Source organism: Bradyrhizobium sp. 6(2017), assembly GCF_011058295.2.
GTDB lineage: Bacteria > Pseudomonadota > Alphaproteobacteria > Rhizobiales > Xanthobacteraceae > Bradyrhizobium > Bradyrhizobium septentrionale.
On record NZ_CP049289.2, the window covers coordinates 1,707,218 to 1,760,793 of the forward strand.

Below are 53,576 nucleotides of genomic sequence, written 5' to 3' on the forward strand. Positions count from 1 at the left end.
CGAGGCGCGCGTCTCGAAGAGCCGGCCCGAGACCGGCATCGTCACCTTCAAGGGCACGATCCGCAACGCGCGCGGCGAGATGCTGTGCGAGATGGAGTCGCCGATCATCATCAGCCGCCGTGACGCTGCGAGCGCATAGGAGAGGTCATGCGCTTTTTTGAAGACATCGAAATCGGCGCGCGCCGCGAGTTCGGCTCCTTCACCTTCACGCCTGAGGACATCAAGCGCTTTGCCGCGCAGTTCGATCCGCAGCGCTTCCATCTCGACGAGGAGGCGGGGCGCAATTCGCTGTTCGGCGGGCTTGCTGCGTCGGGCTGGCATGTCGCCAGCGTCTGCATGAAGCTGCTGGTCGCCGACGGCAAGCAACTCGCCGCCGAAGCTGCGGCGCGCGGCGAAACGGTCGCGGTCTGGGGGCCGTCGCCGGGCTTCCGCGAACTGCGCTGGATCCGCCCGGTGCTGGCAGGCGACACCATAAGCTTCACCAACCAGATCGAGACCAAGCGCACCTCGGAGAAGCGGCCCGAATGGGGGATCCTCCAGGCGCGCAACACCGGCGTCAATCAGCGCAATGAGGTGGTGTTCTCGTTCCTGGCGACCGCCTTCGTGCCGCGGCGCAATCCCGGTTCCTGATGTTGCCCGCACGCCTCTGATGTTGCACGGACGCCATGGTTAGCAGATTACTTCTGCTGGCCGACGCAGTTGTGCATTGCGTGGAACTCATTTTTTGCTAACGCATTCTGAACCTTTGTCCCTGCCTTATGGTTTGAGGGCACGAACTCCTGACGAAGACTTTGGGGATGACAATGGCAGATCGCAGCGCGCTGAAACTCGTCGGCATTATCTTCGCGACGGTCACGGTTGTGGTGATGCTGGCGACCGGAATGGTCGTGAAGGGCTTCGCCGACGGCAATTATTCCTTCGAAACCACCGCGAGCATCGATCGCTGATTCAGCGTCCATAGCCCTGGGCGCTCAGGGAGCGCCGGCCGAGTTTATTTTTTCAATGTGATCTATCGGTAGGCTGCGTCACACTTCCCCGGATCAAGCTCAGCTTCTCGTCGAACGCATTCCAGTCACGCGAAGCGCATTTAGCGATTCCAGATCAGCACCATCACGACGGTCGCGGCCGCCAACAGTCCGATAAACCGGATCATGATCGTGCCAATGCCTTGCCGCGGCTGGCGCAGCGGTATCGGATCGGCGTTATCCGGCCGGACGCTCTGCATGAATTTGTCTCCAAAGGGGCGCCCCACCAGGCGCGGTCCGGACGTCTGCTCCGGATTGGACGCGGGCTCGGCATCTAAAGTTCAAATCAAGTTCTGCAAGAATTGACGTCGCGGAATTTACACCGCGCTGAATAACGAATCGTTCTGCGTTGTATCAGGGCATGCAATACGAAGCCGCCGCCTCCGGTTCGGAGCGGCGGCTTTCAGAGCGTTTTCGAGCGAAGTGAGTAGCGGTTCGCGTGAAGAAAACGCGTCAAAACACAATCAACAGCCCCGTTCCGATCCAATCGGAACGGGGCTCCTTGACGACTGGTCCGGATCAGCTGTTGCGCAGGCCGTCGGCGGCGCGCTTCCACTGCGAGACGTTGTCGGCGATCATGCGCGTCGACTTCATCGCGGCCTGGCTGAGCTGGGCATAGCCGGAGATCTCGCGCTGGACGCGCTGGCCTTCGGCGTGCAGCAAATCGCGCAGGCTTTCGAGTTCGCCGATCAGCTTCTCGATCTCGGCGAGCGAGGTGCCGGCGACGCGCTGGATCAGCGAGTTGACGTTGTTGACGGTCGCATCGGTGTTCGGATCGGTCGGCGCGGTCTCCGGGCTCGCCACCGGGCGGCGCAGATAGGCGATGTCGTTGCGGACGAAGTCGCGGATGCCGGCTTCGACTTCCGAGACCGCAGCGAGGTTGGTGTCGACCTCGGAAGTCTCCGTTTCGGCTTCCTCGGTACGGTTGGTGGCGTTCATCGGCTTTCCCCTGGTTCGCAATAGCGAAGCGCGGCTTGTCCCCCGCACGACGAATTGATGAAGTTACGGACCTATCAGTGCCGCCGAATTTGACCGCATCTGGGCCAAGTTGGGGCAATGCTTGATCATTAGCGCGACAGGGCTAACAGATCGTTCACCACGTTCGCTTGTAGCCGGCACTGATGCTCTTGCTGGTCGTGCCCTGGGAGGTCTCGCCGACCGAGCCGGAGACGGTGACGCCGTCGAACAGCTTCTGCTCGGCGCCGATCCGGCGCAGCCATTTGTCGTCGGAGGTCGACTGCGTCTGGCCTGCGGTGATGCTGGTGCCGGAGTCGTTCACGGAGAGGGTTGCCGACTGATCGGTGTCGTAGCTGCGCGACGGGTGGCTGGCGATGCCGGGCACCGGGACCACGCCCTGCTGGATGACGTTGTAGCCGTTTTGCAGCGTCAGCGAATACTGCTCCGAGAGCGGCACCGACTTGCTCAAGGAGGTGCCGATCTTGCTCTGGTCGGCGCCCGGATCGACCCGTGCCTCGACCGAGGTCTTGTCCCAGATCGAAGCCACGCCGCCCGCCGAGATCGACGCCCAGGCCGAGCCGCCGGACTGCGGCAGGCTGCCGCCATTGGCGAGCCGTTCCGACAATTGCTCCGATGTCGTCATGGTGCCCTGTTTGGCGACTGTCATGTCGGCGCCGATGCGGGTGTCGAGGAACGGCGAGACCGACTGCTTGACTGACACCGCCGACGAGCCGTTGCCGTTGCGGTTGGTGGACCAGGCCGGATCGTTGGCGGCGACGCTGCCGCGCTTGGCCGCGTTCTTCGGCGCCAGGGTGGGCAAGCTGGTGGAGTCGGTGTCGAGCTGGCTCCAGTCGAGCTTGCTCTCGTCGATGTCCTTCAGGATATCGGCGTCATTGGCATCGGCCGCCGGCGGCGCCTCGTCGGCCGCAGCCCCGGCGTCGGCCGCAGCGCTATCTTGAACGTTATCCTGGGCCGGGGGAGTGATCTGCAGGGGTGGGCTCTGCGCGGCGGCGGAAAGCGCCATCGCCATGCTGAAGCCGGCCGCCGCTACCGGCAGCCTTGCCCAGCCAAATCGTGATGTAGAGGTCATTCCCAGCCCGCAATTCCAGAGCCGCAGTATGCGGTTTTCGTGGTGCGAAATTGTGGCAACGGGCCGCTGGAGGCGAGTGAGAGCGGCGTGATCGCAAGTGACGCCAATGTGACCGTCAATGTGATCGTCATGTCCGGGACGAGCGCGAGCGCGCCCACAGGGCGTCCCCGTGCGGCCGGTTCGGGGCTGGCAAAACCGGCCGCATCCCGCCCGGAGAGCCGAACGCGAAGGCGCGCTTCGTGCTTTTGGCCCGGACATGACGAAGGCGTGAGCCCGGGGGCGGGTTAGACCGCGATCCGGGGCAAATGGATCGGATAGCCGACGGTCTGCTCGACCAGGTCGAAACTGTCGACCAGCACGCGGAAGCTCGTGAGCTTGCCGGCCTTGAACTGCGCAAAATGCGCGATCCGGAGCGAGATCGGCTTGTTGGAGTCCAGGGCCGTCAGCGAATAGCGCAGCATCGAGGCCGCCGTATCCGCTCCCAGCATGATGGACTCCCGGTCGAAGCGGTGAACCCTGAGGTTCTCACCGATCTGCTTGATCACCTCGAGGACCGCGGCCTTGCCGCGGCGCGAGCCGAAGAAAGAAAACAGGTCGATCGGCCCGTAGATGGCCCATTCGACCTCGTCATCGAGCAGCGGCTCGACGTCTGCAAGCTGGCGTTCGTTGATCGCGCGATGCAACGCGCGCGAAAAACGCCAGAGGCTGTGCTCTGTCATTTTGATCTCGTCCTGGAAACTGGATTTTCAAAGCAAACGAATGGCAGGGGGTCAGCGCCGACGCCCGCCAGGTTGCTGCACATCGCTGTTGCTGCCTGAAATAGTCCGGAAGGGCGAAAACGCAAATGACATTTTTGCAATGCACAATTGCGCGGAATTCTACCGGAATGTGACCGCCGCCCGCTGGCGCATCAGGCGGGCCAGTGAGGGACGCGCCGGCGGCAGGGTTCCCTCCCCCCTTGCGGGGGAGGGTTAGGGAGAGGGGTGGCCACTCGGCAATCTCTCTCAAAGTGCGTCTCAACGATGCGATGCTGGAATTGCAACATCGACGCTGACGTCGACCGTCTCGCCGGGGACTCACCCCTCGCCCCAACCCTCCCCCGCAAGGGGGGAGGGAGCCTGGCGTGCGTGCTCACCTTACGTAACGAGTGACATTCGCTTCCGCAATTCAGCGGTCGCGCTGCCGCACTGGCTGCCGCTCGATCACGATCTCGGCGTCGCGGATCGCGACCACCGCGAACAGCAGCGCGCCGCCGACACCGCCGATCGCGGCGCCGAGCGGCATGAAGGTGAAGAACACTAGCGTTCCGCTGTCGATGCCCGAGGTTCTGGCCAGTCCGATCCAGCTGAGCCCGGCGCCGATGCCGAGAGCGGCGCCGCCAAGGGCGCCCAGTGCAAGACCAAGCACAGCGAGCAATGCGATTTTCATCGTGATTTCAGCCCCGACCGCAACAAGCCCAGTGATAGGTCTTTGCCGGGCCTTCGAGGTTCAACGCCGGCGTGCAAAATTGCGTGCCTGACGGCGCCGGGATCTTCTCTGGCTTTCGGGACTACTCCGCGTTCTGGCCGAGCAGCGCCGCGGCGAGATCGCGCTCCAGCACCTGCTGGATCAGGTCATAGGTGTCGATGATCTCGCGGATCTCGATGATCTTGCCGTCACGCAGCGTGTAGAACACCGCGACGTCGAACTGCACGACGCGCCGGTTGTGGCGCTTGCGGAAGAACACGCGCAGCTGCGCCGCCACCCGGTCGCCCTGGGCCACTACGATCGGCGCCTCGTAGCGCATCTCGGAATAGCGCTCGTGGATCGTGGTCCACATCTGGCGCAGCGCGGGCTTGCCGCGGTGCTGGCCCATATGCGGCAGGATGTCGATCGGCGCATTGGCGAGAAAGGCGACGTCGTCGCTGCAGTGGTCGAGCGCGCCCTCGATGCCGCCGGCATAATAGACGTCGAGGAAGTTCAGGATGCGCTGCCGGTTCAAATCCCCGCCCATGATCGACTCCGCCGGTTCCATCATCCGACTCGCCCTCGGCTCACATTGTGAACCGAAGCGTTCCACAATCAACCACATGTTTGACGCGCGAAACGCGATTAGGTTCGGCAACTTGCGCGTGCATTGTGCCTCATCGGGCAGACGGTGCGCCGAGCCGCTGCGGGCGGCCGTTATGGCGCGGCATCTCATCCGACGGCGTGGCTTTAATCCGACGGCGCGGCCCTGCCGGTCACGAGGTCGATGATGAGCCGCTTCTTCTTCTCATAGCCTTCCGGCACGAACGCCTCGCCGGGCAGCAGGTCGTGGTACAGTTCCTTCGGCTTCGGAAAGCCTTCGCCGCAGGCGGTGCGGATGGTCTCGTCGTCGGCATAGTCGACGTCGACTGCCACGGTGTTCTGGCGCGGGCCGGCGGCGAGGTTGGAGAGGCCGAAATATTTCAGCCCTTCGTTGCGCATCACGACGTTGGAGCCATAGGCGCTGACCGCATCCTCGGCCCTCATCAAAAAGTCGGGCGCAATCTCGATGCGCTTGCCGGACTTTTGGGAAAACGCCAACCGCGCCACTGCGCTTTCGAGGATGCCCTGGCCCATGTGACCGACCGCGCAGATCAGTGCATCCTGCCGCTCGTCCTTAGGCGTCACGATGCAGTCATGGCCCTGCGCGCCGGGCAGGAAGCGGATGAAGCGGGCCGTCTTGCCGCTCTGCTCGAACAAGGCGACGCCGCCGAAATCGGTCGCGTGCGGCTCGCACTCGCTTTCATAGTTGACGACAAGCAGCGCATTGTCAGCGAGGAAGCGTCCGGCATAGCGCTCCTCGGTCAGCTTGACGTCGCAGGCTCGGCCTTCGCCGTGCGGATAGGATGTTGCCCGCGTGCAGGCCGATCCCTTGATGTTGGCGGCCGCGCAGAATGTCGAAAGCAGCGCGCGGTCTTTGTCCTGTGCGCGGGCGGGGCTCGCGATGAGGAGGATTGCCGCACAAAGTGCCGGCGCGAGGAGGGCAATCTTCGATTTACGCATGTTTCTGAAACGCGATGTCCGCAATGCGGTGGCATTTAGAGCATGATCCGGAGGAATCCGCAGCGGTTTTTCTGTAGAGACGGGGCGGGAACCGGCGAGGCCGCTTCGCCGTTGATGCGGCAGCATTGCATTGGAGCCACATCATGAAATCGATCGTTCTCGCGTCCGTCATTGCTGTCACTGCGCTTGCCGCCACGTCGCCCGCCGACGCCAAGGGCTGCATCAAGGGCGCGGTCGTCGGTGGCGTCGCCGGCCATTATGCCGGCCATCACGGCGTACTCGGTGCCGCCGCGGGGTGCCTCTACGGCCGCCATCACGCCAAGGAGCAGGCACGCCAGCAACAGCAGCGGCAGGCCCAGCCCTCGCAGCAGGAGAAGCTGTAGAGCCCGATCAGTCGTGACGCCGCGTTTCCGAAACGTGAAGGCGCGTTTCGGGAACGCCGCCCGCACCGGCGGTGTTGTCTCGTTGCGCAACGGAGACGATGATGACGAAACCAAAGACTGGAAACATCCAGCCCGTTCCCGCCGACAACCAGAGCCACAAGGGCCCCGGCAGCGCCCCCGGCGTTCCCCTCGACACCACCAAGGGCCATCGCGACGACGAAAAGCAAAACATCCGCGAGCAGGCCGCACACGGCAATCTGACCCAGAACACCAGCAACAGGCGGTCGGGGTAGGGCCCGGTCCGCACCACACCCCCGGTGTCGTCCTGGCGAAAGCCAGGACCCATAACCACCGCATTCGGTAATGAACGGGAGCGCGGCCGCAGCGCCGCGCAACAATTGAGATTTGGGGTAATGGGTCCTGGCTTTCGCCAGGACGACGATGACAATCCGATTCACGTGTCAAACAGCCTGTACGGTGTCATCACCCGCGCATGCGGGTGATCCAGTATTCCAGAGACGTCAGCGATTGAATCGAGGGGCCGCGGCGTACTGGATCGCCCGGTCGAGCCGGGCGATGACAACTGTAGTGGGGACGTAGCTTCGTATTCTCGCGACATGATCTGTCCGAGCTTTGCGTTTCGTCTCACCCTCTCCTCGAACAGAGGGCGCAGGGAAAGCCGGGTGCCGATCGCACCCATGGGCCCCGAGCAATGGGTAGAAAGCTCGGGGGTAGGACCACAGGTGTAACCGGAAACAACCCGGCTTTCCCTGCGCGATGGGTTACGGCTTACTTCGTGCTCTCCCCGGCGAGACTGGGCTTGTTTGTCACCGCTTTCACAAAGCGCTGCGCGCTTTACGAGAGGACACCGGCCGCTAGGGCGTCAGGACCACACGACTTCACCGTCCGCCTTGTGTGCACTCGTCTCTCGCACGCTCGGCGTCCACCGCATCCCACACCGCGTTCGTGACGATCGCGAAGCGCCCCTCGATCGGGTGAGACGGGAGCATTGAACATCTGAGTTGGGTCAGGTGTCAAGTCAAATTCTGAAAAGCCGAACATCGCAAAATTCCCGAAGTGGTTCGCGCACGCCTGCGCGCCGATGTTCTTTGACGCCGGCATTCGACGTCCAGTAATTGGGCGATCGGCGCGCGATGCGCCGGAAGTTGATCGGCTGACGCCGCTTCCAAATTGGCCTTCGCCATGCTAGCTGAGCGCCGCGGCAATTGGCCGTGTTCGCAGACCAATGGAGGGCATCATGCGCAAGGATCGCGATCTCGAAAACCTCCCCAGCTTTCAGCATCACGCGTAAGCGGCGGAAGTCCTTCCCCTCGGAAACCCACGTCAAACGCGGGCGTCGCGTCGTCCATGGCGACGTCGAGCTGAGCGAGAAGCTCGGCCGCAATGATCTGTGCCCGTGCGGCTCCGGACGCAGGTTTCAAGGCCTGCTGCATGACGTCCGGAGCGCATGACGGCGCCAACCGCAACTATTACTTTTAGGGAGTAATCGAAGATGACGCTGTCGACGGCAGCGTCATCTCCTCGATCCGCGGCGGCTTCGCGCCGAAATCACTGAACCTCACCCAGCGCGGCCGTATGCGCACATATCCGATGTCCGGCCAGGTCTCGCGCTCCGGCCCGTCCGGCCACGCCGCGAAATAGACCTGCTTGCATGCGGCGAGCTCCGCGCCACTCGGAAAGTCCGCGATGCCCTCGACCTGCGCGGTCTGCTCGGCGTCCCAGCCGATCACCAGCGCGGCACGAGGATCGGTGCGGAGGCTCTGGTATTTGCGCGAGGTGGTCAGCGTGTCGAAGATGATCTCGAGGTCATCGCTGACCGCGATCCCGACGACCGCCGCTTGTGGTGCGCCGTCACGGATCGTGCTGACGACCGCGAGCCTATGCTTCCGCAAGTAAGTGAGAAGTTCGGTGTGCGTCATGACCTACCGCTTCTTCCACCCACCCCGCTTCCCCGGCGCCCCGCCGCTGCTCCGCGGCGAGGGCCCGAACTCCGGCCCTGACTGCCGCGAGTCGGTCGGCTGGATGATGCGGCTCGTGGTGCCGAACGGCTTTGCCGGCAGCGCGCCGCTGGGGCGGAAGGGCAGCGATTCCGGGCCGTGCATCTCGTCGAGGTCGGGCTTGTGCACGCGTGAGCCGGACTTGCCGCCGCGGCTTGCCTTGATCGAGGTCTGCGCGGTCTTGTTCTTCAGCGCGGCCACCGGCAAATTAGCGGCGTCGCCGTATTTCCGGGTGCCGGCATAGGCGCCGGCCTGCTTCTGCACGTTGCGCTGCTTGGCGGTGGGGTCGTCGACCACGGCCATCTCGGTGGCGCGCAGCCGCTTGACCTCGTCGCGCAGGCGGGCGGCTTCCTCGAAGTTCAAATCGGCGGCGGCCTCGCGCATCCTGGTTTCGAGATCGCTCAGCACAGCCTCGAAATTGTGCCCGATCGAGATCACGTCGTCGGCCATGCCGCCGTCGCCGATCTCGACCAGCACGTGGTCGCGCTCGTAGACGGAGTTGAGGATGTCGCCGATCGACTTCTTCACGCTCTCCGGCGTGATGCCGTGTTCCGTGTTGTACTCGACCTGTTTCTCGCGGCGGCGGTTGGTCTCGGCGATGGCGCGCTCCATCGAGCCGGTCATCTGGTCGGCATAGAGGATCACCTTGCCGTCGACATTGCGCGCGGCGCGGCCGATGGTCTGGATCAGCGAGGTCTCGCTGCGCAAAAAACCTTCCTTGTCGGCGTCGAGGATCGCGACCAGCGCGCATTCGGGAATGTCGAGGCCCTCGCGCAGCAAATTGATGCCGACCAGCGCGTCGAACGCCCCGAGTCGAAGATCCCGGATGATCTCGATGCGCTCGATGGTGTCGATGTCAGAGTGCATGTAGCGGACGCGGATGCCCTGCTCATGCAGATATTCGGTGAGGTCCTCCGCCATGCGTTTTGTCAGCACCGTGATCAGCGAGCGATAGCCGGCCTGCGCGGTGGCGCGGACCTCGCCGACGAGGTCGTCGACCTGGGTGCGCGCAGGGCGAATATTGACGGGAGGATCAATCAGGCCGGTCGGGCGGATCACCTGCTCGACGAACACGCCGCCTGACTCGTTGAGCTCCCAGCCGCTCGGCGTCGCCGACACCGCAACCGACTGCGGCCGCATCATGTCCCATTCCTCGAAGCGGAGCGGGCGGTTGTCCATGCAGGAGGGCAGGCGGAAGCCGTATTCGGCCAAGGTCGCCTTGCGGCGGAAGTCGCCGCGGAACATGCCGCCGATCTGCGGCACAGTGACGTGGCTCTCGTCGGCGAACACCAGCGCGTTGTCGGGCACGTATTCGAACAGCGTCGGCGGCGGCTCGCCGGGAAGCCGCCCGGTGAGGTAGCGCGAATAGTTCTCGATGCCGGCGCAGCTTCCGGTCGCTTCCATCATCTCGAGATCGAACGTGGTGCGCTGCTCGAGCCGCTGCGCTTCCAGCAGGCGGCCCTGGTCGTTGAGCTGGTCGAGCCGCATCTTCAACTCTGACTTGATCGACTTGATCGCCTGCACCAGCGTTGGGCGCGGCGTCACATAGTGCGAATTGGCGTAGATCTTGATGAATTCGAGCTCGTCCTGCTTGTGGCCGGTGAGCGGATCGAACTCCTCGATATTCTCCACGGTGTCGCCGAACAGGTTCACGCGCCAGGCGCGGTCCTCATAGTGCGCCGGGAAGATGTCGATGACGTCGCCGCGGACGCGGAAGGTGCCGCGGGTGAACTCGGCCTGGGTGCGCTTGTATTGCAGCGCCACGAGATCGGCGATCAATTGCCGCTGGTCGATGCGCTCGCCCTTCTTCAGCGCGAAGGTCATCGCGGTATAGGTCTCGACCGAGCCGATACCGTAGATGCAGGACACCGAGGCGACGATGATGACGTCGTCGCGCTCAAGCAGCGCGCGCGTCGCCGAGTGGCGCATGCGATCGATCTGCTCGTTGATCGAGGAATCCTTTTCGATGTAGGTGTCGGTGCGCGGGACGTAGGCTTCCGGCTGGTAGTAGTCGTAGTAGCTGACGAAATACTCGACCGCGTTGTCGGGGAAGAAGCTCTTGAACTCGCCATAGAGCTGGGCGGCCAGCGTCTTGTTCGGCGCGAGGATGATGGCGGGGCGCTGCGTCGCCTCGATCACCTTGGCCATGGTGTAGGTCTTGCCGGAGCCGGTGACGCCGAGCAGCACCTGGGTGCGGTCGTTACGCTCAATGCCTTCGACTAGCTCCGCGATCGCGGTGGGCTGGTCGCCCCTCGGCTCGTAGGACGACTTGATCTCGAAGCGCACGCCGCCTTCGGATTTCTCCGGGCGCGGCGGCCGGTGCGGGGTCCATACCCGCGTCGAGCCGTCGTCCTTGCGGAATTCCGGACGGCCGTCGCGAATCAAATTCTCCAGCGCGTCGGCGGTCGCCTTGACGCCGAGCGCCTCCATCTTGCTGCGCGGCGGCCGCGCCAGCGCTTCGTCATCGTCCTCGGCGGTCGGCAGCCCGAGCTGCCGCGCCAGTTCCGGATCGAGAGTCGGGATGGTGGCCGAGGTGCCGTAATTGGCCTGCGGCGCCTCGCCGAGGCCGGCGGTATCACGCCTGGCGACGTCCTCGCCGGTCTCGCGCGTCGAGGCCCGCGCGCGATGCGCGGCGGCCTCGCCGCCGGCGCGGCGGTCCCAGGAATTGTCCGGCGGCGGCTGCAGGCCGGTGCCCGAACCCATGCCGGCATCGCCGCGATTGATCGCGGGATTGAGCAGCTCAGCCAGCGCTGGCCCGATCGGTTGGACGTCGGGCCGGTGCGCCTTGGATTTGGGGGATTTGCCGGGCTTTTTCGGAGTGTTCGGTGTCTTCGCCATGCCGGGAATATGGGACGAGTCCGGCAGCGAGAAAAGGGCAAAGGGCGCGCGGATTGGCGTGTTGGCGAGGCTGCTGACAGCAGGGTGTCAGCAGAGCTTCGGTCCGTGATGCCGCCGCATCGGAACTCGGCCCCCTCTCCCGCTTGCGGGGGAGGGCTGGGGTGGGGGGTCTCTCCACGAGTCGCGTCGTGGAGAGAGCCCCCACCCGGATCGCATCTTTCGATGCGATTTGACCTCCCCCGCAAGCGGGAGAGGTGCACAGTGTGCGTGGTGAGAGTTGGTGGGCCTCAGGCCCGCGGCCGGTCGACGATGTCGAGATGGATGCCGCCGCAGCCGTCGCAGCGCATGGTCCAATAGTCGGCGGCGCGGCCGGGAATGACGCGCAGCAGCGACAGCGGAGCGGCGCATTCCGGGCAGCTGGTTCTGACCTGCGCCGGCCAGACCGGATCGGGCTCGCATTGCGGGACGATGGCGATCACGACGTTGCCGGTCACCCCGATACCTCGGCCACCGGCACTGTCATGCCAGACCGCTGTGGGAACCGGTCGATAGCTTTCTTCGCGTCGGCGATCGCCGCATCCGGATCGGACCACGCAAAACCGATGTCGAGCATCGGAAACAGAATGCCATCGATGACGACCGGCCTTTGATCGACCCGTTGAATCCTGGCGTGCCATTGCCCCTTCCCCACCTCAAAAGACTTGATCTCAAAACCGCTGTAAATCATTGCGCGACCTCGGGATGCCCAGCTCAAGGAAAACACGGGCGCGCGGGGGCAAATGTGAAGCAGATCACATGCCGCCGGGTTTATTTGTGCGGAGCGATGGAACCCGGATTCCAGCTTTCGTTTTGACGTTTTCTTCGCGCGAATCGATATCCGCTTCGCTCGAAAATGCTCTAGCCGCGAGCAGCGATGTGATCGGCGAGATCGGCGGCGTCGTCGCCGACGCCGGACAGGAACGAGGACTTCATTCGCGACAGCCATTGCAGGCCGAGGAAATAGAGGCCGGGCACGTCGGAGACGCCGTGGCGGTGTCGCGGTGTTCCGTTGGCATCCAGCACCGGTATATCGATCCAGTTCAGATCGAGGCCGTAGCCGGTGGCCCAGATCACGGCGTCGACGCCCTCGGTGCGCAGGTCGAGCTCGCGCAGCGGCGCGGTGAGGCAGGCCGGGTCGGGCAGGCGGGCGCGGGCGGCGGGATCAGGCGGGCAATCGAGCCCGCGCGCGGCGATGAAGTCGTCGACCATGGCGAGGAACGTCGCGTAATACGCATCACCATTGCCGATGTTCTCGGCAAGGTCGGGCGCGATCGTGATGACGCCGCCGCCATAGGCGCTGACGCGGCCGAGCAGGGTGATGCCCTCGGCCGCGAAGCGGCGGAAGTCGACGGTGTGGCCGCCATGGGCGCCCGAGATCACCGGCAGCAGGCGCGACGGGCCGCGTTCCTCGACCGGCCGCTGGTCGATGCCCATCTCGGCGAGCCACCAGATCAGGTCGCGGCCGCGATAGCGGCGTGGCAGCCGGCTGTGCTGCCCGACCGAGAGCAGGACGCGGCGGCCGGCGCGCGCGAGCTCTTCGGCGATCTGCGCGCCGGAGGCGCCGGCGCCGATCACCAGCACCGCGCCGTCAGGCAATTGCGCGGGATTTTTGTAACCGCTGGCGTGAACCTGGAAGATATCGGCGTCGCGCAGGATGTCCGGCCGCAGCGGCCGCTGGTAGGGGCCGGTGGCGACGACGACGTTGCGGGCTGTGATGCGCCTGTCCGCGGTCTCGGCGATGAAGCCGCCGCTATCGCCACTGCGCAGCCGCGTCACCGCGACGCCGCAGCGGATCGGCGGCGCGACGAAGGCGGCGTAGTCCTCGATGAAGCTGACGATCGCGCTCGTCGGCGAGAAGCCGTCGGGATCGCGGTGCGGAAACGCGAACTCCGGCAGCCGCACCGACCAGTTCGGAAACTGAAACATCAATCCGTCCCAGCGTTCGCTGCGCCAGCGCTCGGCGATGCGCTGCCGCTCGAGCACCAGATGCGCAATCCCGCGCTGCTTCAGCCGGTGGCTCATGGTCAGCCCGGCCTGGCCGCCGCCGATCACCAGCGTATCGATCGTCTCGTCAGGCACTGCGCGTCCCCTTGCGGCGGGCGGCGGGCTCCGCCGCGGCGCGGATGATCCAGCGCCGGAACGCGGCGAAATCGCGCTGCTCGGCGTGGAAGCCGCGATAGACCAGATACCAGCGCATCCCCTTCGGCACGCTGAGCGCGAACGGCGCCACCAGCCGGCCGGCGGCGAGATCATCATCGATATAGGGCCGGATCCCCATCGCGATGCCGAGCCCGTCGACCGCGGCCTGCAGCGCCTGGCCGTAGAACTGGAATTCCGGTCCGCGTGCGTTGACCCGCGGCACGCCGGCGGCCTTCAGCCAGGACGGCCAGTCGTCGGGCGAATGCGCGACGCGGATCAGGCTCGGCCCCTTGAGGTCGGCCGGGCGCTTCAAGCTGTTGGCGAGCCGCGCCGTGCACACCGGCATCAGGTCGGCGGCGAACAGCGGCTCGGCGACGAGGCCCGGCCATTGGCCGTCGCCGAGCTGGATGCCGCAGCTCCAGTCGTCGCCGAACGGCGCCGCCATGCCGCCGGTGGTGATGCGCACCTCGATGTCGGGCTCTTCTTTGCGGAATTCGGCGAGGTGCGGGATCATCCACTTCATCGCGAATGTCGGGCCGACGCCGACGGTCAGCACGCGCGCGCTCGCCGATGCCGTGACCTGCGCGGTTAGGCTCGCCAGCGCGTCGAAGATCGGCGTCAGCCCACCCTGATAGGCGCGGCCGGCCGGTGTGGTGACGAGGCGGTTGGCCTTGCGCTCGAACAGCGCGACGCCGAGCCGCTCCTCCAGCAGATGCACCATCCGGCTGATCGCAGCCGCCGAGACGTTGAGCTCGTGGCCCGCGGCCGCGAAGCTGCCGGTCCGCGCCGCGGCTTCGAACGCCCTGATGCCGTTGAGAAAGAGCAGCCGCCGCATGAACCCTCAGGAAAACTGATGCAAGGGCAAGATAACTCAGTTTGCGGGCGCAGGCCAAGCGCGGCAGAAATATTGGCGGAGATAGAGCATGAGCCCCCTCCTGATCGCAGCACTCGGTGCCCTCATGGTCGCGACGGCGTTCCTGTCGGGACTGTTCGGCATGGCCGGCGGGCTGATCCTGATCGGCGTGCTGCTGGCGATCCTGCCGCTGCCGTCGGCGATGGTGCTGCACGCGGTCACCCAGATGGCCTCGAACGGCTGGCGCGCCTTCCTGTGGCGGCGGCACATCCGCTGGCGGCCGGTCGTGGTCTACCTGATCGGCTGCGCGCTGGCGCTTGGGCTGTGGTCGATCACCCGCTACGTGCCGGACAAGCCGGTCGCGCTGCTTTTGCTTGGCGTCACGCCGTTCATGGCGCGGCTGGTGCCGAAGGGCATCAAGCCGAATCCGGACAGCCTCTGGCAGGGGACATTCTACGGCTCGGTCTGCATGGGATTGATGCTGATGACCGGCGTCTCCGGTCCGCTGATGGACACCTTCTTCCTCTGCGGCAATTTCGGCCGCCGCGAGACGGTGGCGACGAAAGCGACCTGCCAGGTCGCGAGCCACTTCACCAAGCTGATCTATTTCGGCGGCATCATCGACCAGGCCGCCTCGCTCGATCCCGTGCTGGCGCTGGTTGCGGTCGCGGCATCGATGCTCGGCACCTCGCTGGCGCGGCGGATCCTGGAGGCGATGAGCGACCAGCAGTTTCGCACCTGGGCCAACCGCCTGATCACGACGGTGGCGAGCTACTACATCCTTTACGGCGGCTGGCTGATGTTCGCGGGCAATAGCGCCGTCGCGCAATAGCAACGGGAGACCTCCGATGACCGAGACCACCGATGCCCTGGTGCTCGACCTCGTCGAGTGGGTCGCGCGCGAGCCGCGGCGCTATGCCGAGGTGCTCGAGGTCTGGCGCACCTCATGCCCGCGGCTGACGATCTGGGAGGATGCCGTCGACCGCGGCTATGTCGCGCGCCGTCCCTCGGTCGAGGGCATGCGGGTGATGGTGACGGAAAGCGGCGAGACGTTTTTGCGCGCGCATGGACGGATGCATTAAGAATGCGCGGCCTGTCCGCGAACTCGCTTTCACCTCTCCCGCTTGCGGGAGAGGGAGGGCGATCCCGCTGCGGCACTAGCGCACCGGCTCGGCGAGCCGTTGCCGGATGATCTCGACCATGCGGTCGGCCGATGTGCCCGGCGGGAAGAAGCCGAGGTAGTTGCCGTCGCGGTCCATCAGATAGATGTAGGCGGTGTGATCGACGGTGTAGTCGCCGTCCTTTAGCGGCACCTTGGCGAAATAGACCTTGTAGGCATCGGCCACCTGGCGGATTGCGTCGGCGCTGCCGGTGAGGCCGATCAGCCGCGGATGGAACAGCGGCACATATTCTGCCAGATGCGCGGCGGTGTCGCGCTCGGGATCGACCGTGATGAAGATCGGCTGCACCTGTTCGCCGTCAGGGCCGAGCTTGTCGAGCATCTGCGCGATCGCCTGCAAATCGGTCGGGCAGACGTCGGGGCAATAGGTGAAGCCGAAATAGACCAGCATCAATTTGCCGCGAAACTCCTTGTCGGTGCGCGCATGCCCGGCCTGATCAGTCAGCGCGAACGGGCCGCCGACCGGCTCCCGATTCCACATCAGGATGTCCATGATCTCGGCGGCCGAGCGCGCCGATTGCCCCAGTGCATCGCCGGCCGCCGCGGCCGCCAGCGTCAGCCACAGGCCGGCGCCGGCGCACGCGATGACGCGCAGGATGTTTCGGCTCATATGCCGAAGGAGAGGCGGCTGCCGGTCGTGGTGACCAGCACCTTGTCGCCCATCTGCGCGGTCGCCTCCTGCACGAAGTTGAGCCCGGAGCAATGCATCGGGATCAATACGTCGGGGTCGAGCTTCTTGATCTCGGCGACCACCTCGGTGAGGTAGTCCTTCGGTGCCGGTCCGAGATGGAAGCCGCCGACGATCGCGTGGACCTTCTGGATACCGGAGACCTCCTGCGCCTGCTTCACCGAATTGACGATGCCGACATGGCCGCAGGACGAGATCACGACCAGGCCAAAATCCTTCACGTTGAAGCAGGTCGCATGCTCGTGGATGTGCTCGTCGGGCACGATCTTGCCTTCCATCTCGGCCGGCAGATAGTGGCTGGCGTTGCAGCCGAGCCCGTCCTTCATGCTGAACTCGACCCAGGTCTGCGGCAGCACGCGCTCGATGCTGCGGCGGGTGATCTTGCCGGTCGTGAAGGCGTGGCCGGCGATCACGGTCGGGGTCTCGCACAGCACCGTGGTGACGCGCTGTGCGGCGAGCTGGCGCCGGTCCAGCGTGCCGAAATCGGCGAACTGGCCCTTGGTCGGCGTCGCGTTGACGCGGTGGCAGAAATTGTCCTCGCCGCCGGCATAGAGCTTCACATCGGCCGGCAGTCTGTCGCGGAATTTGTCGAGGAAGCCGTTGAGGCCGCCGAAATGGTCGTAATGCCCATGGCTCACGATCAGTGCGTCGAGGTTGGCGGGATCGACGCCGACCAGCTCCATGTTGTTGAGCAGCACCTCGGGCGTGTAGCCATAATCCAGCATCAGCGTGCGCCGGCTGCCCGCGGCCTCCGATTCCAGCCACAGCGACAGGCCCCATTCATTGTGCAGCGATTTGCGGAAGTCGGGGCCGCGTGCCGCCGGCGCGATCGAGACGCCGTGCGCCTGCTTGGGCCGCAGGAACAAGTCAAAGCTGGAATCGACGAGGACGCGGATCGACAGCTTGTCGACGGTCGGCACCTGGATCGGCGCGGCGCTCGCGATCTCGACGCAGGAGAATGCGCCCGCGGCCGCAGCGCCGGCGATCGCCGCCGAGCCTTTCAGGAAATCACGTCGTGCCAAATCCCGTGTCATTGCAATGCCCCATGTTTTGAAAATTCATCAGCGCGAACCGAGGCGGAGCCTAGGAGCAATCGGGGCGGGGCTCAATCGGGCACTTGCGCTGCCTGCAGATCACATTCGCGCGCGGTGCAATGCGCGCGCCATTGACTTGGGTACGGCTTTGCGCGCAAATCCATGCAATCGCATCTTTCTCGCCGGATGCACGATATCAGCAATCTCCGGAAACGCAGGATCGCCCCATGATCGACCTCCATTACTGGTCCACGCCGAACGGTCACAAGATCACGATGTTCCTCGAAGAGACCGGATTGGAGTACAGGATCTTCCCGGTCAACATCGGCAAGGGCGATCAGTTCAAGCCGGACTTCCTGCAAGTCGCGCCAAACAACCGCATTCCCGCGATCCTTGATCACGCGCCGAAAGGCGGCGGCCAGCCGATCTCCCTGTTCGAGTCCGGCGCGATCCTGCTCTATCTCGCCGAGAAGACCGGAAAATTTCTGCCTGCGGATCTCTACGGCCGCTATGACGCGATCCAGTGGACGTTCTGGCAGATGGGCGGGCTCGGGCCGATGGCCGGCCAGAACCATCACTTCCGCAACTATGCGGTCGAGAAGCTGCCCTACGCGATCGACCGCTATGTTAACGAGACCAACCGGCTCTACGGCGTGCTCAACAAGCGGCTCGCCGACCGCGAGTTCATCGCCGGCGACTATTCGATCGCCGACATGGCGAGCTATCCCTGGGTGGTGCCCTACAAGAACCAGGGCCAGGAGATCGAGGACTTCCCGCATCTGAAGCGTTGGCTGGAGACGATCGGCAAACGCCCCGCGACCGAGCGCGCCTATGCCAAGGCGAAGGAGGTCAACCCGAATTTCGGCCAGCCCGCGATCCGCACCGAGGAAGAACGCAAGCTGCTGTTCGGGCAGACCGCGGCGGTGGTGCGGTAGGGCACGACTCTCTCCATCGTCGTCATCCGACGTCTCTCCGTCGTCATGGCCAGGCTTGATCCGGCCATCCACGTCTTGGCGCGAAAGTTGTGGATGCCCGGGTCAAGCCCGGGCATGACGACCTGATATAGATCACTTACACCCCGACGTACTTCGCCGGCCGCCGCTCCTTCCAGGCCGCGAGCCCCTCGGCGAGGTCGCGGCTCGGCACCAGCGCGGCAAACTGCTCGCTCTCGACCAGCAGCCCTTCGGCAATCGGCATGTTGAGCCCACGCGTCACCGCGGTGATGGTGCTGGCAACGGCACCGGGCGAATGCCTGATGATGCGGCCGGCGAACTCGCGCGCGGCGATCAGCAATTGATCGTGCGGCACGATCTGGTTGACCAGTCCGATTTCGCGCGCGTGCTCGGGTGAGAACGGATCTCCCGCCAGCAGCAATTCCAGCCCGCGCTTGCGTCCCGCCAGCCGCGGCAGCCGCTGGGTGCCGCCGAAAGTCGGGGGCATGCCGAGCTTGATCTCGGGTTTTGCAAACAACGCGCGATCGCTTGCAACAGCAAGGTGCACCGCCTCCGTGATCTCGCAGCCGCCGCCGAAGGCGAGCCCATTGACCGCGGCGATGACGGGCTTTTTGAACGCCTCGAGCCGCGCGGTCATCGCCTGACCCCGACGGACGAAGTCGCGCACCGCGACGGCCGCCCCCTGTTTGACGCTACCCGAGAATTCGTGGATGTCGGCGCCCGCCGAAAAGGCGCGCTCGCCGGCGCCGGTCAGGATCACGGCGCGCACGTCGGCGTCGCCCTCGATGCCGTCGAGCGCGGCCATCAGCTGATCGATCAGCGCGTAGTTCAGCGCGTTGAGCTGCGCGGGACGGTTCAGCGTGATCAGGGCGATCCCGTCTTCGGTCTCGAGCAGGATGGGTTCGGGCATAGGCAGTCTCCGGCACTGGCGTATCGGCGCCGAATGTAGGGTCAGCCGCGATTTGTGTATATTCACTGGTTAGTATACATACGCGCCATGCCCAGACCCTCCGAGCCCACCCGTGAACGCATCGTCCAGGCGGCGAGCGCGCTGTTCTACAATGAAGGCATCCGCCGCGTCAGCGTCGACGAGGTCGCCGCCAAGGCCGGCCTCACCAAGCGCACGCTGTATTATCACTTCAAGAGCAAGGACGACCTGGTCGCCGCCTATCTGGCCGCGCGCGACCAGCCCAACCTCGCGCTGTTCCGGACATGGTTCGCGGAGGCCGAAGGCCGGCTGCCGGCGAAGGTCGAGGCGATCTTCAAGAACCTCGCGCGCTCGGCGCGGCATCCGAAGTGGAAGGGCTGCGGCTTCCTGCGCACCTCGGCCGAGCTTGCCAACCTGCCCGGGCATCCTGCGATCCGGATCTGTGCCGCGCACAAGAAGAAGTTCGAGGACTGGCTGCGCGCGACCTTCGCGGAGCAGGGGATCGCCGATCCGCTCAAGCTGGCGCGGCAGATCCTGCTGCTGCTGGATGGATCGTTCGCGGTCGTGCTGCTGCATCGCGACGCCAGCTACATGGAGACGGCCGGCGAGGCCGCGCGCACGCTGATCGAGACGGCGCTGGCGAAGCCGGGGCGTAAGCGGCGGTAAGGCGAGTACCATAAAGGCCGCCTCCGCTACGCTCTCAAAAGGCGTCATGGAATCCGGACTGAATGCACGTCGGCCTTGGGCTGACCTCTCCTGTCAGGGGCCGACAAGGCAAAGAAAGTGCGGTTCGCTTTGCAGTTTGTTTCTGTGGTCGTTGCTATTTCTTGGCCATGCGCGTCAGACTGGGACGGCTTCAGATCATTTCAAGGAGCCCCCAATGATTGACCAGAAAACCGCACCTTATGCTGCTTTTTTCCTGCGCCTGACGCTCGCCGGTCTCTTCATTGTCCATCTCTACGGCAAAACTGTCCTTAAGCCGATTAGCCTGTGGTGGAACGGGCTCTTGAGGGCGGGTTATCCGGAATGGGTGCTCGTCTACGCTCTGAGCGCCGAATTTGGAGCGGCGCTCCTCCTGCTGCTTGGCGTATATACGCGCTGGGTAAGCCTCTACGCGCTTCCGATGATGATCGGTGCGACCCTGTTTTGGATGGCCAGAAAGGGGTTCTTGTTCACGGATGCTGGCTGGGAGTTACCCTTCGTCTGGGCCATCATGCTGGCCATCCAAGCTCTGGTCGGCGACGGCGCATTCGCATTGAAAGCGTCGCCGAAGCTGCCTTGGGAGGACCGTCTCGTCAGCGCTTCATCATCTGCAGGAAGCTAACGCTGACGTCGTCGCCGTTCTCGACGGTGCCAATCCCGGTGAGATGCCGATTTTGTTGTCAGCTCGCGAACTGGAAGTCAATTTGCGGACTAATCGGCGTCACCGCGCCAAGTGACCTGCTCGAAAGAGCCGTCGAAGTGATCGATTGACCGTCGTCTGCTGCGGGTCAAAAGCCGCCGATGACGGTCGGGCCGACTGGCATCCGCTTCTACCCTCAGAAGCGGATCCTTTGGAGCACACGCCATGGCCGATCGGCCTCCGCCATTCTTTCGTCGCTTCGCTCGCAATGACGGTTAAAGCGCACCGCGCTCCTGCATCAGCGCCAGCACCGCATTGAGGTCCGGCAGCACCGCCGCGCATTTCGCGCGCGTCGCCTCGGTCGGCGGCGCCATGTCCGGCACCATCAGCGTGATGGCGCCGGCGGCGTGGGCGGCGGTGACGCCGTGGTTGGAGTCTTCCACGGCGATGCAGGCCTGTGGCGCCACGCCAAGCCGCGCGGCGGCCTTGAGATAGAGCTCCGGGTCCGGCTTGCCCTCAGCGACATCGTCAAGCGTCAGCAGCGTCTCGAAGCGGTCGCGGATGCCGGCAAGCGTCAGATTGCGCTCGGCCGAGCGGCGCGACGACGAGGTGACGATCGCCATCGGTCGCTGCGCGGTGGCGATTGCATCCAGCAGATCGAGCGTGCCGGGCTTGAGCGGCAGGCCCGAGCGCATCATCCGATCGCGATGTTCGAGGAAGGCGCGATTGACGTCGTCGAGCGGAAACGCCACGCCGTAGTGGTCGCGCAGCATCGCCTCGCAGACCGGGCCGGGCAGTCCGACCATGGAATGGCACAGCGCAACGACGTCATCGGTGTAGCCGCATGCGTTCAGCGCCGCGACCAGGCTGTCGAAGTAAACCTTCTCGGTGTCGAGCAGCGTGCCGTCCATGTCGAGCAGGACGGCGTCGATGGTCCAGCGCGCGTTCACGTTGCGCCCACCGCTGCCTGCTGCTCCGCCAGTTTCCGTAAGCATGAAGGGCATAGGCAGTCGCCGCCGTCGGTCGGCATCGGCAGGCGAAAGCTTTCATCGGAACACCAGCACGGTCCGGCGAGCGAGCAGGAGAATTCGCTGCCGCATGCCGTGCAGGCAAGCCGGCGCGGAGAGACTGGTTCGGAACGATCGTTTGACGAGGGGCGCATTCTAACCGCGATTTAATGCGCGAATTAATCTCGGGTTCATCCCGAACCGCGCTATGATGCCGTGCAGCTGATATAGCCGGGATCGGCCGCCAAGGGAATTGCTGAGGACACTGTGATGGCCCGTGATTCGCAAGCCGCGCTGGTTGCCCTCAACCGATTTGGATTTGGCGCTCGCGGCGGGGCGGCCGGCGACTTCATCAACGCCGCCTCCGATCCGCGCGGATTCGTGCTGGCGGAGCTCGTGCGTCCGAACGGTGCGCTGCTCGAAATGCCTGGCCTGCTCTCGACGCCGGAACTCGGCAAGCAGGTGTTCGACTATCAGTTCGAGATCCAGCAGGCGCGCAACGCCGCGAAGGCCGCGCGATCCGGCGCCAGCGAGACGCCGCAGGGGCCGGACCCAAAGCCGCAGCAGCGGCGCAATCTGTCGCTCTCTTCCGCCGCCAAGGAGATCGATCCTGCGATGCAGGCGCAGGCGGTCGACAACGCCAATGCGGCGATGACGCCGTCGCCGACGATGCAGCCTCCGACGATGCAGCCGGTGGCCGGTCCGCCCAAGCCGCCGGCGCAACCGCTCAACATCATCCAGAAGACGTTCCGCGCCGAGGCGCTGGCGCGGCTGCAACGCGGCGTGGTCGCCGATTGCGGCTTCGTCGAGCGGCTCGTGGTGTTCTGGTCCAATCACTTCTGCATCTCCGCCAACAAGGGCGCGCTGGCGCGGATGTGGGCCGGCTCGTTCGAGCGCGAGGCGGTCCGCCCGCACGTGCTCGGCCGCTTCGGCGACATGCTGAAGGCCGTCGAGCAGCATCCGGCGATGCTGTTCTTCCTCGACAACCAGCAATCGCTGGGGCCGGAGTCGCGCGCCGGCATCAACCGCAGCCGCGGCCTCAACGAAAACCTCGCCCGCGAGATCATGGAGCTGCATACACTCGGCGTCGGCGGCGGCTACACCCAGGACGATGTGACGTCGCTGGCGCGCGTCATCACCGGCTGGACCTTTGCCGGCCGGCAGGGCCAGCTCGGCACGCCCGGCAGTTTTGTGTTCAATGCCAATGCGCACCAGCCCGGTCCGCAGCAGGTGCTGGGCAAGACCTATGCGCAGGCCGGCATCGCACAGGGCGAGGCGGTGCTGTCCGACATCGCGCGGCATCCGTCGACGGCAAAATTCATCGCGACCAAATTCGCCTGCCATTTCGTCACGGATGATCCGCCGCCGGCGCTGGTGGCGAAGCTGCAGGATACGTTCAGCAAGACCGACGGCGATCTCAGGGCGCTCGCCACCGCGCTGGTCGAGTCGAATGAAGCGTGGCAGGCGCCGCTGACGAAGATGCGCTCGCCCTACGAATTCCTGGTCGCCTCCGGCCGGCTGCTGGCGCGCAATCCCGAAGATCCCGCGCGCTATCTCAACGGCCTCAACGTGCTCGGCCAGCCCTTGTGGTCGCCGGCCGGACCGAACGGTTTTCCGGACACCGCTGCAGCCTGGGCGGCGCCTGAGGGCCTCAAGCTCAGGCTCGACATCTCGGCGCAGCTCGCCTCGCAACTCGCCGACCGGTTCGATCCGCGCGATCTGCTCGAGCTGGTGGCCGCAGATGCCGCCTCGCCCGAGACACGGCGCACCATCGAGCGCGCGGAGTCGCGGCAGCAGGCGCTGGCGCTGCTGTTGATGTCGCCCGAGTTCCAGAGGAGATGACGATGGATTGCTCCGAGAGCCTGATGCTGCAGGCGACGTCGCGGCGCGCGCTGCTGCTCGGCGGCGCTTCCTTTGCCGTCTGGGCCTACTTGCCGAAATTCGCGCGCGCCGCCGATGGCCGCGATCCCCGCTTCATCGTCGTGATCCTGCGCGGCGCGCTCGACGGCCTCGCCACCGTCGCGCCGATTGGCGATCCGGACTATGCGGGCCTGCACGGTGCGATCGCGCTTCGCGCAGATGGACCGAACGCGGCCGTGATGCTGGATCCGTTCTTCGGCCTGCACCCAGCGATGCCGGAATTCGCGCGGATGTATCGCGCCAAGCAGGCCGCGGTGGTTCATGCGGTGGCGACCTCCTATCGCGACCGTTCTCACTTTGATGGACAGGATGTGCTGGAGAGCGGTTTCCCCGGTCCCGGCCGCGTGCAGTCCGGCTGGCTCAACCGCGCGCTGGAGGCGCTGCCGAAAGGCGAGCGGGTGACGAGTGCGCTCGCGGTCGGCCCGACCACGCCGCTGGTGCTGCGCGGCGCGGCGCCGACCGTCGGCTGGGCGCCGACCGCGCTGCCACAGGCCGCCGACGACACCGCGATGCGGCTGCTCGATCTCTACCAGCATCGCGATCCGACGCTGGCGAGCGCACTCACGCAGGGCTTGCAGCTCGACAAGCAGGCGCAGGGCGACGAGATGAAGCCGAAGCCGGGCGCCGGCGGCGTGGCGGCGATGCGGCTGGTGGCGCGCGGCGCCGCCAAATTGATGGCGGCCGATGACGGCCCGCGGATCGGCGCGCTCGCCTTCGACGGCTGGGACACGCATGCCAATGAAGGCGGCCCGGTCGGCCGTCTCGCGCAGCTGCTCGGCGGGCTCGACGGCGCGCTGGCGGAATTCCAGAGCGGCCTCGGCGCGCGCTGGCGCGACACCGTGATCGTGGTCGCCACCGAGTTCGGCCGCACCGCGCGCATCAACGGCACCGAGGGCACCGATCACGGCACCGGCACCATCGCACTGCTCGCCGGCGGCGCGGTGAACGGCGGCCGGATGATCACCGACTGGCCGGGCCTCAAGCCGGCCAATCTCTACCAGGCCCGCGACCTCGCCCCGACCACCGACCTGCGCGCCGTGATCAAGGGCGTGCTGCACGACCAGTTCGGCCTCGGCGAGCGCGTGCTGGCCGAGACGGTGTTTCCCGACAGCGCCCCGGCGAAGCCGATGAAGGGGTTGGTCGCGTAAGCGCCAGCCTCAATCACAGTGTCGTCCCGGCGAAGGCCGGGACCCATTGCCACCGCGGATTATTGTTGTAACGCGCTGGACCCACAGCGCGGCGCAACCATGACGATTTGTGGTTATGGGTCCCGGCCTTCGCCGGGACGACGCAAGTAACTAGCCCTTCGTAATCCTGTCGATCTCCGCCATCTCCTCGGCACTCAGCTTCCAGCTGATCGCCTTCACGTTCTGCTCGATCTGCTCGGGACGCGTCGCGCCGGCGATCACGCTTGCGACTTGCGGGCGCGCGGCGAGCCAGGAGAAGGCGAGCTCGAGCATGGTGTGGCCGCGTTCTCTTGCGAAGGCCTGCAGCTGCTCGACGATGTCCTCGTTTCGCGGCGTCACGTAGCGATCCTTCAGGGCCGGCGCCTTGGCGAAGCGGGTGTCGGCGGGCGCAGCAGTGCCGCGCTGGTACTTTCCGGTGAGGAGACCGCTGGCGAGCGGGAAGAACGGCAGCAGTCCGAGATTGTATTGCTGCGCCGCCGGCAGCAGATCCTTCTCGATGCCGCGCACCACGAGGCTGTATTCGTCCTGACAGGAGACGAAGCGGCTCACGTTCATCTGGCGCGCGACGTATTCCGCCTCCGCGATCCGCCATGCCGGGAAGTTGGAGTTGCCGATGTAGCGCACCTTGCCCTGGCGCACGAGATCGTCGAGCGCGCGCAGCGTCTCGTCGATCGGCGTCAGCGGATCGTAGTCGTGCTGCTGGTAGAGGTCGATGTAATCGGTCTTCAGGCGGGTGAGGCTCGCTTCGACGGCCGCCATGATGTAGCGCCGCGAGGCACCCTGCTTGGTGCCGTCGCTCGCCATCGGCTTGGAGTATTTGGTGGCGAGCACGATGTCCTCGCGGCGGTCGCCCAGCACGGTGCCGAGCACGGTTTCCGAGCCGCCCATGCCGGCATAGATGTCGGCGGTGTCGAACAGGGTGATGCCGAGGTCGATCGCCTTGTGGATCACCTTGCGTGAGGTTTCCAGATCGGTGCGCTGGCCGAAGTTGTTGCAGCCGATGCCGACGGCGGACACGCGCAGGCCGGAGCCGCCGAGATTACGAATTTCCATGAAACAATCCTATTGGAGCGACAATCCTGTGGGATAGGCGAGGGGACGGCGCGCATAGTGGCGTGCACGCCGGAGCGCGGCAAGGTGCCGACCTACCGCAGATCACGCATGGCACCTATCACGCAGGGCAATGTCGTAAAAAAAGCGGTCCCGGTCAGACGCGGCGACTGACGGGGACCGCTCGGGGCGCAGGATCTGAGACGGGGGGCCTGATCTTACGCGAGCGAAGCCTAGCCGGGCTTTGTAACGTGCCGGTGACATCCCGGTTAATCCACAGGTTGCGCAGCCGTGCTCAGAGAATCTTGCGGTAGATCACGAAGCCAGGTCTGTCGGCGACCTTGTCATAAAGCTGCATCGCGGTGTGGTTGGTCTCATGCGTCTGCCAGTAGACGCGCGGCGAACCCACAAGCTTCGCCTGCGTGTAGACGCCGTTGATCAAGGCGCGGCCGACGCCCTTGCCGCGCGCGGCCTCGCTGGTGAAGAGATCCTGCAAATAGCAGGTCGGCGCGATCGCCGTGGTCGAGCGGTGAAACAGATAGTGCGTCAGCCCGAGCAGTTTTCCGCCGGCGTCGCCGACCAGCGCGTGCACCGGCTCATAGGCGTCGAAGAAGCGCTCCCAGGTCATCGCGGTGATCTCGGGCGCGAGCGCCGTCGGTCCGGACCGCTCGTAGAAGGCGTTGTAGCCGTCCCACAGCGGAAGCCACTGGACGTAATCGTCGCGCGTGACGAAGCGGATGGTGACGTCGTCGGACATGGATATCCCTGGATGGCTGCGTTGCGCGATGCCTGCGCATCGCTTCGACGTTCTATCGTTGCCGCCGTGTGGGATCAATTGCCAGCGCGATCGCGCCTCACTCGGCGGCGCGCAGCAGCCGCGCCAGATGGCGTTCACGCCCGGCGCGCTGCGCCCGGTATTCGTCGGCCTTGGCGGGATCGTCGGTGTGCCGCACCAGGTCCGTCACCGGCGTGTAGCTCAGCATGCGACCGCCGTCGGGCAACGCCGTGCAGCTGAAGCGCAGCACCTCGCCGTCGGCGAGATTGAGGTTGATCGGCGTGGAATCGCCTGCGCGCATCATCTCGATGCGCTTGGCGACGAATGCACTCAGTTCGTCCTCCGGCAATTCATAGGCGCCGGTGTCGCGGCCGTGATACATCAGCGCGACGAAGGGCGGCTTGCTCTCGGCCTGCGCATCCGACAGCGCGAAATAATCGCGGAAGGCGCGGTTGATGAACTCGGCGCGGGTGTCGGCGTCGAGCAGCACGATGCCGATGTCGACCTGGTCGAGCGCGGCGGCGAGCCGGGCCGCTGTGGCGTGATGCTGCTGCTCTGCGGCAAAGGCATCGATCCATTTCTGCCGCAGCATCCCGGTGATCAAGGCGGTGCCGGCCGTGGTCGCGACCAGCATCAGCATCCGTGCTACGTCGGCTGTGTCATAGCCGGGCAGCGCACGATGATCGAGGAAGAACAGCGCCGAGGCGACGACCGCGATCGCGGCGGAGATCAGCCCGGGGGTGATGCCGCTGACGGAGCTCGCCAGTGCCACGATGCAGACGAACAGCGGCGCGGGATTGGGGACGGCGACGATCAGGCGATCGATCAGGAAAGCGGCGAGCGCCGTGATCGCCGTCAAGGCCGGTCCTGAAATTGCACGCCAGTCGAACCGCATGCTCGTTCTCATGTCTCTCAAACGAACGATAAAGCCGTAGTTTGACGACAGAGCCGCAATGGTGCCGGGATTTTGCCCCCGACCGTTAAGGTGGCCTTGTCCCATCCGAACCAGCTTTCGCTGCTTTCAAATCAAATGATATGCAGATCGGCATGGAACCCGGTTTCGTGCCCGCGGGTTACCGCCTGCTTTGCTTTGACGAGGACATCGATGCCCGCCATTTCGCCTTCGCTGCTGCCGATCCTGATGCTGTTCGCCTCGAACGTCTTCATGACCTTCGCCTGGTACGGCCATCTCAAGTTCAAGGATCACTCGCTCCCGATCGTCATCATGGTGAGCTGGGGCATCGCCTTCTTCGAATACTGGCTTGCGGTGCCGGCCAATCGCTGGGGCAGCGCGGTCTACTCGGCGGCGCAGCTCAAGACCATGCAGGAGGTGATCACGCTGGTCGTGTTCGCCGGCTTCTCAGTGCTGTATTTGAAGGAGCCGCTGGGCTGGAATCACGCGCTCGGCTTTGCCTTCATCGCCGCCGGCGCGTTCCTGATCTTCCACAAATGGGGTTAGTTGTGCGGGGCCGGCTTGGCGGCAGGCGCCGTGAGCTGCGCAGGGTGCGCGCGGTCCTCGCCCTGGGTGCCGGTCACGATCAACAGCGAAGCGGCCAGCAGGATCGCCGCCGACAGCGTCACGGTCACCAGTCCGACGGGGGTCTTCAACATGTCGCGCCGCTGTCTCTCCCGCGCCTTGCCGCGGATCAAGGTGCCAAGTGGAATTGCTTGATTACGCCGGGAACGCCGTTGCCATGCTGATGTTGCTCGACAGCACCGTGACGGCGACGACCAGGCACAGCGTCAGCGCGCCAAGCGCGAGCGACGCCGCGATCGCGTGGGTCAGCCGGGACGATGCCACTGGGGCAGGGCGGCCATGGAAGCCCGCCGTGCCGGACCACCGTGTCATGGTGTAAATCCCTCAGGCCGCGAGCGAATCACTCGCGACATCCGAGCAAATCTGCCCGTTGTCACCGGCAAGATTGCGGCGGCGACGCCCCCTGAAAACGGCAGAAATGCGGCAACGACGAGCGTTTTGCCCGCTATTTGGGCAGTTTCCCCGCTATTCCCGATATTCGAACCCCTTTGTTCAGACGCCTGCCGCGAGGCGGGCCTCGGGCTCGGCATCGGTCCCGGGCCGCCAATCCATCGAGACAAATCCGGGGGTCTGCTCGACCCGTTTCAGCCAGGCGCGGACCGACGGAAAGGTCGCGAGGTCGAAGTCGCAGCGGTCGGCGACATGGGTGTAGCCGTAGAGCGCGATGTCGGCGACGGTGAACTGGTCGGCGGCGAAATAGGCGTGCCCCTTGAGGTGATTTTCCATCACCTGCAACGCGGCGTAGCCGCGCTCCATCCAGTCCTCCAGCGCGTGCGTCTGCAGGTCGCGCCCGCCCTTGACCAGCGACAGCCAGAAATAGGCGGCGCCGATGTTCGGCTCCAGCGCGTGCTGCTCGAAGAACATCCACTGCAGCGCCTCGGCGCGCTCGATCCGCGACTCCGGCGCCAGCGGCGTGCCGATCGCAACGTACCAGAGGATGGCATTGGACTCGGCGAGATGGCGGCCGTCGACTTCCAGCAGCGGCACCTGGCCGCTCGGATTCTTGGCCAGGAATTCCGGGGTGCGGCTCTCGCCGCGCAGGATGTCGATCTCGATCGCCTCGTACGGCGTGTTCAACACGGCGAGCGCCAGCCGGACCTTGTAGCTGTTGCCGGAGCGCTGCATCGAATAGAGCTTGTACATTGCGTCGGTGTTCACTCGGTGCGTCGGGTTCACTTGGTCTGAGACGGTACGCTTGAAAAATTGCGCGGCCTGTCACACCGCAACGCGCTTAAACAATGATGCCGACAGCGGTGCGTCGCAAGCCCTGCACAGTGGAAAAAGTCGAAACGTCTACCGCACTGCACGCGTTCAGAACGATTCCATCAACACGGCGCAACAACTCGGATCACGGCTGCGCGACGCTGTGCACGGTGCCGGTCGATGCGGTGGCCGACGCGCGGCAATTCACAAATCTTAACGCGCGACAGGCCGGCCGGACCGCGTGCCATCGGCACCGCGAGGTGCGCACCGCTCGGCACATTGTCCTCGGAGCAATCCGCGCTGGCGCAGACCGCCGGAAGCCTTGCCGGCAACGCTGCAGCGGCCGTCGCCGGGCTTGCCGGATATGAGCCATTTGGCTCCGGAACTTGCGGAATGTTGCGCGCGTTGCGGGCCATGCGCGAAAGTTTTCGTGCTTTGCCGCCAAGCTTCTTGCGATGCAGCGGAGACAGGCCTAGGGTGCCGCGATCCCATTCAAATCAAGTCGTGGCCGAACGGCTCACGACGTTTGCCAGGAGATGATTATGGCCTTCCTGTCCGCTGCGCTCGACCGTGTGAAGCCGTCCGCGACGATCGCGGTCACGGACAAAGCACGCGCGCTGAAAGCCGCGGGCCGCAACGTCATCGGCCTCGGTGCCGGCGAGCCGGACTTCGACACGCCCGCCAACATCAAGCTGGCTGCGATCCACGCCATCGAGGCCGGCAAGACCAAGTACACCGATGTCGGCGGCATTCCGGAGCTCAAGGAAGCCATCATCAACAAGTTCTCGCGCGAGAACGGCCTGAGCTACAAGCCGAACCAGATCATCGTCGGCACCGGCGGCAAGCAGGTGCTCTACAATGCGCTGATGGCGACCATCAATCCGGGCGACGAGGTGATCATCCCGGCGCCGTACTGGGTCAGCTATCCCGAGATGGTGGCGCTCGCCGGCGGCGAGTCGGTGCCGGTGATCTGTCCGGCGTCGAGCGGCTTCAAGCTGCGCCCGCAGGATCTCGAGAAGGCGATCACGCCGAAGACCAAGTGGGTGATCCTGTGCTCGCCGTCGAACCCGACCGGTTCGGCCTATACCAGGAGCGAGCTCAAGGCGATCACCGACGTGTTGGTCAGGCATCCGCATGTCTGGGTGATGACCGACGACATGTACGAGCACCTCGTCTATGACGACTTCGTCTTCACCACGGCGGCGCAGGTCGAGCCGAGCCTCTACGATCGCACGCTGACCGTGAACGGCGTGTCGAAGGCCTACTGCATGACCGGCTGGCGCATCGGCTACGCCGGCGGCCCGGCGCAACTGATCAAGGCGATGGCGACGATCCAGTCGCAGTCGACCTCGAACCCGTCGTCGATCGCGCAATGGGCTTCGGTCGAGGCGCTCAACGGACCGCAGGACTTCATCGCCGCGAACAACAAGGTGTTCAAGGAGCGCCGCGACCTCGTGGTGTCGATGCTCAACCAGGCCAGCGGCATCGAGTGCCCGCGGCCGGAAGGCGCGTTCTACGTCTATCCGTCCTGCGCCGGCACGATCGGCAAGACAGCGCCGTCGGGCAAGGTGATCGACAACGACGAGACCTTCGTCACCGAGTTGCTCGAGAGCGAGGGTGTCGCCGTGGTGCAGGGTTCGGCGTTCGGTCTCGGACCGGCGTTCCGCATCTCCTACGCCACCAAGACCTCCGATCTCGATGATGCCTGCAAGCGCATCCAGCGCTTCTGCGGCAATCTGCGCTAGTCGTTCCGAACTCAAGAAACTCAGGAAACGCTCCTGCACCAAGTGTGGGAGCGTTTCTATTTGTGTACGCAGATCGCGCGCCGGTAAATTCGACGAGTCAAATCACATCACGCTCATCTCACGCGCGTGTGCGCGAACAACGATGCCACACGCGCGAAGTTTTTAGGGCGTCTTTGCGGACTGCCTTGTTTTGGACACGAGCCTTCCCTTCTGTCCGCCGCGCTAATTCAGTTCATCTTGCGGAGACAGACCAAATGCGACTTTCGACTCTCACCCTTGCAGCGCTTGCGTTGCTGGCGCCGTTCGCCACCGCCAACGCGGCGCCCGAGGTTCAGGCCGGGGTCCTGCAATGCCAGGGCGGCGAGAATGTCGGCTTCGTCGTCGGCTCCGTCGCCCGCCTCGAATGCGTATTCCAGAGCGCCAACGCCCGCCGGCCGGAGCCGTATGTTGCGACCGTGAAGCGGATCGGCCTTGACCTCGGCGTCACCGCGACGACGCAGCTCGCTTGGGCCGTCAGCGCGCCGACCACGCAGCTCCCGCGCGGTGCGCTCGCCGGCAGCTACGGCGGCGTCGGCGTCAACGCTTCGGTCGGCCTCGGCGCCGGCGGTAACTTCCTGTTCGGCGGCCCGAACAACGCATACGCGCTGCAGCCGATCAGCGTGCAGGGCCAGACCGGCCTCAACGTCGCGGCGGGCATCGCCGGCATCGATCTCGAGCCGGTCAGCCTCGCTGGTCCGCGCCGTCATCATTACCACCGTCATCACCACCACCACTAAGCCGGTCGGTGTTTGATCAAAGGGGCCCGCGAAAGCGGGCCTCTTTTTTTGCGTCTGTGGTTTGTTGTGTTTTGCGCGGCAGGTTCTGGACGGCAGCGGGATCATAGCAACATCGCCACATCCCGTAACAATCGGTGGCCGGACACCGCAAATTCTGGCTGTGCATCCGATGTTATGGCATAGGAAGCGACAGGCGCCGCAGACACGGCGCCGTTCTGTTCTCTGCTCGCGTCACGCCTTTCAGCCGGAGACCTCCAACATGCGTCGCTTCATCCTCCTCGCCGGTGCTGCCCTCGCCACGCTGGCGATCGCTGGCGCCAACGCCCAACAGCCGATTCAGCGCGTGCAGGTCGGTGTCCTGGAATGCCGCGGCGGCGCGAGCGTCGGATTCATCGTCGGTTCGGTGACCAATCTCGGCTGCGTGCTGCGCGTCGATGGCGCACCTGAGGACCGTTACATCGCGACCATTCGCAAGGTCGGCATCGATCTCGGCATCACCCAGGAGTCGGCGCTGGCCTGGGGCGTCTACGCGCCGGTGGCCCAGCTTGGACCTGGCGCGCTGTCCGGCAACTACGCCGGCGCGCAGGGCAGCGCGACGCTCGGCGTTGGCGTCGGCGGTAACGTGCTGGTCGGCGGTTCCGACAACACCATCGCCTTGCAGCCGCTCAGCGTGCAGGGTCAGGTCGGCGTCAACATCGCCGCCGGGCTCGAGAGCCTGGAGCTGCGTCCGGGGCGCTAACTCAAGCTGCACCGTTTTGTATTCCGCCGAAGAAGCTGCGGGCTTCCTCGGCAACCACCTCGGGCGCCTCGGCGTGGACATAGTGCCCGGCCTCGACGAACCTGATCGAAGGTTCGGTCCAGTATTGATCCAGCCGGTCCGACCATTCCGGCGCGATCAGCGGATCGCGGCGGCCCCAGAGAAAGCGCGACGGGATTTCGATGCGCGGCTGCGCCGGCAGCCTGCCTTCCAGCCAGCGCCGGCGATTGGGTGCCGACGAGAGATACCAGTCGAAGCCGCCCTGGATGTTGCCGGGCTTCATGAAGTTATCGACATAGGCTTCCAGCAGGTCGCCGAACACGGCGGAATTGTCGCCCGACCAGTGATCGAGGAAGTGGCGGAAATAGAGTCGGCATGACTCGCGCGAGCTTCCGACCAGTTGCGCCGCCCATGGCAGCTGCTGGAAGTATTGATACCAGACTTCGATCAGGTGACTGGGCTGGCCGTAGCGGTTGCCGAGGCCCGGATAGGGCGTGCACAGATAGAGCGTACCCGTCAGCCGCTGCGGCTGACGATGCGACATCGCCTGCATGACATAGGCGCCTAGATCGCCGCCGATCACGCCGAAGCTGTCATGACCGAGCGCATCCATCACCGCGAACATATCCAGCGCGTGGCGCTCTGCGGTGGCGGACGCATCCGGGCCAGCCGCCGGCTTGCCGGTGTCGCCGCAGCCGCGCAGGTCCGGCGCGATCAATTCGAAACTGTCGCCGAGACGCAGCATCACCGGACGCCACACCAGCCAGAATTCCGGCCAGCCGTGCAGCAGGAGCAGCGGCGGGCCTTTGCCGAAGCGCGCGACGTTGACGCTGATATCGCCGATATCGATCTTCTCCTGCGTGAAGCCTGCCGCGGCCGCTTCCGCGAAAGCCTTTTCCAGCGCCGTCATTAAGACCTCCTGTGGTTCGCCGCAGGCTGTCCGCGTTCGCTTCTCCGGTCCAATATTCGTTCGATACGGTAGCAGAGCTATTGCGTATGACCGTAGGCGCCGGCCGCCGTGCTATACCGCCGGCATGGAATTGCGACACCTCAGATATTTCGTGGCGCTCGGCGAGGAATTGAATTTCACGCGCGCAGCCGAGCGGCTGCACATCGCGCAACCGCCGCTGAGCCAGCAGATTCGCCAGCTCGAGGACGAACTCGGCGTGACGCTGCTGCAGCGGAATAGCCGTCCTGTCAGGCTCACCGAGGCCGGCGAGCTGTTTCTTGCGCGCGCACGTGCGCTGCTCGCCAGTTTCGAGGACGCGGTTGCCGATACCAGGCGCGTCGGCCGCGGTCAGGCTGGAAAGCTCGCGATCGGATTCGTCGGCTCCGCAATGTTTGCCGGCCTTCCCGATATCGTCAGCAGCTATCGCGACGCGTTTCCCGACGTCGAGCTCGTGCTTGACGAGATGCTGGCGGCGGAGATCGCCGAGGCGCTGCGGCGGCGCCGGATCGACGTCGGCTTCGTGCGCCCGGCGCTGCTCGCCGAAGCGGGGCTTGCCCAGCGCCTCATCCTCGATGAGCCCTATGTCGCAGCGCTGCCGCGCGCGCATCCGCTCGCGGCGCGAAGTGACATTGCGCTCGCCGAATTGTCCAACGATGCCTTCGTGCTCTACCCGGTGCGGCCGGAGCCGTCGGTCACCGGTCTGATCGTGGCCGCCTGCCAGGATGCGGGATTCACGCCGCGTCTGGCGCAGGAGGTGCTTCATCTGCAGACCGCGATCGGTCTGATCGCAGCCGGTGTCGGCGTGTCGCTCGTTCCGGAGGCCGCGGCACGCGCGCAGACCGGTCGCGGTGTGGCTTACGTTCCGCTTGCCGCACCGTCGGTGATGGCGCCGCTCACGATCGCATGGCGTGATGAAGACGTCTCGCCTGCCGTGCAGCGCCTGCTCGACATCGCGACGCGCTGGCGCGAGACAGCGGCGGCACCGGCCTAAGGAACTGGCGCACCTGATACGTTCGTCCGGACAATAGTGGTCATTCCCGCCGTTGTGGCCATGGTTAAACGCCGCCGCACCGCAGCGACGTTTTCCCGCTTGCCAAACGCGAAACGCAGGCAGAGCATGAATGGTCGCCGACCCAATCATGGGCCGAGCTCCAAAACGAGGAGGCGGCAATGGGACAAGACGTCAGAAGTCCCCGAGGTCCACGGTGCATCGCACTGGTGGGCCCTTTCCAAAGCGGTAAAACCACACTTCTGGAAGCAATCCTGGCGCGCACAGGCGCCATCAAGTCTGCCGGCAGCGTCGACGCCGGAACTTCCGTCGGCGATGCCAGCCCCGAGGCGCGTCAGCACAAGATGGGCGTAGGCCTGACCGCCGCCACCACCACCTTCATGGGCGACAGCTACACCTTCATCGATTGTCCCGGCTCGATCGAATTCGCGCACGACATGCGTGCCGCGCTGCCGGCGGTCGATGCCGCGGTCGTGGTCTGCGAAGCCGATGAGAAGAAGCTGCCACAGCTGCAGATCATCCTGCGCGAGCTCGAAGAGCTCGGCATTCCCCGTTTCCTGTTCCTGAACAAGATCGACCGCGCCAACAAGCGGGTCCGCGAGACGCTTGCGACGCTGCAGCCGGCCTCGCGCGTGCCGCTGGTGCTGCGCCAGATCCCGATCTGGAACGGCGATCTGATCGAAGGTTTTGTCGATCTCGCGCTGGAGCGCGCCTTCGTCTATCGCGAGCACAAGCCGTCGGAGGTGGTCGCGCTGGAAGGCGGCAATCTCGACCGCGAGAAGGAAGCGCGCTTCTCGATGCTGGAGAAGCTCGCCGATCATGACGACGCGCTGATGGAGCAGTTGCTGGAGGATATCCAGCCGCCGCGCGACGCGGTGTTCGACGATCTCGCCCGCGAATTGCGCGAAGGGCTGATCTGCCCGGTGCTGCTTGGTGCGGCGAGCCGCGAAAACGGCGTGCTCCGCCTGATGAAGGCGCTGCGCCATGAGGCGCCCGGCGTCACCGAGACTGCCAATAGGCTCGGCGTCAAGGATCAGAAGGACGCGCTGGCCTATGTGTTCAAGACCGTGCATCTGCAGCACGGCGGCAAGCTGTCGCTGGCGCGCGTGCTGGCGGGCCGGCTCGACGACGGCGCGACGCTGCAATCCTCGTCCGGCGAGACCGGGCGTATCTCCGGCATCCTCGCGGTCTCGGGCACGCATGACAGCAAGCGGCCGCAGGCCGAGGCCGGCGAGACCGTCGCGCTCGGCAAGCTCGACGCGATCAAGACCGGCGATACGGTCTCGAGCGGCAAGACGGCCCCGGCCTCGCTGGTCAAGGTCGAGCCGGTCGCGGCGGTGCTGTCGATCTCGATCGCCGCGACCGACCGCAAGGACGACGTCAAGCTCGGCCAGGCACTGCTGCGGCTCAACGAGGAGGATCCCTCGCTGACGATGATCCAGAACCCGCGGACCCACGACACCGTGCTGTGGGGGCAGGGCGAGATGCATCTGCGCGTGGCACAGGAGCGGCTCAAGGACCGCTACGGCGTCAACGTCAAATCGCATCCGCCGGCGATCGGCTATCACGAGACCATCCGCAAAGCCATTACCCAGCGCGGCCGGCACAAGAAGCAGTCCGGCGGCCACGGCCAGTTCGGCGACGTGGTGCTCGACATCAAGCCGAAGCCGCGCGGCACAGGCTTCGAATTCCACGAGAAGGTGGTCGGCGGCGCGGTGCCGCGCAACTATATCGGCGCGGTGGAAGAGGGCGTCGTCGACGCGCTGGCGCGTGGACCGCTCGGCTTCCCCGTGATCGACCTCGACGTCACGCTGACCGACGGCTCCTATCACAGCGTCGACTCCTCCGATCTGGCGTTCCGCACCGCGGCGCGGGTCGGCGTCAGCGAAGGGTTGCCGCAGTGCCAGCCGGTGCTGCTGGAGCCGATCCATCTGGTCGAGATATTCTGTCCGAACGAGGCGACTGCCAAGGTCAACGCGATCCTGTCGGCGCGCCGCGGCCAGATTCTCGGCTTCGACACCCGCGAAGGCTGGAGCGGCTGGGATTGCGTCCGAGCCACCATGCCGGAATCCGAGATCGGCGACCTCATCGTCGAGCTGCGATCGGCCACCGCCGGCGCCGGCACCTTCACCCGCCAGTTCGACCGCATGGCCGAAGTGACGGGCCGCGCCGCCGACCAGATCATCGCCGCGCATCGCGACGCGGCGTGATCCAATTGTCATTCCGGAGCGCTCGCGCCAGCGAGCGAATCCGGAATCTCGAGATTCCGGGTATGGTCCTTCGGACCATCCCGGAATGACCGATGAGATTTTCTCCCAGCAGTTTCCGACATCATGCTTGAATCCCGCCGTAACCTGGCGCTGGCCTGCGCGCTCAGCGCGCTGGCCGGCTATGTCGACGGCATCGGCTATCTGCATCTGGGCGGGCTGTTCGTCTCCTTCATGAGCGGCAACTCGACGCGGCTTGGCGTGACGCTGGCCGAGGGGCATTGGCAGCATGCGCTGGAGGCGCTGGAGCTGATCGTGCTGTTCGTCGCGGGTGCTGCGGCCGGCAGCCTGGTCGTGCTCAGCCGCATCGGCTATCGCCAGCCCCTGATCCTGCTCGGCGAGGCCTTGTTGTTGACGGCGGCCGCCTTGGCCTATGCCTATGGCCTGCCGAACGCCGCGGTCGCCGCTATAGTGCTGGCGATGGGGCTCGAGAATGCCGTATTCCAGCTCGAAGGCGGCGCCGGGCTCGGCCTCACCTATGTCACCGGCGCGCTGGTCAAGGCCGGCCAGCTGATCGCCGCCGCGCTGACCGGCGGAGCCGGTTGGGCCTGGCTGCCGAACCTCCTGCTGTGGGCGGCGCTGGTCGCAGGCGCGCTTCTTGGCGCACTTGCTTACCACTGGATCAACCTCGCCGCGATCTGGTTTGCCGCCGGCACCGCGCTCGGGCTCAGCATGCTGGTTGCCGTAACCGCGAAACGGACGGATTGACAGCGCGGCTGCCTTGGCCGATGTCACGGCCATGACATCATCCAGCAAAACCCGCGCCGCGTGCCTGATCGGCTGGCCGGCCGCGCATTCCCGGTCGCCGCTGATCCATCGCTACTGGCTGCGCACGCTGGGCATCGAGGGCGGCTATGTGATCGAGGCGGTGCCGCCGGATGATTTCAAGGATTTCCTGTTCCGCCTGTCGCTGCGCGGCTTCGTCGGCGCTAACGTCACCATTCCGCACAAGGAGCGCGCGCTGGCTCTGTCGACGCCGGACGAGCGCGCCCGCGCCGTTGGTGCCGCCAATACGCTGTGGTTTGCCGACGGCGAGCTGCGTTCGACCAACACCGATGTCGAAGGCTTCATCAACAATCTCGACGCCTGCGCGCCCGGCTGGGACAAGACCGAGGATGCGCTGGTGTTAGGGGCCGGCGGCGCGGCGCGCGCGGTGGTGTTCGGCCTGATCGAGCGCGGCATCAAACGCGTGCATCTGGTCAACCGCACCATCGACCGTGCCCGCGCGCTGGCCGATCAGTTCGGTGCATGTGTTCATCCCGCGACGTGGGACACGGTCGGCGATCTGCTGCCGCGCGCGGGGCTGCTCGTCAACACGACGTCGCTCGGCATGCACGGCCAGCCCGCGCTCGAGATCGATGTCGGCCTGTTGCCGCAAGGCGCTGTTGTGACCGATCTTGTCTATGTGCCGCTGGTGACGCCATTGCTTGCGGCGGCGCAGGCGCGCGGCCTGAAGACCGCCGATGGCCTCGGCATGCTGCTGCACCAGGCGGTGCGCGGTTTTGAATTGTGGTTCGGGCAGCGTCCGCAAGTGACGCCGGAACTGCGTGCGCTCGTTGAAGCCGATCTCACAAAGACTTGAGGCCTGGAATAGCGGGATGCAGCGGGGGTCAGTGTTACATCAACCTTGGCCCCTTTGGCCCCTCCCGGAGATCCCCCAATGTCTGCCAGCCGTTCCTCGCTCATTCGCCCATTCATTGCATTTGCGATGGTGACGGCATCCACGCTCTACGCACTCGCGCAGCAGCCGCCGACGCCGACGCGGGTGCGTGGAACCGTCGAGAGCGTCGACGGCGATACGCTCGCGGTGAAGTCGCGCAGCGGCGAAGACGTCAAGCTGCACATGGCGAGCAATATGCTGGTGCTCGGCCTCACCAGGATCGCGCTGTCCGACATCAAGGTCGGTTCCTTCATCGGCACCACCACGGTGCCCGGGCCCGACGGTGTGCCGAAGGCGGTCGAGGTGCATGTCTTCCCGGAGCACATGCGCGGCACCGGCGAGGGCTCGCGGCCCTACGACCTGAAGCCGAACAGCAGCATGACCAACGCGACCGTCGCGCAATCCGTGGTCAGCAATGACGGTCATACCCTGATGGTCAAGTACAAGGACGGCGAGAAGACGGTGCAGGTCGCGCCGGATACGCCTGTCGTGACCTATGTTCCCGGCGACAAGGCGGATCTGAAGGCCGGCGCCAAGATCATCGCCTTCATGAAGAAACTGCCCGACGGCTCGCTCGAAACCGACCGCGTCAGCGTCGGCCGCGACGGCCTGACGCCGCCAATGTGACGCGGTTTCATCATCTCTTCTTTGTGAAGAGCCTGGCTTCGATGAACGGTTGGTACACAGTAACAGACCCTTCGTCTGGCTCGTAGTTTACCGAGCGAGCCACCTCTCCTGCGAACAGGACGGTGGCTCGCTCGGAATACCATCATTTCCCCGGTGTTCCTGACTCCGCCAGCCAAACCCATGAGGGACATCATGCCGAAATCGACGCTATTCGCCGCATTGCTTCTCGTTGCCTTTGCCTCGGCCGCATCGGCGCAGCAGCCGCCGACGGTGCGCATTCGCGGCACCATCGAGGCCGTCGACGGCGCCATGCTGTCGATCAAGTCGCGCGACGGCGCCGACATGAAGGTGCGGACGACCGACAACGTCGCGGTGTTCGGCGTCGCCAAGACCGATTTGTCGCAGATCAAGCCCGGTTCCTATATCGGCGTCACCGCGATGCCCGAGCCGGACGGAACGCAGAAGGCGATCGCGGTTCACATCTTCCCGGAAAACCAGCGTGGCGCCGCCGAAGGCTTTCGTCCCTGGGACCTGCGCGCCAACTCGACCATGACCAACGCCACCGTCGCCGAAACGGTGGAGGGCACCGACGGCCAGAACATCACGGTGAAATACAAGGACGGCGAGAAGAAGGTCGTGGTGCCGCCGGGCACCCCGGTGGTCACTTTCGTCGCCGGCGACAAGGCGGAGCTGAAGCCGGGCGCCAAGATCATCATCTTCGGTGCGGTCCAGAAGGAGGACGGCACGCTGGAAGCCAACCGCGTCAATGTCGGCCGCGACGGAATCGCACCGCCGATGTGACGCGAAGCGTCATCCCGGGGCGATGCGCAGCATCGAACCCGGGATCTCGAGCGACGAACTCCGTTGTCGTCCCGGGAGCCGGGACCCATAACCACCGATGGTTTTTGTTGAGATAAGCTGTGGCCACAGCCGTGTTCTAATCTCGCGCGGCTGTGGTTATGGGTCCCGGGTCGCGCTTCGCTTGCCCGGGACGACGAAGAGTGTGAAGCTGCGCGCGCTACACCGCCAGCACGTGATCGTCGATCTCGGCGATGGTGTTGACGCCGCACAGCCCCATCGTGGTGGTGAGCTCCTTGCCCAGGATATCGAGCGCCTTGGCGACGCCTTCCTGGCCGCCGGCACCGAGGCCGTAGGTATAGGCGCGGCCGATCATGCAGGACTTGGCGCCGAGCGCGAGCGCGCGCATCACGTCCATGCCGGTGCGGATGCCGCCGTCGAACATGATTTCGAGCTTCGAGCCGACTTCGTCGACGATCTCCGGCAGCACTTCGATCGAGGACGGCGCGCCGTCGAGCTGGCGGCCGCCATGGTTGGACACCACGATCGCCTGTGCGCCGGTCTTGGCGGCGAGCTCGGCGTCCTCGACATCGAGGATGCCTTTGAGGATCAGCTTGCCCGGCCAGATGCTGCGGATCCAGTCGATGTCCTTCCAGTTCAGGGTGGTATCGAACTGCGACGCCGTCCACTCCGACAGCTTGATGAGGTCGTCGGCGCCTTTGACGTGACCGGCGATGTTGCCGAAGGTGCGGCGCTTGCCGCGCAGCACGCCGGCGACCCATGACGGCTTGCTCGCGAAGTCCAAGAGCTTCGACAGCGACCATTCCGGCGGCACCGTCATGCCGTTCTTGATGTCCTGGTGGCGCTGGCCGATCACCTGCAGGTCGACGGTCAAGACCAGCGCCGAGCATTTCGCCGCGATCGCGCGCTCGATCAGCGACTTGATGAAGCCGCGGTCCTTCATGACGTAGAGCTGGAACCAGAACGGCTTGTCGACGGCGGCCGCGATGTCCTCGATCGAGCAGATCGACATCGTGCTCTGGGTGAAGGGAATGCCGGCCGCCTGCGCCGCGCGGCAGGCGTAGATCTCGCCGTCGCCGTGCTGCATGCCGAGCAGGCCGACCGGCGCCAGGATCAGCGGCATCGCGGCCGGCTCGCCGAGGATCGTGGTCGCCAGGCTACGCTTGGAGACATCGACCAGGATGCGCTGGCGGAACTTGATCTGCTGCAGGTCCTCGGAATTGGCGCGCAGCGTGTCCTCGGTGTATGAGCCGCGGTCCGCATAATCGAAAAACGCCTTCGGCACCCGGCGCTTGTGCAGCTGGCGCAGATCTTCGATGCAGGTAATGTGCTTCATGGACGTTCCCGGCCCTTCTTCTATGTCGCAAGTCGTATGCAGCGAAGTCTTAATCCAGCGAAGTCTTGCGGGTGTTCGCGCTTGCCGTCATCTAGCATGGTTGGATGGCCTGCCAAATCCAAGACGAATGCCAGGATGAATGCCAAGACGGATGGGAGAGCACGATGACGCAATCAGGCTCCAAGGCGAACTCCAAGCCGAAAGCAGACGACAACGCCGAGAAGCGCCGGCTCGACGAGGCCCTGGAAGAGGGGCTGGAGGAGACGTTTCCCGGTTCCGACCCCGTCAATGTCACCCAGCCGGCCCCCAGCAAGGGCGACCAGCACGTCAAGCGAGGCGGCAAGGGTTAGGGCCGGCCCGCGTTTACGGGATTGCGGTTAAGGAGAGAATGTTATATTTTTCAGTGTCTTAAGCTCGAACCATGGGGTTCGATGGCGGTAATGATTCATCATATTTTTTGAAGTCATCTTAGCGCCTGACAGTCTATAAGGCCGATGCACGCTAGACTGGTGGGCGTTCGGGACTCTCTCGCCGGGTGGTTCGAGAGGTCCGTGTTGGGGGTACTATGAGCCGCAAATATTTCGGGACCGATGGAATTCGGGGCCGTGCCAATGGGCTGATCACGCCGGAGCTCGCGCTCAAGGTGGGGCAGGCCGCAGGATTGGTGTTTCAGCGTGGCGACCATCGCCATCGCGTCGTGATCGGCAAGGACACGCGGCTGTCCGGCTACATGATCGAATACGCCATGGTCGCGGGCTTCACCTCGGTCGGCATGGACGTGCTGCTGGTCGGCCCGATGCCGACGCCGGCGATCGCGATGCTCACCAAGTCGATGCGCGCCGATCTCGGCGTCATGATCTCGGCGTCGCACAATCTCTTCGAGGACAACGGCATCAAGCTGTTCGGCCCGCAGGGTTTCAAGCTCTCCGACGATGTCGAGAAGCAGATCGAGCAGCTGCTCGACGAATCGCTCGACCGCCGCCTGGCGCAGAGCGCGAGCCTCGGCCGCGCTCGCCGCATCGACGGCGTCCATGACCGCTACATCGAATTCGCCAAGCGCACGCTGCCGCGCGACCTCTCGCTCGACGGCCTGCGCGTCGTGGTCGACTGCGCCAATGGCGCCGCCTACAAGGTGGTGCCGGAAGCGCTGTGGGAGCTCGGCGCCGACGTGGTGCCGATGGGCGTCGAGCCCGACGGCTTCAACATCAACAAGGAATGCGGCTCCACCTCGCCGGAAGCGCTGTCGCGGAAGGTGCGCGAGATGCGCGCCGACATCGGCATCGCGCTCGACGGTGACGCCGATCGCGTCATCCTGGTCGACGAGCGCGGCCACATCGTCGACGGCGACCAGCTGCTCGCGGTGATCGCGCAGAGCTGGAAGGAAGAGGGGCGCCTCTCCAAGCCCGGCATCGTCACCACCGTGATGTCCAATCTCGGGCTGGAGCGCTTCCTGCAGGGCCTCGGGCTTTCGATGGTCCGCACCCCGGTCGGCGACCGCTACGTGCTCGAGCAGATGCTGAGCGGCGGCTACAATCTCGGCGGCGAGCCGTCGGGCCATATCATCATGTCGGATTATTCGACGACCGGCGACGGCTTCGTCGCCGCGCTGCAGGTGCTGGCCGTGGTGCAGAAGCTGCGTCGCCCGGTGTCGGAGATCTGCCGGCGTTTTGACCCGTTGCCGCAGATCCTGAAGAACGTGCGCTATCGCAGCGGCAAGCCGCTCGACGACGCCGAGGTCAAGTCCGCGATCACCGACGGCGAGAAGCGTCTCAACGGCCATGGCCGCCTGCTGATCCGTCCCTCCGGCACCGAGCCGGTGATCCGCGTCATGGGCGAGGGCGACGATCGCATCCTGGTGGAAGAGGTCGTCGACAACATCGTCAGCGCACTCGGCCACGCCGCGGCGGCTTAGGGCCTGCTGATTCAAATCCCGAGCCTGCTCCCCCGTCATCCCCGCGCAAAGGCGAAGCCTTTGCGCGGGGATGACGGGATCGATATTTTGTATGCGGAGAATTGCGTAGCCCGGATGCAGCGAAGCGAAATCCGGGATCGTCTTCGCGGAGGAACTTCCCCCGGATTGTGCGGAGCCTGTCATCGGGCGCGCGTTCGCGCGACCCGTTGGCTCCATCCGGGCTACGGGTTCGTCAGCGCCGCTCCTTGAAGAACTCGCGCAGGAGGCGCGCGGCCTCACGCTCGCCGACGGCGCCATAGACCTCAGGCACATGGTGGCAGGTCGGCTGCGCGAAGAAGCGTACGCCTGACTCGATCGCGCCGCCCTTGGGGTCGGCGGCGCCGTAATAGAGCCGGCGGATGCGGGCGAAGGAGATCGCGCCGGCACACATGGTGCAGGGCTCGAGCGTCACGTAGAGGTCGCAATCGACCAGCCGCTCGGTGCCGATGGCTTCTGCCGCCTGCCGGATCGCCAGGATCTCGGCATGGGCGGTGGGGTCGCGGTCGGTCAGGGTGCGGTTACCGGCGGTGGCGATCACCTCATAACCCCTGACAATCACGCATCCGATCGGAACTTCGCCCGACTTTCCGGCGTTTTCGGCCGTTTTCAGCGCCAAATCCATGAAAGAAGGGGCTGTCATGCCTCGTATCATTGCCAGAAACCTGCTAGTAGCTTCGCCTTCAGCAAAAGTGGATGCCGGTTTTGCGTCAAATGCGCTGCCAACAGGCGCGTACGGCCCGTCCCCTTGCACCCCAATTGAACGTCCAGCGAGAATATTCATGCCCCGCGACAGCGACAAAAACAACGATTCCCGCGGCCGGCGTGATCGGCCCGGCGGTGGCAAGGGCCGCGCCGGCGGCGGCAAGGGCCGCTCCGGCGCCGCCCGCGGACCGGACAAGAAATTCGCCAAACGCGGCTTTGGCGACAAGAAGTTTGCCGGCAAGGGCGATGGCGAGAAGCGGCCCTATCGCGGCGACCGCGAGGACCGTCCGCCGCGCCGCGAGTTCGGCGACAAGCCGAGGTTCAACCGCGACGATCGTCCCCGTGGCGATCGGCCCCCGCGTGACGGCGACGGCGAGAAGCGTAGCTTCAAGCCGCGCGGCGACCGGCCGTTCCGTGATCGCTCCGCGCGTGACGGTGATGGCGAGAAGCGCACCTTCAAGCCGCGCGACGACCGCGGCGGCGAAAAGCGCCCTTACACGCCGCGTGGCGATCGCCCGAACTTCAATCGCGACGACCGCGCGCCGCGTCGCGATCGCGATGACGCCCGCCCGGCGGGGCGGTTTTCCGATCGGAAGTTCGGTGACAAGAAGCCTTACGCTTCGCGCGAGCGTGACGGCGACAAGCGGCCCTATACGCCGCGTGGCGAGCGATCGTTCGGCGACCGTCCATCGCGCGACGGCGACCGGCCCGCGCGGAAATTCGGCGACGACAGCAGGTTCAAGCGCGGTGCGGCGGATCGCGGGGGCGATCGTGATCGTGGTGACCGCGGCCCGCGCAAGGACTTTGGCGACCGGCCGCCGCGCGGCGAATCCAAGCCGTGGCAGAAGCGCGAGGGCGGCTCCGATCGTCCGGAGCGAGGTTCGCGTCCGTTCCGCGACGGCCCGCGCAATTTCGACAAGCCGCGTTACGACACGCCGCGCGACGATCGTAAGCCGCGCGATGATCGCGGCGGCGGCGAGCGGCCCAGGTTCTCGCGCTCCCGCGACGATCGCGAGCAGGGCGATCGCCAAGAGCGGCCGAAGTTCAGCCGGCCGCGCTGGGGTCGCGACGACGATACAGGCGGCGACCGCCGGCGCGAGCGTCCCGAAGGCCGCACCGACTGGCAGGAGCATCCGCGCAGCGAAGGCCGTTTCGGCGATCGCCCGCGCCGCGACAATGAAAACGACGGCGAGATTTTTGCGAAGCGTCCGGCCTTCGGCGGCCGCGGCGCCTATCGCGAACGCTCCTACGACGATCGCAGGGAACGTCCCGAGCCGAAGCCGAAGAAATCCGGCGAGCGCATCGCCAAGGTGCTGGCACGCGCCGGTCTCGCCTCGCGCCGCGATGCCGAGGAGATCGTCACCCAGGGGCGCGTCACGGTCAACGGGCGCGTGATCAACTCGCCGGCGCTCGATATCACCGACAACGATGTCGTGGCGGTTGACGGCAAGCCGTTGCCGCCGCGCGAGCGGACGCGGCTGTTCATGTATCACAAGCCGCGCGGGCTGATGACGACGCATGCCGATCCCGAGGGACGGCCGACCGTGTTCGACAATCTGCCAGAGGGCCTGCCGCGGCTGATCTCGATCGGCCGGCTCGATTTCAACACCGAGGGCCTGTTGCTGCTGACCAATGACGGCGGGCTGGCGCGGACGCTGGAGCATCCCGACACCGGATGGCTGCGGCGTTACCGCGTGCGCGCGCATGGCGAGGTGACGCAGGGCCAGCTCGACCAGCTCAAGGACGGCGTCGAGGTCGACGGCGTCAAATACGGGCCGATCGATGCGACGCTGGAGCGCGACCAGAGCTCCAACGTCTGGGTGGTGTTCGCGATCCGCGAGGGCAAGAACCGCGAGGTGCGCAACGTGATGGCGCATCTTGGGCTTGAGGTGAACCGGCTGATTCGGATCTCCTACGGCCCGTTCCAGCTCGGCGAGCTCGAGGAGGGCAAGGTCGAGGAGGTCAAGACGCGGGTACTGCGCGAACAGCTGGGCGAGAAGATCGCCAAGGTCGCAGGTGCGGACTTCGCGCGGCCGGAGCAGCGCGACGCCGGCGACGGTGATGACACGCGCAAGCCGTCCAAGCCGGTGGCGAAGCGGGCCGTGATCAATGACCGCAAGGGCCGCCGCGTGCTGGTGCAGCGCACCGGCAGCGAGGAAGCCCGCGCGCGCAACGAGGACGAGGCCAGCGGCTACGGCCCGCCGCGCCGTCCCAAGCGCGGCTATCACGGCAAGCGCGATCTCACGCCGAAGGACGAGTAACGGTCGATGCGCGTCGTCGGGGGCAGGCTGAAGGGCCGCAATCTCGCGTCGCCGTCGGGCCGTGAGATCCGCCCGACCGCGGACCGCCTGCGCGAGTCCGTGTTCAACATCCTGATACACGCCTACGACAATCCGATCGCGGACGCGCGCGTGCTCGATCTGTTTGCCGGCACCGGCGCGCTCGGCATCGAGGCGGTGTCGCGCGGCGCGAAGTTCACGCTGTTCGTCGACAATGGCGCCGAGGCGCGGGCGCTGCTGCGCAACAATGTCGAGTCGCTCGGGCTTGGCGGCACGACCAAGGTCTATCGCCGCGATGCCACCGATCTCGGGCCGGCGCATCCGGTCGAGCCGTTCTCGCTGGTGTTTCTCGATCCGCCCTACGGCAAGGGGCTCGCGGACAAGGCGCTCGCCTCGCTGCGCGACGGCGGCTGGCTGACACGGGGCGCGCTGCTCGTGGTGGAGGAGGCGCGGGCTGCTGCGTTCGCGGCGCCCGCGGGGTTCGAGGAGCTCGAGCGGCGCGCGTATGACGACACCGAGTTCGTGTTTTTGCGAGCTGTAACCGCACCCTGATCTGTCGTCCCTGCGAAAGCAGGGACCCATAACCACGAATGTGCATTGTGGAAGCGCGCTGTGGCCCCAGCTTCTCTCAAGCGAGACATTGGTGGTTGGGTCCCGGGTCGCGCTTCGCTTGCCCGGGACGACGGGGATAGAGACTACCGCCGCCCGAACAGCTTCTCGATATCGCTCAGCTTCAACTCGACATAGGTCGGCCGGCCATGGTTGCACTGGCCGGAATTCGGCGTGTCTTCCATCTCGCGCAAGAGCGCGTTCATCTCTTCCGGTTTGAGGCGGCGGCCGGCGCGGACCGAGCCGTGGCAGGCCATGGTGGCGGCGACATGCATCAGCCGGCGCTCCAGCGGCAGCGCTTCGTCCCACTCCGCCATGTGCTCGGCGAGGTCGCGCAACAGGCCCGCCGCATTGGCCTTGCCGAGCAGCGAGGGTGTCTCGCGCACCGCGACCGCGCCGGGACCGAAGGACTCGATCGCAAGCCCGAACGACGCCAGCTCCTCGGCGCGGTCGAGCAGCTTCTCGACGGTCGCCTCATCAAGCTCGACGATCTCGGGGATCAAGAGGATCTGCCGTTGCACGCCGTTCTTCGCCAGCGAGGCCTTCAGTCTCTCATAGACGATGCGTTCATGCGCCGCATGCTGGTCCACCACGATCAGGCCATCGCGGGTCTGCGAGACGATATAGGTCTCATGGATCTGGGTGCGCGCGGCGCCCAGCGGACGGTCGAGCAGATCGGGCGCGGGAGCCGCCTCGAAGCGCACATCGGCGGTCGGCGTGCCGACATCGAAGGCGGCCTGTCCGGGCTCGGCGAACGCCGGCGCTGCCGCCCCCTCGAACGCGCGCATCGGATTGACCGGATATGACGGCGATTCGCGCCAGTCCCAATTGCCTGGGCGCGGCGGCGTGAAGGCAGGACGGAACGCCTGCAACGTCGCGCCGTCGGCGGTGTTGGCCGCGGTGCGTCTGCCCTCGCGCGCGAGGCCATCCTTCAAAGCATGCACGATCAGCGCGCGCACCAGGCCGGCATTGCGGAAGCGCACCTCGGTCTTGGCCGGATGCACATTGGCGTCGACCTCTTGCGGGTCGCAGGTCACGAACAGCGCCACGACGGGATGGCGGTCGCGCGGCAGGTAGTCGGAATAGGCTGCGCGCACCGCGCCGAGGATCAGCTTGTCGCGCACCGGGCGGCCGTTCACGAACAGATACTGCCCGAGCGCATTGGCGCGGGTCAGCGATGGCGCGGCGGCGAAACCTTCGACCACGACGCTCTCGCGTTCGGAGCGGACTTCGATGGCGCTGGCGCGGAAATCCGCGCCGAGGATATCGCCGAGCCGCGTCAGCCGGCCGGCCGCCCCGGGCAGCGCCGCGGCCCAGGTCACCGGCGCGCGTTCTTCGCCGGCCAGCGTGAAGGCAATGTCGGGGCGCGCCATGGCCAGCCGCCGCACCACCTCACGGATCGCCTCCGCCTCGGTGCGATCGGTCTTGAGGAACTTCAGCCGCGCCGGCGTGGCGTAGAACAGCTCGTTGACCTCGACGCGGGTGCCCTGGCCGAGCGCAGCCGGCATGACCTCTGATTTCTCGCCGCCTTCGACCAACAGCGACCAAGCGTGCGGCTCGCTGGCATGACGCGTGGTGATGCCGAGTTTTGCAACCGCGCCGATCGACGGCAGCGCCTCGCCGCGGAACCCGAGCGTGCGGATGCGCAAGAGGTCTTCGTCGTCGAGCTTGGAGGTGGCGTGGCGGTCGACCGCCAGCGCAAGGTCGGCGCTGGTCATGCCGCTGCCGTCATCGGTGATGCCGATCCGGCGCCGCCCGCCGCCGTCGGTGAAAACATCGATCCGGCTCGCGCCGGCGTCGATCGCGTTCTCGACCAGTTCCTTGACCACGCTCGCGGGGCGTTCGACCACTTCGCCGGCGGCGATGCGGTTGACGAGCTGTTCTGGGAGGTGGCGGACGGGCATGGATTGGATGTCGGATGAGCGATTCGAGCCTCGTCGCCACTATAAATGGCTGCGCCGGCAAATGCATGGGAGCGCTGCGCCTGCCCGATCCAGATGGGGATGATTCCGGCCTATCGCCTTGAAGACGCTCATCTTCAGCGGCCGGCGCGTTACCTCCTACGTCGCGATTGTGGGGCCGCGCGCGCCGGTATATCGTTTAGAAAAATTATAAGTTCTTGCCGGAGGAACGCCATGTGCCATCTTTTCGCGCACCAGCCGCAACGCGACTATGAATCGCACACCCGATCGTTGCGGATCGACGGCCATTGCACCTCGATCCGGCTGGAAATGTCGTTCTGGGACACGCTGGAGGAAATTGCGGCCAAGGAAGGCATGACGCTGGCCAAGTTCCTCACCACCTTGCACAACGAGGTGCTCGACCATCACGGCGAGGTGAACAATTTTGCGTCGCTGCTGCGCTGCTCCTGCCTGATCTACCGCGCCAAGGCGAATGCGCCGGTGGTCGTCCCCGACTATCGCGGCACGGCGGCGGCGATCCTGGACGCCGCGGAATAGCGTTCGCGCCAACCCCATCACGCAAAAAAAACAAAAGCGGCCTTGTCCTGTCGGGCAAGGCCGTTTCAGTGAGAGGGGAATTGGATTTTCTTGCTGGAGGTTCGGTTCTGATTGAATCAGAACCGAACTTCTAGCTTCTTGTTTTGACGCGTTTTCTTCACGCGAACCGGTGCCCACTTCGCTCGAGAACGCTCTCTAGATCTCCTTGCGCTGCATCGCGCCGGCGATGTGGTCGGCCTGCCGGATCGCCAGCGACACGATCGTCAGCGTCGGGTTGCACGCCGCGCCCGAGGTGAACTGGCTGCCGTCGGAGACGAACAGGTTCTTGATGTCGTGGGTCTGGCCGAACTTGTTGACCACGCCGTCGCGCGGTTTCTCGCTCATCCGGTTGGTGCCCATGTTGTGGGTCGAGGGATAGGGCGGCGTCGGATAGGTCACGGTGGCGCCGACCGCCTCATAGACCGCGGAGCCCTGCTTGTAGGCGTGATCGCGCATCGCGACGTCGTTCGGATGATCGTCGAAATGCACGCTGGCGACCGGCAGTCCGAACTTGTCCTTGATCTTCGGATCAAGCGTGATGCGGTTGGTCTCCTGCGGCATGTCCTCGCCGACCAGCCACATGCCGGCCATCCTCGGATAGCCCTCGATCGCGCTGGTGAAGCTACGGCCCCAGGCGCCGGGATTGAGGAACGCCGCCATGAAGGGCAGGCCGAGCGACAGCGTCTCCATCTCGTAGCCGCCGACGAAGCCGCGCTTCGGATCGTTCTTGGCCTCGTCGCGGATGATGCCGGCCATCGTGGTGCCGCGATACATGTGCACCGACTTCTCGAAGCTCGCATACACGCTGCCGGTCATGTGCCGCATGTAGTTGCGGCCGACCTGGCCGGATGAGTTGGCGAGCCCGTCAGGGAACATGCTGGAGGCGCTGTTGAGCAGCAGCCGCGGGCTCTCGATCGAGTTGCCGGCGACCGCGACCACGCGCGCCTTCTGGCGCTGTATCGCGCCTGTTGCGTCGGCATAAACCACGCCGGTCACCTTGCCGGACTGGTCGTGCTCGATCTTGATCACCATGCTGCTGGGGCGCACCTCGAGATTGCCGGTGGCTTCGCCCTTCGGAATCTCGGTGTAGAGCGTCGACCATTTGGCGCCCGACTTGCAGCCCTGGAAGCAGAAGCCGATCTGCTGGCAGGAGCCGCGGCCGTCGCGCGGTTCGCTGTTGATCGCCATCCGCCCGGTGTGCACTTCCTTGTAGCCGAGCTTTTTGGCGCCGGCCTCCATCACCTTGAAATTATTGTTGCCGGGAAGTCCAGGGATGCCGTTGGTGCGGGTGACGCCCATCTTGTCCTCGGCCTTGGCGTACCATGGCTCCATCTCGGCGAGCGTGATCGGCCAGTCGATCAAATTGGCGCCGGGGATGTTGCCGTAGGCGGACTTGATCTTGAACTCATGCTCGTCGAAGCGCAGCGATGCGCCGGCCCAGTGCGTGGTCGAGCCGCCGACCGCCTTCACGATCCAGGCCGGCAGGCCCGCAAAGTCCTTGGCGACGCGCCAGCTTCCCGACGTGGAGCGCGCGTCGGCCCAGGCGAGCTGGGTGAAGCTGTCCCATTCGTCGTTGATGAAGTCCTGGTTCTCGATGCGCGGACCGGCTTCCAGGATCACGACCTTGACGCCCTTTTGCGCCAGTTCATTGCCGAGCGTTCCGCCGCCGGCGCCGGAGCCGACGATCACAACAACGCCGCTGTCATTCAAATCGAATTTTGCCATTGTTTCCTCCCGAGCGTTGTCCGATTCAAGCCTTCGGCAGCCAGTCGATATCGGCGAAGCCGCGCTTGATGTAGCCGCCGTGCTCGGCGGAGGAGCCCTCGTAGCCGAACCGCGGCCACACCTCCTTGTTGTTGTAGAGCGAGACGATCAGGTCGCCGCGGATCTGCTGGAAGAACGCGCTTCCCTCGATCTGCTGCAGCAGCGCGACGCGATCGTTCTCCCAGGCGACCTGGACATAGGGCATCTTGTGGCGGTCGTTGGCCGCCTGATCGAGCCTGATAACGCCGTTATTGATCAGCGATTTGACCGCCGGATCCTTCGCCGCCTTCGCATCCCACGGCTTGACCGCGGTGATGTAATAGCTGTCGCCGAGAAAGTCGTGCGGATAGATGTCGCGCGCCATCTTCAACAGCGTCTTCAGCGTGGCCGGCGGCAGCGTCGAGGCCTCATCGGCCCACGCGTCGGTGATGCCAAGCCCGGTGGAGGTCGCGATCGCGACTGCCGGTGCGGTGGCGGCTGCGCCTTTGAGGAAGACACGCCGGTCATATTTGCTGCGTCGATCGATTTCTCTCATGGGTTTCCTCCGTAGACATTTCTTGTAATTGGATTAACCGAACCGCCCGCCGCGCTGGATCACCTCGATCTTGTAGCCGTCGGGATCGGAGACGAAGAAGAAGCGCGCCAGCGTCTTGCCGTCATGCTTGAAGTCGCGCAGCGGCCCGGGCGACAGTTTCTCCTTTTCGAAGCGCGCGTGCTCGGCGTCGACGTCATCGACCACGATGGCGAGGTGGCCGTAGCCGTCGCCGAGCGCATAGGGCTCCTTGCGGTCGAAATTGACCGTGAGCTCGACCTCGAAGGGCGAGGAGGGATGGCGCAGATAGATCAGCGCGAAATCGGGAAATCGCAGATTATCCGCGATCTCGAGGCCGAACGCGCGCTTGTAGAAGTCGAGCGCCCTGGCCTCGTCGAACACGCGGATCATCGAGTGCACGGGTTTCGCCATTCAGTTCAGCTCCTTCAGATAGGCGATGATCATGGCGCGGGTTTCCGGCTTGGCCTGCCGATAGGCCATCACGGCGCCAGGGATCACCTCCTGCGGATTGGCCAGCCAGGCATCGAGCCTGGCGTCGTCCCAGACGAAATCCGCCTTCGTAAAGCCCGCGGAATATTTGAAGCCGTCGGCTTGGCCAGCATGGCGGCCGACGATCTTGAAGAGCGACGGTCCCTGCCGGACGGGATCCGATGTGTTGGTGGTATGGCAGGTCGCGCATTGCTGCTTGAACAGCGTCGCCCCATCGGGCGGTTTGGCGGCAGGCAATGGCATTTGCGCGCCGGCCATTTGCACTGCAAACATCGCGCTGCAAAATCCCAGCGCCAACGTCCACTTGGCCCGCAGCTTTGTCATATACATCACCGCCTCTGTGCGGTGACTGTAGGAGGCTGAAATCGGACGTTGGTAGTAGCGGGCTGTTTCACCGCAGAACAAAGATGGGCGGTGATCTGGCGCGGAACTGATCGTTGCCGCATATGCGAACGACAAATCCGCAAAATGACCGCGAAATCCCTGCACGATCACCACACGACGTAGCTTGCATTGCGCGTGCGCCGTTTGCGGAAAATTCAGTCTCGCGCGATGGGGTTCAGGGTCGGCGCTGCAAACGGCGCATACGAGCGCCGCTCCGTCCATCGTCAATTAAAGTCCAGGAGAAATGGATGACGTTTGTGAAAACCAGCGTGCTCGCCCTTGCCGTCTCGGCCGCGATGGCCGGCCCCGTTCTGGCGCAAGGGGCCGCATCGGATACCCAGCTTCGCGGCGGTGCACAGGGCAGGGGTACCGTGCAGCAGGGCGGCGGCATGTCCGGCAGCGGCGATGAGGAAATGGCGGCGCAACCCGGCACCACGACGCAGAAGGGCGGCGCCACTGCCAAGTCGGGCAGCAAGGGAACGGTCGGCAGCGGCCACGCCACTCCGAAGTCCAGCGGTTCCGAGATGGCGCCGGGGACCAAAAAGTACTGAGGCGGGATTCCGGACGCCGCGCCGCGCGTGCGTTGCGTCCGGTGCTCCTCAATCGTCGAAACGGCGGGTGCCGCGGCCGGCCTTGATGTCACTGCGGTGCTTCTTGCCTTCGAGCCGGCGCTGCTTGGAGCCGAGCGTCGGCCTGGTCGGCCGCCGCGGTGTCGGCCGCACCATCGCTTCCTTCAGCATCTCGAGCAGCCGCTCGATCGCGTCGGCGCGATTGCGGTCCTGGGTGCGAAAGCGGAAGGCCTGGATCACGATCACGCCGTCCTTGGTCATGCGGCTGCCGGCGAGGCGCGCCAGCCGTTGCGCGGCGTCCGGCGGCAGCGTGATCTTGTGCGTGTCGAAGCGGAGCTGTGCTGCGGTCGAGACCTTGTTGACATTCTGTCCGCCCGGTCCGGAGGCGCGGACAAACACGATCTCAATGTCGTTCTCGTCGATCGTAAGGTCGCGGGACACCCGCAGCATGACATCACCCGGTAAGGCAAGAATCGGCGACCGCAGGATAGCGGGTTTGGCTGTGCTTGGCCTGGGTTGATGCAGCGTTCGTGACGTCTGCGTTCGGAGTGCAGGCCACCCCTCTCCCCAACCCTCCCCCGCAAGGGGGGAGGGAGCCCATCCGCCGGTGCGTCCCTTACCCTATCTCATGCACCTCAACGCCGCAGTGAAGCGATGTGAGGTGAGCACGCCTGTCAG

The 53,576-nt window shown here is 65.4% G+C and carries 61 protein-coding genes (1 of these 61 cut by a window edge); 29 read left to right on the top strand and 32 right to left on the bottom strand.

All coding sequences use genetic code 11. The features are described from left to right. The 3 genes from G6P99_RS07990 to G6P99_RS08000 form a co-directional block, all read left to right on the top strand. Positions 1-139, top strand: the 3' end of a protein-coding gene (locus tag G6P99_RS07990) for a MaoC family dehydratase (RefSeq protein ID WP_029083496.1). The gene continues 320 nt to the left of window position 1, outside the view; the window shows 139 of its 459 coding nt (coding positions 321-459); the start codon falls outside the window, past its left edge; the stop codon is at positions 137-139. Positions 140-147: 8 nt separating this feature from the next. Continuing rightward, positions 148-630, top strand: coding sequence for a MaoC family dehydratase (locus G6P99_RS07995; protein ID WP_029083495.1), 483 nt, complete (start codon positions 148-150; stop codon positions 628-630). A gap of 173 nt (positions 631-803) precedes the next feature. Next, complete coding sequence (locus G6P99_RS08000; protein WP_016841369.1) at positions 804-947, top strand: hypothetical protein; 144 nt, start codon at positions 804-806, stop codon at positions 945-947. A 140-nt stretch (positions 948-1,087) separates the two neighbouring features. Here G6P99_RS08000 and G6P99_RS08005 read toward each other — a convergent pair whose 3' ends face one another. The 7 genes from G6P99_RS08005 to G6P99_RS08035 all read right to left on the bottom strand — a co-directional run bounded on the left by G6P99_RS08005 (position 1,088) and on the right by G6P99_RS08035 (position 6,081). After that, a complete protein-coding gene (locus G6P99_RS08005) occupies positions 1,088-1,225 on the bottom strand; it encodes a hypothetical protein (protein WP_165127736.1) in 138 nt (45 codons plus the stop codon). Positions 1,226-1,544: 319 nt separating this feature from the next. Next, positions 1,545-1,964, bottom strand: coding sequence for a hypothetical protein (locus tag G6P99_RS08010; RefSeq protein ID WP_029083494.1), 420 nt, complete (start codon positions 1,962-1,964; stop codon positions 1,545-1,547). Positions 1,965-2,118: 154 nt separating this feature from the next. Further along, positions 2,119-3,072, bottom strand: coding sequence for a hypothetical protein (locus G6P99_RS08015; RefSeq protein WP_029083493.1), 954 nt, complete (start codon positions 3,070-3,072; stop codon positions 2,119-2,121). A 284-nt stretch (positions 3,073-3,356) separates the two neighbouring features. Then, the gene (locus tag G6P99_RS08020) at positions 3,357-3,791 is read right to left on the bottom strand and encodes a nuclear transport factor 2 family protein (RefSeq protein ID WP_029083492.1); all 435 of its coding nucleotides are present in this window, start codon (positions 3,789-3,791) and stop codon (positions 3,357-3,359) included. 448 nt (positions 3,792-4,239) lie between these two features. Then, a complete protein-coding gene (locus G6P99_RS08025) occupies positions 4,240-4,500 on the bottom strand; it encodes a hypothetical protein (RefSeq protein WP_029083491.1) in 261 nt (86 codons plus the stop codon). Positions 4,501-4,621: 121 nt separating this feature from the next. After that, complete coding sequence (locus G6P99_RS08030; RefSeq protein ID WP_029083490.1) at positions 4,622-5,065, bottom strand: nuclear transport factor 2 family protein; 444 nt, start codon at positions 5,063-5,065, stop codon at positions 4,622-4,624. 203 nt (positions 5,066-5,268) lie between these two features. Further along, positions 5,269-6,081, bottom strand: a complete 813-nt coding sequence (locus tag G6P99_RS08035; protein ID WP_029083489.1) for a hypothetical protein — start codon at positions 6,079-6,081, stop codon at positions 5,269-5,271. Positions 6,082-6,224: 143 nt separating this feature from the next. Here G6P99_RS08035 and G6P99_RS08040 point away from each other — a divergent pair, with 143 nt between their 5' ends. The 3 genes from G6P99_RS08040 (at position 6,225) to G6P99_RS08050 (ending at position 7,936) form a co-directional block, all read left to right on the top strand. Continuing rightward, positions 6,225-6,464: a hypothetical protein gene (locus G6P99_RS08040; protein WP_029083488.1), complete on the top strand. Its 240-nt coding sequence runs from the start codon at positions 6,225-6,227 to the stop codon at positions 6,462-6,464. Positions 6,465-6,565: 101 nt separating this feature from the next. Beyond that, complete coding sequence (locus G6P99_RS08045) at positions 6,566-6,757, top strand: hypothetical protein (protein ID WP_245284812.1); 192 nt, start codon at positions 6,566-6,568, stop codon at positions 6,755-6,757. A gap of 939 nt (positions 6,758-7,696) precedes the next feature. Next, a complete protein-coding gene (locus tag G6P99_RS08050) occupies positions 7,697-7,936 on the top strand; it encodes an SEC-C metal-binding domain-containing protein (RefSeq protein ID WP_246709471.1) in 240 nt (79 codons plus the stop codon). Between the two features lie 24 nt (positions 7,937-7,960). On the opposite strand, the gene G6P99_RS08055 is transcribed toward G6P99_RS08050, so the two are convergent. The 6 genes from G6P99_RS08055 to G6P99_RS08080 all read right to left on the bottom strand — a co-directional run bounded on the left by G6P99_RS08055 (position 7,961) and on the right by G6P99_RS08080 (position 14,333). Then, positions 7,961-8,404, bottom strand: coding sequence for a pyridoxamine 5'-phosphate oxidase family protein (locus G6P99_RS08055; protein ID WP_029083486.1), 444 nt, complete (start codon positions 8,402-8,404; stop codon positions 7,961-7,963). Between the two features lie 3 nt (positions 8,405-8,407). After that, the gene (gene uvrB, locus G6P99_RS08060; protein WP_084518612.1) at positions 8,408-11,320 is read right to left on the bottom strand and encodes an excinuclease ABC subunit UvrB; all 2,913 of its coding nucleotides are present in this window, start codon (positions 11,318-11,320) and stop codon (positions 8,408-8,410) included. Positions 11,321-11,607: 287 nt separating this feature from the next. Continuing rightward, positions 11,608-11,814, bottom strand: a complete 207-nt coding sequence (locus tag G6P99_RS08065; RefSeq protein WP_371261221.1) for a hypothetical protein — start codon at positions 11,812-11,814, stop codon at positions 11,608-11,610. Next, entirely contained in the window at positions 11,811-12,047 is a 237-nt protein-coding gene (locus G6P99_RS08070) for a hypothetical protein (RefSeq protein ID WP_035977688.1), read from the bottom strand. The genes G6P99_RS08065 and G6P99_RS08070 overlap by 4 nt, the downstream gene beginning before the upstream one ends. A gap of 170 nt (positions 12,048-12,217) precedes the next feature. After that, on the bottom strand, positions 12,218-13,438 hold the full coding sequence (locus tag G6P99_RS08075) for an NAD(P)-binding domain-containing protein (protein WP_029083483.1): 1,221 nt from the start codon (positions 13,436-13,438) through the stop codon (positions 12,218-12,220). After that, positions 13,431-14,333, bottom strand: coding sequence for a LysR substrate-binding domain-containing protein (locus tag G6P99_RS08080; RefSeq protein WP_029083482.1), 903 nt, complete (start codon positions 14,331-14,333; stop codon positions 13,431-13,433). Before G6P99_RS08080 ends, G6P99_RS08075 begins: the two co-directional genes overlap by 8 nt. A gap of 88 nt (positions 14,334-14,421) precedes the next feature. Here G6P99_RS08080 and G6P99_RS08085 point away from each other — a divergent pair, with 88 nt between their 5' ends. Then, on the top strand, positions 14,422-15,183 hold the full coding sequence (locus G6P99_RS08085) for a sulfite exporter TauE/SafE family protein (protein WP_165127738.1): 762 nt from the start codon (positions 14,422-14,424) through the stop codon (positions 15,181-15,183). 16 nt (positions 15,184-15,199) lie between these two features. After that, the gene (locus tag G6P99_RS08090; protein ID WP_029083480.1) at positions 15,200-15,433 is read left to right on the top strand and encodes a hypothetical protein; all 234 of its coding nucleotides are present in this window, start codon (positions 15,200-15,202) and stop codon (positions 15,431-15,433) included. A gap of 75 nt (positions 15,434-15,508) precedes the next feature. Here the strand turns inward: G6P99_RS08090 and G6P99_RS08095 are convergent, their stop codons facing one another. Together G6P99_RS08095 and G6P99_RS08100 are read right to left on the bottom strand one after the other, a co-directional pair. Further along, positions 15,509-16,141: an SCO family protein gene (locus tag G6P99_RS08095; RefSeq protein WP_029083479.1), complete on the bottom strand. Its 633-nt coding sequence runs from the start codon at positions 16,139-16,141 to the stop codon at positions 15,509-15,511. Then, a complete protein-coding gene (locus tag G6P99_RS08100) occupies positions 16,138-17,253 on the bottom strand; it encodes an MBL fold metallo-hydrolase (RefSeq protein ID WP_029083478.1) in 1,116 nt (371 codons plus the stop codon). The genes G6P99_RS08095 and G6P99_RS08100 overlap by 4 nt, the downstream gene beginning before the upstream one ends. A gap of 227 nt (positions 17,254-17,480) precedes the next feature. On the opposite strand from G6P99_RS08100, the gene G6P99_RS08105 reads away from it, so the two are divergent. Then, positions 17,481-18,188: a glutathione binding-like protein gene (locus tag G6P99_RS08105; protein WP_029083477.1), complete on the top strand. Its 708-nt coding sequence runs from the start codon at positions 17,481-17,483 to the stop codon at positions 18,186-18,188. Positions 18,189-18,324: 136 nt separating this feature from the next. Here G6P99_RS08105 and G6P99_RS08110 read toward each other — a convergent pair whose 3' ends face one another. After that, positions 18,325-19,116, bottom strand: coding sequence for a crotonase/enoyl-CoA hydratase family protein (locus G6P99_RS08110; protein WP_029083476.1), 792 nt, complete (start codon positions 19,114-19,116; stop codon positions 18,325-18,327). An 87-nt stretch (positions 19,117-19,203) separates the two neighbouring features. Here G6P99_RS08110 and G6P99_RS08115 point away from each other — a divergent pair, with 87 nt between their 5' ends. Next, entirely contained in the window at positions 19,204-19,800 is a 597-nt protein-coding gene (locus G6P99_RS08115) for a TetR/AcrR family transcriptional regulator (RefSeq protein ID WP_029083475.1), read from the top strand. A 214-nt stretch (positions 19,801-20,014) separates the two neighbouring features. Continuing rightward, entirely contained in the window at positions 20,015-20,458 is a 444-nt protein-coding gene (locus G6P99_RS08120) for a DoxX family protein (RefSeq protein WP_029083474.1), read from the top strand. Between the two features lie 293 nt (positions 20,459-20,751). Here G6P99_RS08120 and G6P99_RS08125 read toward each other — a convergent pair whose 3' ends face one another. Beyond that, positions 20,752-21,426 (bottom strand): HAD family hydrolase, encoded by a 675-nt coding sequence (locus G6P99_RS08125; RefSeq protein ID WP_029083473.1) that lies wholly within the window; start codon positions 21,424-21,426, stop codon positions 20,752-20,754. 327 nt (positions 21,427-21,753) lie between these two features. On the opposite strand from G6P99_RS08125, the gene G6P99_RS08135 reads away from it, so the two are divergent. Then, entirely contained in the window at positions 21,754-23,325 is a 1,572-nt protein-coding gene (locus G6P99_RS08135) for a DUF1800 domain-containing protein (RefSeq protein WP_165127740.1), read from the top strand. Continuing rightward, the gene (locus tag G6P99_RS08140) at positions 23,322-24,551 is read left to right on the top strand and encodes a DUF1501 domain-containing protein (RefSeq protein WP_029083471.1); all 1,230 of its coding nucleotides are present in this window, start codon (positions 23,322-23,324) and stop codon (positions 24,549-24,551) included. Before G6P99_RS08135 ends, G6P99_RS08140 begins: the two co-directional genes overlap by 4 nt. 150 nt (positions 24,552-24,701) lie before the next feature. Here the strand turns inward: G6P99_RS08140 and G6P99_RS08145 are convergent, their stop codons facing one another. The 3 genes from G6P99_RS08145 to G6P99_RS08155 form a co-directional block, all read right to left on the bottom strand. Further along, positions 24,702-25,643: an aldo/keto reductase gene (locus G6P99_RS08145; protein ID WP_165127742.1), complete on the bottom strand. Its 942-nt coding sequence runs from the start codon at positions 25,641-25,643 to the stop codon at positions 24,702-24,704. Between the two features lie 292 nt (positions 25,644-25,935). Then, on the bottom strand, positions 25,936-26,397 hold the full coding sequence (locus G6P99_RS08150) for a GNAT family N-acetyltransferase (protein ID WP_029083469.1): 462 nt from the start codon (positions 26,395-26,397) through the stop codon (positions 25,936-25,938). A 97-nt stretch (positions 26,398-26,494) separates the two neighbouring features. Further along, positions 26,495-27,310 carry a PAS-domain containing protein gene (locus tag G6P99_RS08155; RefSeq protein WP_029083468.1) on the bottom strand — a complete coding sequence of 272 codons (816 nt, stop codon included), beginning with the start codon at positions 27,308-27,310 and terminating at the stop codon, positions 26,495-26,497. Positions 27,311-27,520: 210 nt separating this feature from the next. On the opposite strand from G6P99_RS08155, the gene G6P99_RS08160 reads away from it, so the two are divergent. Beyond that, positions 27,521-27,874 (top strand): DMT family protein, encoded by a 354-nt coding sequence (locus tag G6P99_RS08160; protein ID WP_029083467.1) that lies wholly within the window; start codon positions 27,521-27,523, stop codon positions 27,872-27,874. On the opposite strand, the gene G6P99_RS08165 is transcribed toward G6P99_RS08160, so the two are convergent. From G6P99_RS08165 to G6P99_RS08175, 3 genes are all read right to left on the bottom strand, one after another. Beyond that, the gene (locus tag G6P99_RS08165) at positions 27,871-28,026 is read right to left on the bottom strand and encodes a hypothetical protein (RefSeq protein WP_165127744.1); all 156 of its coding nucleotides are present in this window, start codon (positions 28,024-28,026) and stop codon (positions 27,871-27,873) included. The genes G6P99_RS08160 and G6P99_RS08165 overlap by 4 nt on opposite strands. 61 nt (positions 28,027-28,087) lie before the next feature. Further along, positions 28,088-28,264 carry a hypothetical protein gene (locus G6P99_RS08170; protein ID WP_165127746.1) on the bottom strand — a complete coding sequence of 59 codons (177 nt, stop codon included), beginning with the start codon at positions 28,262-28,264 and terminating at the stop codon, positions 28,088-28,090. A gap of 180 nt (positions 28,265-28,444) precedes the next feature. Beyond that, complete coding sequence (locus G6P99_RS08175; RefSeq protein ID WP_029083466.1) at positions 28,445-29,095, bottom strand: glutathione S-transferase family protein; 651 nt, start codon at positions 29,093-29,095, stop codon at positions 28,445-28,447. 602 nt (positions 29,096-29,697) lie between these two features. Here G6P99_RS08175 and G6P99_RS08180 point away from each other — a divergent pair. The 3 genes from G6P99_RS08180 to G6P99_RS08190 all read left to right on the top strand — a co-directional run bounded on the left by G6P99_RS08180 (position 29,698) and on the right by G6P99_RS08190 (position 32,415). Next, a complete protein-coding gene (locus G6P99_RS08180) occupies positions 29,698-30,900 on the top strand; it encodes a pyridoxal phosphate-dependent aminotransferase (RefSeq protein ID WP_029083465.1) in 1,203 nt (400 codons plus the stop codon). A gap of 254 nt (positions 30,901-31,154) precedes the next feature. Then, positions 31,155-31,676 carry a DUF992 domain-containing protein gene (locus G6P99_RS08185; protein ID WP_029083464.1) on the top strand — a complete coding sequence of 174 codons (522 nt, stop codon included), beginning with the start codon at positions 31,155-31,157 and terminating at the stop codon, positions 31,674-31,676. A 259-nt stretch (positions 31,677-31,935) separates the two neighbouring features. Continuing rightward, positions 31,936-32,415: a DUF992 domain-containing protein gene (locus tag G6P99_RS08190; protein ID WP_029083463.1), complete on the top strand. Its 480-nt coding sequence runs from the start codon at positions 31,936-31,938 to the stop codon at positions 32,413-32,415. Position 32,416: 1 nt separating this feature from the next. Here the strand turns inward: G6P99_RS08190 and G6P99_RS08195 are convergent, their stop codons facing one another. Further along, the gene (locus G6P99_RS08195) at positions 32,417-33,343 is read right to left on the bottom strand and encodes an alpha/beta fold hydrolase (protein WP_051346583.1); all 927 of its coding nucleotides are present in this window, start codon (positions 33,341-33,343) and stop codon (positions 32,417-32,419) included. A gap of 124 nt (positions 33,344-33,467) precedes the next feature. On the opposite strand from G6P99_RS08195, the gene G6P99_RS08200 reads away from it, so the two are divergent. From G6P99_RS08200 to G6P99_RS08225, 6 genes are all read left to right on the top strand, one after another. Further along, entirely contained in the window at positions 33,468-34,373 is a 906-nt protein-coding gene (locus G6P99_RS08200) for a LysR substrate-binding domain-containing protein (RefSeq protein WP_029083461.1), read from the top strand. 179 nt (positions 34,374-34,552) lie between these two features. After that, positions 34,553-36,601, top strand: coding sequence for an elongation factor G (locus G6P99_RS08205; RefSeq protein ID WP_029083460.1), 2,049 nt, complete (start codon positions 34,553-34,555; stop codon positions 36,599-36,601). A 123-nt stretch (positions 36,602-36,724) separates the two neighbouring features. Beyond that, positions 36,725-37,366 (top strand): YoaK family protein, encoded by a 642-nt coding sequence (locus G6P99_RS08210; RefSeq protein WP_165127748.1) that lies wholly within the window; start codon positions 36,725-36,727, stop codon positions 37,364-37,366. Between the two features lie 31 nt (positions 37,367-37,397). After that, the gene (locus G6P99_RS08215; RefSeq protein WP_035977696.1) at positions 37,398-38,240 is read left to right on the top strand and encodes a shikimate dehydrogenase; all 843 of its coding nucleotides are present in this window, start codon (positions 37,398-37,400) and stop codon (positions 38,238-38,240) included. Positions 38,241-38,366: 126 nt separating this feature from the next. Next, the gene (locus G6P99_RS08220; RefSeq protein WP_371261224.1) at positions 38,367-38,945 is read left to right on the top strand and encodes a hypothetical protein; all 579 of its coding nucleotides are present in this window, start codon (positions 38,367-38,369) and stop codon (positions 38,943-38,945) included. Between the two features lie 192 nt (positions 38,946-39,137). After that, positions 39,138-39,746 (top strand): hypothetical protein, encoded by a 609-nt coding sequence (locus G6P99_RS08225; RefSeq protein WP_029083457.1) that lies wholly within the window; start codon positions 39,138-39,140, stop codon positions 39,744-39,746. Between the two features lie 217 nt (positions 39,747-39,963). On the opposite strand, the gene G6P99_RS08230 is transcribed toward G6P99_RS08225, so the two are convergent. Next, positions 39,964-41,100, bottom strand: coding sequence for an alpha-hydroxy acid oxidase (locus tag G6P99_RS08230; RefSeq protein ID WP_165127750.1), 1,137 nt, complete (start codon positions 41,098-41,100; stop codon positions 39,964-39,966). Between the two features lie 164 nt (positions 41,101-41,264). Between G6P99_RS08230 and G6P99_RS08235 the strand changes: the two genes are divergently transcribed. Beyond that, positions 41,265-41,450 carry a hypothetical protein gene (locus G6P99_RS08235; protein WP_029081914.1) on the top strand — a complete coding sequence of 62 codons (186 nt, stop codon included), beginning with the start codon at positions 41,265-41,267 and terminating at the stop codon, positions 41,448-41,450. Between the two features lie 215 nt (positions 41,451-41,665). Continuing rightward, on the top strand, positions 41,666-43,012 hold the full coding sequence (gene glmM, locus G6P99_RS08240) for a phosphoglucosamine mutase (protein ID WP_029081915.1): 1,347 nt from the start codon (positions 41,666-41,668) through the stop codon (positions 43,010-43,012). 232 nt (positions 43,013-43,244) lie between these two features. Here glmM and G6P99_RS08245 read toward each other — a convergent pair whose 3' ends face one another. Continuing rightward, the gene (locus tag G6P99_RS08245; protein WP_245284718.1) at positions 43,245-43,691 is read right to left on the bottom strand and encodes a nucleoside deaminase; all 447 of its coding nucleotides are present in this window, start codon (positions 43,689-43,691) and stop codon (positions 43,245-43,247) included. A gap of 139 nt (positions 43,692-43,830) precedes the next feature. Between G6P99_RS08245 and G6P99_RS08250 the strand changes: the two genes are divergently transcribed. Then, complete coding sequence (locus G6P99_RS08250) at positions 43,831-46,014, top strand: pseudouridine synthase (RefSeq protein ID WP_029081917.1); 2,184 nt, start codon at positions 43,831-43,833, stop codon at positions 46,012-46,014. A 6-nt stretch (positions 46,015-46,020) separates the two neighbouring features. Next, positions 46,021-46,584, top strand: coding sequence for a 16S rRNA (guanine(966)-N(2))-methyltransferase RsmD (gene rsmD, locus G6P99_RS08255; RefSeq protein WP_029081918.1), 564 nt, complete (start codon positions 46,021-46,023; stop codon positions 46,582-46,584). A gap of 143 nt (positions 46,585-46,727) precedes the next feature. On the opposite strand, the gene mutL is transcribed toward rsmD, so the two are convergent. Continuing rightward, complete coding sequence (gene mutL / locus G6P99_RS08260) at positions 46,728-48,545, bottom strand: DNA mismatch repair endonuclease MutL (RefSeq protein ID WP_029081919.1); 1,818 nt, start codon at positions 48,543-48,545, stop codon at positions 46,728-46,730. A gap of 231 nt (positions 48,546-48,776) precedes the next feature. Here mutL and G6P99_RS08265 point away from each other — a divergent pair, with 231 nt between their 5' ends. Next, on the top strand, positions 48,777-49,100 hold the full coding sequence (locus G6P99_RS08265; RefSeq protein ID WP_029081920.1) for a ribbon-helix-helix domain-containing protein: 324 nt from the start codon (positions 48,777-48,779) through the stop codon (positions 49,098-49,100). A 195-nt stretch (positions 49,101-49,295) separates the two neighbouring features. Here G6P99_RS08265 and G6P99_RS08270 read toward each other — a convergent pair whose 3' ends face one another. From G6P99_RS08270 to G6P99_RS08285, 4 genes are read right to left on the bottom strand one after another with little or no spacing between them, the layout of a single operon-like run. Further along, positions 49,296-50,864, bottom strand: coding sequence for a GMC family oxidoreductase (locus tag G6P99_RS08270; RefSeq protein ID WP_029081921.1), 1,569 nt, complete (start codon positions 50,862-50,864; stop codon positions 49,296-49,298). 25 nt (positions 50,865-50,889) lie between these two features. Next, positions 50,890-51,438, bottom strand: coding sequence for a hypothetical protein (locus tag G6P99_RS08275; RefSeq protein ID WP_029081922.1), 549 nt, complete (start codon positions 51,436-51,438; stop codon positions 50,890-50,892). 33 nt (positions 51,439-51,471) lie between these two features. Further along, positions 51,472-51,867 carry a VOC family protein gene (locus tag G6P99_RS08280; RefSeq protein ID WP_029081923.1) on the bottom strand — a complete coding sequence of 132 codons (396 nt, stop codon included), beginning with the start codon at positions 51,865-51,867 and terminating at the stop codon, positions 51,472-51,474. Further along, positions 51,868-52,188, bottom strand: coding sequence for a c-type cytochrome (locus G6P99_RS08285; RefSeq protein WP_029081924.1), 321 nt, complete (start codon positions 52,186-52,188; stop codon positions 51,868-51,870). A 389-nt stretch (positions 52,189-52,577) separates the two neighbouring features. On the opposite strand from G6P99_RS08285, the gene G6P99_RS08290 reads away from it, so the two are divergent. Then, a complete protein-coding gene (locus G6P99_RS08290; protein ID WP_029081925.1) occupies positions 52,578-52,880 on the top strand; it encodes a hypothetical protein in 303 nt (100 codons plus the stop codon). A gap of 48 nt (positions 52,881-52,928) precedes the next feature. Here the strand turns inward: G6P99_RS08290 and arfB are convergent, their stop codons facing one another. Continuing rightward, positions 52,929-53,348 carry an alternative ribosome rescue aminoacyl-tRNA hydrolase ArfB gene (arfB, locus tag G6P99_RS08295; RefSeq protein ID WP_029081926.1) on the bottom strand — a complete coding sequence of 140 codons (420 nt, stop codon included), beginning with the start codon at positions 53,346-53,348 and terminating at the stop codon, positions 52,929-52,931. Positions 53,349-53,576: the final 228 nt, after the last annotated feature.

Bases quoted from the DNA above. Each gene is read 5' to 3' on its own strand.
- G6P99_RS07995 (WP_029083495.1), top strand. From the start codon at position 148: ATGCGCTTTTTTGAAGACATCGAAATCGGCGCGCGCCGCGAGTTCGGC.
- G6P99_RS08000 (WP_016841369.1), top strand. From the start codon at position 804: ATGGCAGATCGCAGCGCGCTGAAACTCGTCGGCATTATCTTCGCGACG.
- G6P99_RS08005 (WP_165127736.1), bottom strand. From the start codon at position 1,225: ATGCAGAGCGTCCGGCCGGATAACGCCGATCCGATACCGCTGCGCCAG.
- G6P99_RS08010 (WP_029083494.1), bottom strand. From the start codon at position 1,964: ATGAACGCCACCAACCGTACCGAGGAAGCCGAAACGGAGACTTCCGAG.
- G6P99_RS08015 (WP_029083493.1), bottom strand. From the start codon at position 3,072: ATGACCTCTACATCACGATTTGGCTGGGCAAGGCTGCCGGTAGCGGCG.
- G6P99_RS08020 (WP_029083492.1), bottom strand. From the start codon at position 3,791: ATGACAGAGCACAGCCTCTGGCGTTTTTCGCGCGCGTTGCATCGCGCG.
- G6P99_RS08025 (WP_029083491.1), bottom strand. From the start codon at position 4,500: ATGAAAATCGCATTGCTCGCTGTGCTTGGTCTTGCACTGGGCGCCCTT.
- G6P99_RS08030 (WP_029083490.1), bottom strand. From the start codon at position 5,065: ATGGGCGGGGATTTGAACCGGCAGCGCATCCTGAACTTCCTCGACGTC.
- G6P99_RS08035 (WP_029083489.1), bottom strand. From the start codon at position 6,081: ATGCGTAAATCGAAGATTGCCCTCCTCGCGCCGGCACTTTGTGCGGCA.
- G6P99_RS08040 (WP_029083488.1), top strand. From the start codon at position 6,225: ATGAAATCGATCGTTCTCGCGTCCGTCATTGCTGTCACTGCGCTTGCC.
- G6P99_RS08045 (WP_245284812.1), top strand. From the start codon at position 6,566: ATGACGAAACCAAAGACTGGAAACATCCAGCCCGTTCCCGCCGACAAC.
- G6P99_RS08055 (WP_029083486.1), bottom strand. From the start codon at position 8,404: ATGACGCACACCGAACTTCTCACTTACTTGCGGAAGCATAGGCTCGCG.
- uvrB (WP_084518612.1), bottom strand. From the start codon at position 11,320: ATGGCGAAGACACCGAACACTCCGAAAAAGCCCGGCAAATCCCCCAAA.
- G6P99_RS08070 (WP_035977688.1), bottom strand. From the start codon at position 12,047: ATGATTTACAGCGGTTTTGAGATCAAGTCTTTTGAGGTGGGGAAGGGG.
- G6P99_RS08080 (WP_029083482.1), bottom strand. From the start codon at position 14,333: ATGCGGCGGCTGCTCTTTCTCAACGGCATCAGGGCGTTCGAAGCCGCG.
- G6P99_RS08085 (WP_165127738.1), top strand. From the start codon at position 14,422: ATGAGCCCCCTCCTGATCGCAGCACTCGGTGCCCTCATGGTCGCGACG.
- G6P99_RS08090 (WP_029083480.1), top strand. From the start codon at position 15,200: ATGACCGAGACCACCGATGCCCTGGTGCTCGACCTCGTCGAGTGGGTC.
- G6P99_RS08095 (WP_029083479.1), bottom strand. From the start codon at position 16,141: ATGAGCCGAAACATCCTGCGCGTCATCGCGTGCGCCGGCGCCGGCCTG.
- G6P99_RS08100 (WP_029083478.1), bottom strand. From the start codon at position 17,253: ATGACACGGGATTTGGCACGACGTGATTTCCTGAAAGGCTCGGCGGCG.
- G6P99_RS08105 (WP_029083477.1), top strand. From the start codon at position 17,481: ATGATCGACCTCCATTACTGGTCCACGCCGAACGGTCACAAGATCACG.
- G6P99_RS08110 (WP_029083476.1), bottom strand. From the start codon at position 19,116: ATGCCCGAACCCATCCTGCTCGAGACCGAAGACGGGATCGCCCTGATC.
- G6P99_RS08115 (WP_029083475.1), top strand. From the start codon at position 19,204: ATGCCCAGACCCTCCGAGCCCACCCGTGAACGCATCGTCCAGGCGGCG.
- G6P99_RS08120 (WP_029083474.1), top strand. From the start codon at position 20,015: ATGATTGACCAGAAAACCGCACCTTATGCTGCTTTTTTCCTGCGCCTG.
- G6P99_RS08135 (WP_165127740.1), top strand. From the start codon at position 21,754: ATGGCCCGTGATTCGCAAGCCGCGCTGGTTGCCCTCAACCGATTTGGA.
- G6P99_RS08140 (WP_029083471.1), top strand. From the start codon at position 23,322: ATGACGATGGATTGCTCCGAGAGCCTGATGCTGCAGGCGACGTCGCGG.
- G6P99_RS08145 (WP_165127742.1), bottom strand. From the start codon at position 25,643: ATGGAAATTCGTAATCTCGGCGGCTCCGGCCTGCGCGTGTCCGCCGTC.
- G6P99_RS08150 (WP_029083469.1), bottom strand. From the start codon at position 26,397: ATGTCCGACGACGTCACCATCCGCTTCGTCACGCGCGACGATTACGTC.
- G6P99_RS08155 (WP_029083468.1), bottom strand. From the start codon at position 27,310: ATGCGGTTCGACTGGCGTGCAATTTCAGGACCGGCCTTGACGGCGATC.
- G6P99_RS08160 (WP_029083467.1), top strand. From the start codon at position 27,521: ATGCCCGCCATTTCGCCTTCGCTGCTGCCGATCCTGATGCTGTTCGCC.
- G6P99_RS08165 (WP_165127744.1), bottom strand. From the start codon at position 28,026: ATGTTGAAGACCCCCGTCGGACTGGTGACCGTGACGCTGTCGGCGGCG.
- G6P99_RS08170 (WP_165127746.1), bottom strand. From the start codon at position 28,264: ATGACACGGTGGTCCGGCACGGCGGGCTTCCATGGCCGCCCTGCCCCA.
- G6P99_RS08175 (WP_029083466.1), bottom strand. From the start codon at position 29,095: ATGTACAAGCTCTATTCGATGCAGCGCTCCGGCAACAGCTACAAGGTC.
- G6P99_RS08180 (WP_029083465.1), top strand. From the start codon at position 29,698: ATGGCCTTCCTGTCCGCTGCGCTCGACCGTGTGAAGCCGTCCGCGACG.
- G6P99_RS08185 (WP_029083464.1), top strand. From the start codon at position 31,155: ATGCGACTTTCGACTCTCACCCTTGCAGCGCTTGCGTTGCTGGCGCCG.
- G6P99_RS08190 (WP_029083463.1), top strand. From the start codon at position 31,936: ATGCGTCGCTTCATCCTCCTCGCCGGTGCTGCCCTCGCCACGCTGGCG.
- G6P99_RS08195 (WP_051346583.1), bottom strand. From the start codon at position 33,343: ATGACGGCGCTGGAAAAGGCTTTCGCGGAAGCGGCCGCGGCAGGCTTC.
- G6P99_RS08200 (WP_029083461.1), top strand. From the start codon at position 33,468: ATGGAATTGCGACACCTCAGATATTTCGTGGCGCTCGGCGAGGAATTG.
- G6P99_RS08205 (WP_029083460.1), top strand. From the start codon at position 34,553: ATGGGACAAGACGTCAGAAGTCCCCGAGGTCCACGGTGCATCGCACTG.
- G6P99_RS08210 (WP_165127748.1), top strand. From the start codon at position 36,725: ATGCTTGAATCCCGCCGTAACCTGGCGCTGGCCTGCGCGCTCAGCGCG.
- G6P99_RS08215 (WP_035977696.1), top strand. From the start codon at position 37,398: ATGACATCATCCAGCAAAACCCGCGCCGCGTGCCTGATCGGCTGGCCG.
- G6P99_RS08220 (WP_371261224.1), top strand. From the start codon at position 38,367: ATGGTGACGGCATCCACGCTCTACGCACTCGCGCAGCAGCCGCCGACG.
- G6P99_RS08225 (WP_029083457.1), top strand. From the start codon at position 39,138: ATGCCGAAATCGACGCTATTCGCCGCATTGCTTCTCGTTGCCTTTGCC.
- G6P99_RS08230 (WP_165127750.1), bottom strand. From the start codon at position 41,100: ATGAAGCACATTACCTGCATCGAAGATCTGCGCCAGCTGCACAAGCGC.
- G6P99_RS08235 (WP_029081914.1), top strand. From the start codon at position 41,265: ATGACGCAATCAGGCTCCAAGGCGAACTCCAAGCCGAAAGCAGACGAC.
- glmM (WP_029081915.1), top strand. From the start codon at position 41,666: ATGAGCCGCAAATATTTCGGGACCGATGGAATTCGGGGCCGTGCCAAT.
- G6P99_RS08245 (WP_245284718.1), bottom strand. From the start codon at position 43,691: ATGACAGCCCCTTCTTTCATGGATTTGGCGCTGAAAACGGCCGAAAAC.
- G6P99_RS08250 (WP_029081917.1), top strand. From the start codon at position 43,831: ATGCCCCGCGACAGCGACAAAAACAACGATTCCCGCGGCCGGCGTGAT.
- rsmD (WP_029081918.1), top strand. From the start codon at position 46,021: ATGCGCGTCGTCGGGGGCAGGCTGAAGGGCCGCAATCTCGCGTCGCCG.
- mutL (WP_029081919.1), bottom strand. From the start codon at position 48,545: ATGCCCGTCCGCCACCTCCCAGAACAGCTCGTCAACCGCATCGCCGCC.
- G6P99_RS08265 (WP_029081920.1), top strand. From the start codon at position 48,777: ATGTGCCATCTTTTCGCGCACCAGCCGCAACGCGACTATGAATCGCAC.
- G6P99_RS08270 (WP_029081921.1), bottom strand. From the start codon at position 50,864: ATGGCAAAATTCGATTTGAATGACAGCGGCGTTGTTGTGATCGTCGGC.
- G6P99_RS08275 (WP_029081922.1), bottom strand. From the start codon at position 51,438: ATGAGAGAAATCGATCGACGCAGCAAATATGACCGGCGTGTCTTCCTC.
- G6P99_RS08280 (WP_029081923.1), bottom strand. From the start codon at position 51,867: ATGGCGAAACCCGTGCACTCGATGATCCGCGTGTTCGACGAGGCCAGG.
- G6P99_RS08285 (WP_029081924.1), bottom strand. From the start codon at position 52,188: ATGCCATTGCCTGCCGCCAAACCGCCCGATGGGGCGACGCTGTTCAAG.
- G6P99_RS08290 (WP_029081925.1), top strand. From the start codon at position 52,578: ATGACGTTTGTGAAAACCAGCGTGCTCGCCCTTGCCGTCTCGGCCGCG.
- arfB (WP_029081926.1), bottom strand. From the start codon at position 53,348: ATGCTGCGGGTGTCCCGCGACCTTACGATCGACGAGAACGACATTGAG.